Here is a 57,671-nt window from a genome sequence, read left to right as displayed (position 1 = left end):
TACATCAAACCGTCGGAGCTGACCTGGCTGCTGTGTTCGCACCAGGACCCGGACATCATCGGCTCGGTCGACAAGTGGCTGCTGTACTCGCGCACCACCGTGGTCTGTTCCAAGCTCTGGGGCCGCTTCGTTCCCCACCTGGTGCCCGGCTACATGCCCAACAAGGGCAGCGAACGCTACATGCTGCTGCCCGACGAGGGCGGCCGCATCGCGATGGGCGACACCTGGGTGCAGGCGCTGCCGGCGCATTTCCTGCATTCGGTCGGCAACTTCAGTTTCTACGATCCGACCAGCCGCATCCTGTTCTCCGGCGACATCGGTTCGTCGATGATCGCCAGCGAGACGCCCTACGCCTTCGTCGCCGACTTCCAGGCGCACAAGGCACGGATGGAAGGCTTCCACCGCCGCTACATGGCCTCCAATCGGGCCGCCCGCCTGTGGGTGCAGATGGTGCGCTCGGTGGCGCCGGCGATGATCGTTCCCCAGCACGGCCTGCCGATGCGCGGCGAGGCGATGGAGCGGTTCCTGGACTGGCTGGCGCAGCTGGAGTGCGGCGTCGACCTGCTGACGCCGGTCGGCTACGCCGCCTGAAGCCGACCCCGGGCCCGTCGCCGCGGTTGGATATCGTGACGACAGCGTGTCCGGCAACGTGTTCGACAACGTGTTTGACCAGGGGAGGACGGCGGGGGCCGGGCGCGGGGAGGCGCCCGGCCCCTCGCCGACCGGCAGGCGGACGGCTGCCGTTATCATCGGCCGCGCCCACCGGCTGCATGCGCAGCCCTTCCCAGGACAGGAGAACGCGATGCCCGCCACCCCCACCCTCACCGCCGTGCCCGCCCCCCTCGCCCGCACGCGTCGCCGAACGCTCGTCTGCGCATCGTTCGCCCTGATCGCGATCAACGCCCTGCTGGCGCCGATGCGCGCCCATGCGCAGCCGCCGTCCGCCGCCGACGGAGCGACCGCGCCAGCGGTGGTGATCGACGACGTGGAACGCTTCTACCGCCTCTACGATGCCGCCGGCGGCACGCTCGACGCCGAACGGCTGCAGCGCGACTACCTCGACCCCGGCTCCGAAGGCCTGCATCACTTCGCCCGCCTGCGCCGCGTCACCGGCGAGGCGATCGCCGCGACCCTGAGCAAGCGGCCCGAGTTGTACGAGCAGGCGCGCACCTGCATGCGGGTGCTGCCGCAGGCCAAGCAGCGGCTGGATCGCGCCCTGGACACGCTGGCCACGCTCTATCCCGAGGCCAATCTGCCACCGGTCACGATCGTGGTCGGACGCGGCAAGCCGGTCGGCATCGGTTACCCCGACACGGGCCTGCAGATCGGCCTGGAAGCATTGTGCGCGGTGGAATGGATGAACCCCGACCCCGAGGACCGCTTCGTCCACGTGATCGCGCATGAATACGCCCATGTGCAGCTGAGCCCGTCGATGGCGAACCTGGAGCGGCCCACCGTGCTCGAGCGTTCGCTGATGGAGGGGGGCGCCGAGTTCGTTGCCGAGCTGACCTCCGGCCACACCGCCTACGCGCACTTCGACGCGCTGACCCGCGGCCGCGAACACGAGATCGAGACCGCGTTCCTGGCCGACATCGACAGTACCGACCTCAGCGCCTGGCTCGACAACAGCAGCACCGACAGTCCGGGCGACCTCGGTTACTGGGTCGGCTACCGCATCGTGAAGGCCTACTACCGACAGGCCGACGACAAGCGCCGGGCCCTGCGCGAGATCCTGCGCATGGAGGACCCGAAGGCGATCTTCGCGGCCAGCGGCTGGCGACCCGGCATCGGATTCGACACGCCGCCAGCGGCCGATGAGTCCCCCGCCCCGGCCGGCATCGGCGGCGGCACCGAAGCGACGCAATGAGCGTCTGGCATGCCCTGGTCCTGCTGGTCCTGCTCGGCGGCGCCGCGCTCGTCGTCGCCCTGATCGTCACCGCCATCGTCGTCGCCCGCCGCAAGCGCCAATAGGCCGCCCTCAGCCCATCGGCGCGCGCAGGGATGCGCGCGGCTCGCCGAACCAGCGCCGCAGCTGCGTCCGCAGACCCTGCGTGTCCTCGCCGACCCAGGCGACGTGACCGTCGGGCCGCAACAGCAGTGCCGGCGCATCCAGTGGGGCGTCGCGATCGACGAGCCGGTCGACCCGGTCCGACCAGCCCGCCACCGACAACCGGCCGGTCCGGTCCAACAGCAGTCCGCGCCCGCGGTGCATGCGCGCATACAGCCGCCCTTGCGACAGCGCGATATCGTGCAGCCGCCGGCCCAGCAGCGGGTGCCCGTCGCCGAAGTCGTAGCGGATCGCGGTGGCGATGATCTTCTCGATCAGCAGGCGGTTGGCCGGCTCGATGTCCATCAGCTCCGCCAGCAGTCTGCGCACCGATTGCGGTCCGGGCTCGTCCGAGATCAACAGCATCTGCGCGCGGGTGTTGTCCAGCACTTCGGCGGCGACCGGGTGCCGCTCCTGGTGATAGCTGTCCAGCAAGCCTGCCGGCGCCCAGCCGGCGATCGCGGCAGCCAGTTTCCAGCCGAGGTTGAAGGCGTCCTGGACGCCGAGGTTCAAGCCCTGCCCGCCCACCGGCGGATGCACGTGCGCGGCATCGCCGGCCAACAATACGCGCCCGACCCGGTAGCGCTCGGCCTGCCGCGTCGCATCGCCGAAGCGCGACAGCCAACGCGGCGAATGCGCGCCGAAATCGTGGCCGGCCACCGCCCGCAGCTGTTGCCGGAAGGTCTCCAGGTCCGGCGGCGTGGCGCGGTCGCTGGCGACCTGCGCGGCCGGCACGATGACCCGGTACAGATCGCCGGCCAGCGGCATGATCCCGAACCGCTTGTGCGACTTGCGGACCTCCGACATGGCCGCAAGCAGGGCATCGCGCGAGCCCTCCAGCCGTATCTCGCCCAATAGCGTATCGACCCGGCTCGGCTCGCCGGGAAAGCCCACCCCCGACAGTTTGCGCACCGTGCTGCGACCGCCATCGCAACCGGCGAGATAGCGCGCGCGCAGCCGGCCGCCATCGGCCAGTTCGACGCTCACCCCGTCCTCGTCCTGCTCCAGGCCCACCAGCTCGCAGCCGCGGCGAATCGACGCGCCCAGTTCGACCGCGCGCTCGGCCAACAGGCGCTCGATGATCGGCTGGTGGATCCCCAGGACATAGGGGTGCGAGGTGTCCAGCGAGGGCGGCGCGGGTTTGGCGATGCCGGCGAAGAACCCCGCCAGCGGATGCCGGGTGCCGTGGGCGAGGAACCGCTCCAGCAGGCCGCGCTGGTCCATCACCTCGATGCTGCGCGCATGTATGCCCAGTGCGCGGACGACAGAACTGGGTACCGGTTCGCGCTCCAGCACCAGCACCTGCACCCCATGCAGGCGCAACTCACAGGCCAACATCAAACCGGTCGGTCCGGCGCCGACCACGATCGCGTCGATCATCTGCATCCGCCCACCCTCATCAACGGCCATCGGCCAGGGGCGGCGACTGTGCATCACCGATCGGGCCTTGCCGCAAGCCCCGGGTGCCTTAATATGTTGTCAGGGGCGAGGATCCGAACCCGGCCACGGCGAAGATGGCGCCCGCTCCCGCACCCGCCGATCGGGCGCTGCTTCTGCCGCCCACACGCCCTTCCTGCCGTTACCGGTCGCGCACCCGAGTGCTTGACCCGGTGGCGGCGCGCGCCCGCGGCTCGTCCTGATCGCCAAGAGCACCGCCACTGCCGCCCTCAGCGGAAGCGCGCGGCAACGTCCGGACCATACGCAAGCGGATTGCCGCCGATTGAGAGCGCAAGCACTTCCGCGTTTCAGAACCGTGAAAAAAGTCGCGCTTTCCAGGTAGGGGGAAGCGCCCCGGCGGCGTTCCAGCCAATGCGGTTCACCTGGCACCCCACCGTTCCCCAAGCGGAACGGCCATGACTCGACCCGCTGTCACCGATGTCCATGTCTCTTCCTATTTCCAGGAGTGTTCGAATGCGCAAGTTCAGTATGTCGGTTCTGGCAGTCACCGTTGCCATGGCCGTGTCGGGAGCGGCCGTTGCCGCCGACGACCTTTCCCCCGCGTTGAAGGCGGCCATGCAGCGCGACCTGGGGCTGTCCGGCCCGCAGCTGGCGCAGTACATCCGGGCCGAGCGCCTGGCCTCGCAGCAGGAGAAGGTCGTTGCCAGGCAGTTGGGCCGCAACTTTGCCGGCACCTGGCTGGAGCGCAAGGCCGACGGCTCGTTCGGCGTCGTGGTCGGCACCACCTCGATGGCGAACGCCAGGAGCGTGGCCGGCGTCGAGACCCGCCAGGCCCGCCACAGCCTGGCCTCGCTGAACACCGCCAAGGCCCAGCTCGACGGCCAGCACGGCCGCGCCGGCGCGCCGCGCGGCGTGTACAGCTGGGCGGTCGACCTGCCGAGCAACAGCGTGGTCGTCGGCATCGCACCGGGCGCCGAGGACGCGGCGATCGACTTCATCGCCCGCAGCGGCCTCGACGCCAACACCGTGCGCTTCGAGACGATGCGCGAGGCGCCGCAGCGCCGCATCGACATCGAGGGCGGTCGCGGCATCCTGCGCAACCCCGGCGACGGCTACCTGTACGCCTGCTCGATCGGCTTCCCGGTGACCAAGGGTTCGACCAAGGGCTTCGCCACCGCCGGCCACTGCGGCGACACCGGCGAGATCGTCTACCAGGAGCTGTCGCAGTGGAGCCTCGGCGTCAGCCTGGGGTCGTTCGCGGCCTCGACGATGCCCGACGGCAACCAGACCGGTCCGGACCGCGGCTGGGTCCAGGTCGACAACACCCATACCCTGCAGCCCAACGTGTACGGCTACGGCAAGGGCGATGTCACCGTCCACGGCAGCACCGAAGCGCCCGTCGGCGCGGCGCTGTGCCGCTCCGGCCGCACCACCGGCTGGCGTTGTGGCGCCATCCTCAGCAAGAACCAAACCGTGTCCTATGTCGACAATGCGGGCAATCCGGACGGCACCGTCACCGGCCTGACCCGGACCTCGGCCTGCGCCGAGGGCGGCGATTCCGGCGGTTCGTACATCACCGGCGCCGGCCAGGCCCAGGGTGTGCTGTCCGGCGGCAGCGGCAGCTGCAAGGGCCGCCAGGGCCGCAACGGCGGCGGCAACAGCTACTTCACGCCGATCAACTCGATCCTCAGCAGCTACGGCCTGACCCTGCGCACCAGCCCATAACCGCGCGACAGGTTCACAAGCCACCTGCAGATCAGCGAGCGCCCCGGTATCCCCGGGGCGCTTTCTTGTGCATTGGCGCGTCCGGTTCCGCTCCGCCTCTACTGCCCGCCATCGGACCGCACCGCGCGGCGCATGAGGGCCGGATCGATCGCCAGCGCTTGAGAAGCGCAGCGGGCAGCGACCCGCAAGCCGGCTCCGGACCAAAGCGATGAACATCATCGCCGATCGCAACGATGTCGGCGTTTCCAGTACTGGCAATGATCACTTTCTTCTCCGTAACAGGGCATGGCGTCCCATCAACCTCTATAGCGTATTACGCACATGCGCTGCGTGCGTATGCAGTAGCGGTTGGATTCCGTCCACATCACATTGGAAGAGAATCACGCATTTTTTACTGCATTTTATTACCAACCCATTCAATCAAGCGCCCTGAATGATTTCACTCGGGAATTTTCATTCAAACAATATTTGGCACCTACGGTATCTATGACACCTTTCCAATAAACAAAGATGAATTCAAAAATGTGGATAAAGTCTCGCTCGGAGACTGGCTATCCAATCCGAAATCCTTACGCTGGCCCTGCGGTTCGCCGCGCATCCCCCGACAGCCAGCATGAGACTGGAGACCCGGCACGGCCCACCGCCATTGCTTCAACTTCCATTCTTTGACACAAGGAGTTTCGGAATGCGCAAGTTCATTGTTTCTGCCATTTCCGCCAGTCTGGCGATGGCCTTGTCCGTGTCGGCATTCGCCGCCGACGACTATTCCCCCGCCATGAAGATGGCCATACAGCGCGACCTCGGGTTGTCCGGCGCGCAACTGGCGCAGTACGTGAAGGCCGAGCGGCTTGCGGCGCATCAGCAACGCACTGCGTCCCGGCAGCTGGGTCGCGACTTCGCCGGTGTCTGGCTGGAGCGCAAGGCCGACGGCTCGTTCGGCGTGGTGACAGCATCCACCTCGATGGGCAAGGCCGGAACCGCGGCCGGCGTCGAAACCCGTCAAGCCCGCTACAGCCTGGCCTCGCTGAACGCGGTCAAGGACCAGCTCGACGCCCAACTCGCCCGCAGTGGCGCGCCGCGAGGCGTGTACAGCTGGGCGGTCGACCTGCCGAGCAACAGCGTCGTGGTCGGCATCGCTCCGGACGCGCAGGACGCGGCCATCGACTTCATCGCCCGCAGCGGCCTGGAGGCCGACAGCGTGCGCTTCGAAACGATCAAGGACCCGCCGCAGCGCCACGCCACCATCCAGGGCGGTCGCGGCTATCGGGCCGGCCCGTACGCATGCACGGTCGGCTTCGCGGTGACCCGGGGCGGCACCCCCGGTTTTGCCACCGCCGGGCATTGCGGCAATGTGGGTGTTGTCGTCTATGACGAGGCTTCGGGAGTCAGGCTGGGATCGTTCGCCGGCTCCGCCATGCCCGGCCCCTACCAGACCGGCCCCGACCGCGCCTGGGTCCGGGTCGACGCCGGCCACGCCCTGTCGCCCTCGGTCTACGGCTACAGCAACCAGGACCTTCCCGTCCACGGCAGCAACGAAGCCGCCGTCGGCGCGATGGTCTGCCGATCCGGCCGCACCACCGGCGGCCTGCATTGCGGCTACATCATCAGCAAGAACATCACCGTTTCCTACACCGACCCCAATACCGGCACACATGACGGCACCGTGACCGGCCTGACCCGGACCTCCGCCTGCTCCGATCGAGGCGACTCCGGCGGGCCGTTCATGGCCGCCGCGGGCCAGGCCCAGGGCGTGCTGTCGGGCGGCTCCGGAACCTGTCAGAACGGAGGCAACACCAGCTACTTCACGCCGATCAACTCGATCCTCAGCGTCTACGGTCTGACCCTGCGCACCAGCCCGTAAACGGCGCGAAAGGGTTACAGGCAACACCGTGGAGTCGGGCGCCCCGGAAGACCGGGGCGCCCTTTTTCGCGCCATCGGCGGGTCGCGGGCCGGCCTTGCGGGGCGAACGCATCCGCTCATGCGATCATGCGCCAACGCGAGACAGTCATTCGACACCCATCGGCCGACGCATGCACCCAGTACAGGACGATCTGGACACCCTCCACGATGCCGCCTACGACGCGATGGCGCGCGGCGAGCTGGCCGAGGCCTCGCGCCTATTCGCCCGACTGCTGCTGCACAAGCCCGAGAACCAGTACTACCACTACATGCTGGGCCTGGCGCACAAGTACCTGCGCGACTGGCCGGCGTCGCTCCAGCACAACCTGCGCGCGATCGCATTGGCCAGCAAGCCCGGCGACGCGGAACTGTGGAACGCGGCCATCGCCGCCACCGCGCTCGCCGACTGGCCACGGGCACGACGGCTGTGGCAGGACTGCGGCATCCAGGTCCCCGAGGGCGAAGGTCCCATCGACGCCGACTATGGTGTCGCGGTCGTCAGGCTGAATCCCTGGAGCGGCGGCGAGACGGTGTTCATGCGTCGAATCGACCCGGTGCGCGCGCGTCTGCTCAACGTACCGCTTCCTGAAAGCGGTCATCGCTTCGGAGACGTCGTCCTGCACGACGGCGCCGTGACCGGGCACCGGCACGACGGCCAGCGCGAAGTGCCGGTCTTCAACGAACTGCAACGCATCGAACGATCGGAATTCCAGACCTTCGTCGGCTTCGTCGACTGCGGCAGTCGCGACGACCTGCTCGCCCTGCAACAGGCCAGCGCGCCGGGCGTCGCCTACCTCGAAGACTGGACGCACAGCGTCCGCCACTACTGCATCCGCTGCAGCTATGGCACGCCGCACCGCCACGAGAACGACGGCCACGCCGGCGACTGGCGAACACAGCGCAACCTGGGCATCGCCGCGCACGACCGCGAATCGGTCGAGAAGCTGCTGCAAGCGTGGGTCGATGGCGGGCGCGGGCGCCGCATCGACGCCATCGAAACGCGCGAATGCGACATCCCGGCGGCCGAAGACGGCCAGGCCTGGTGGAACGCCGAGCCGCCGGAACGCTAGCGGCACCGCCTGACGGGCACCTGCTTCTCCATAAACGATCGCGACGGCCTCCACGCAACCGCATGAGGGCGCGCGCCCGACCGCGCCAGGTTCCGGCACGTCCCGAGCGCGACGCCGGGCTTCACAACCGCGTCGCCGTCGCGTTTGTACCGGCATGCATGACTCCCGCGCGCACCTGCGACACCCACGCGACCGCACCGCTTCGTCCGACCGGCTGTGGACGGGCGCCCGCGAACGTCCGCGCATCTGGCCACACGGCGTGTCCGCCGCGGGACCGCCATGAGCGCGCCCAGCCTGCTCGAGCTGCTGCTGGGAGCAGCGCGATCGCCCGCCCCGGACCCGGCACGGACCACACCAAGGGAAAACCTCATGATCTGGAAGAACGCGCAATGCGAGCTGTTGCTGACCGATGCCCTTGGCCTGAGGGTCAGCCCCCAGGGCCTCGCAATGAACCTGTTGCAGCCACGCCTGCCGCCGGAAGCCACCGAAGCCCGCACCCTGTTCGGCGCCGCCGAGCGGGTACTGGTGCTCTACGCCGACTACAAGCACTACAAGGCCCATATCGCCTCGATCTGCGACTACATGCTCACCGGCGGAGTCACCTGCCGCTTCGAGAGCCTGGTACCGACAGAGGACATCGACCCCGGCGCACCGACGCTCCTGCACGCGCTGCTCCAGCTGAACAATGCCGATGACGACAGCCGCAACATGTACCTGTCCGGCTACCCGTTGAAGCGGAGCTTTCCCATCGCCCTGATGCTGGACAGCGACGAGATCGACCTGACCCGCACCTTCAAGGTGCTCGCGTTCTGCGTAGGCACGCCGGTCACCAGCATCCGCGGCCCCGCGCCCGGCGACCCCGGAAGCGCGCTGGAAATCGCCTGAGCGAACCCGGGGCTACCGATACCCCGGCGCCACGACCAAACCTTCGAGGAGATACACGATGATCGTAGCCAGACCAGGGGTTTCCCGCCTGTCGATACGCGGTGGCGGATTCTGGCCGGCGCAAGGCCGCTGGAACCTGACCCGGACCCAGAAGCGATGGATCACGGTGTCGGTGATGCCCAACACCAGGGTTTCGCGGTACTTCCGCTTCAAGGAACAATTGCTCGAATCCTACGACGAGAGCGATCTGCGCTTCGCGTGGCCGGACCTGCCCGGATCGACGATCAGCGGCACCGACAGCATGATCGAAGCGGCAATGAACGGCGAACAGCTCTTCAGCAAGAAGATGGAGCTGAGCGTCATCGTCAGCGCGGCCAACCCCGAAGGCCTGCTGATGTCCGACAAAGAGTACCGGTACTTTCTCAAACAGAAGATCGACCTGTGGCGCGCGACCGGAGCCGGCTCGCTCTCCAGCCTGGTGGTGAAGGGCAGCCAGCCCGACGCCTATGCCGAACTGGACCTGCAGAAGAAGGTCGACGAACGCTACATGCAGGCCTGCCAGATCCTCAGGGACGAGGGCATCGAGTTGTGGCTGGTCGCCGACCTGTATGGCGAATCGAAGTACGTGCTGAACAGCCTGGACTTCAAGCTCGCGCAGCAGCCATCGTGCATCGTCGTGCAGCCGATCAAGCACTGGGCCGGGGTCACCCGCGAAACCCGCGACGGCCTGGCCCGTCGATTCCAGAAGCTCGGCGGCATCCTGCAACTGGTGCAGCTGGAAGAGCTGCAGGTGCTGATCGACAACCACAGGCGCAAGCAGGAATCGAAGCAGGTCGGGGATGCCGGCCGCGATCTCTATGTCTACGACCCCGACGTGCCCGGACTGGTCGAGAATCTGGGCAAGGAGCGCGTCGAGGAGCTCAACGTCGGCATCGCCCGCCAGGTCCTGGGGCCGTTCCTGAGGTCCGGAAAGCCGAACGACTACTGGTGGACGCGCGTCGGCATGGGCATGGACATCGCCTTCGCCAAGCGATTGGCGATCATGGACCGGATGCAGCCGGTGTTCGAGGTCGACGCCTCCGACCCGGAGGTCTACGAACGGGCGCTGGCCTACTTCAACCGGTCCAACCGCGGCTTCAGCGATGCCGAACTGCGCGAATGGCTGATACAGGAACAGCTGCGGACCAATTACGACTTCAAGGCGCTGTCGCTGGATTGAACCGAGATCGCCCCCACCGGGACCAAGGTGGCCGCAGTCCGGACCGGCGACTACATCTCCGGGGTGTCGGCGCCGATGACCTCCATGGCCTCGTCGGCCCGGCGCCGGGATTCGCGATCCTGCACATCCGTCGGCGGCGAAGCCTGACGTAGGCCGGCCGGGCCGTGCGCGACAGGCGCGGCTTCCGCCGCACGTGCCGGTTGGACGAGCACCGCGGCGTCCTGCGGGACCGCACCGGGCGCCGTCTCGCCGGCCGCGATGCCGGAAGCGGCGCCGCCAGTTCCTGCCCGTTGGTACAGCCATCCACCAGCAAGCAGCACGGAAACCATGCCGCCCACCACCGCGATCCAAAGCCAGGCACGGTTCCCGTTCCGACCGCCCACGGCCGAGTCGCGACGGCCTCTGGCGGCCGACCTCCCGGACCTCGGCACCATCGGCGACCTGCCGACCTCCGGGTCGTCCTCGATCGGTCCGAGCATTTCGCGCAGGGCGTCGCCATCGACAAGCTGCACGTGTCCCTGCCGGGACGCCGCCTCGATGGCCCGTGGCGTGAACTCGCCGCTGGTGACCAGGATGGCGCCGGTGGCGCTCTCGGTGACCATCACGCCCAACAGCTCATGCACCGGATTGTGTGTGACCTGAAAGGCGTTCCAGTGCTTGGCCTGGACCAGGATATAGGCGTCGTCGCGACGCAACTTCAGGTCGATGCCGCCGTCGAAGCGCCGCCCACTGCCGCCGGTGCCGACATGCTCGACGTCGTAGCCCTGGCGCCGATAGTGCTCGGCCAGCAGGGTTTCCAGCCGCTCCCAGCCCACCCGACTCAATGCATCATGACGACGGCAGCGAACCGCCTTCAGTCCCCGGGCCATACCCCCTCCTTGACCTTGCCCGGTCCGAAGCTAGCACGGGCCGCGGGCGATCGGGTCCCAGGCCGGACGGGGACCGTCGCTGCGCCCGGCTACCCCTACTCCAGCACCTCGACCCGGTTCCTGCCGCCGCTCTTGGCGGCGTACAGCACCTGGTCGACCGCGGCCACGAACGCGCGCGCGGCGGCGTCGGGGCCGGGACGGGCGGTGCCCACCCCAAGGCTGGCGGTCACGAACCCGCCGATGCCGGCGCCGGCATGCGGAATGCGCAGATCGGCGATCGCGTCGACGCAGGCCGCGGCCATCCGGCCCGCCGCGTCCTCGTCGGCATCCGGCAGCAGCAGGATGAACTCCTCGCCGCCGAACCGCGCCACCACGTCGCGCGGACGCCGCGCGAGCCCGCGCAGCACGCCGGCAATGCGCTTGAGGCACTCGTCGCCGGCGACATGGCCATGGGCATCGTTGTACTGTTTGAAACGGTCGATATCGAGGATCACCAGCGACAGCGGATTGCCGCTGCGGCGGGCCTCGCCCCACTCGTTCTCCAGGCGCAGGTCGAACATGCGGCGATTCGCGATACCGGTCAGGCCATCGGTCATCGACAGCTGCTCCAGTTCCCGGTGCAGCCGCAGCAGCTCCTCCTCGGCCTTCTTGCGCTCGCTGATGTCGAACATGAAGCCGACCAGGCTGTCGACCTCGCCGTCGGGCCGGCGCACCACGTGGACCACGTCGCGGATCCATACGTAGTGCCCGTCGCGGGTCATCGCACGGTAGTCGGCCTCGTGGTCGACCCCCGCCTGCGACTGCGACACGCAGTAGCCGACCACGCGGTCGCGGTCCTCGGGATGCATGCGCGCGGCCCAGTCCTCCACCGTCTGCCAACTGCCCTGCGGCCAGCCCAGCAGCGCCTCGATCTGCGGGCCGATGTAGGCGAAGCGCTTGCTGGCCCAGTCGATCTTCCACGGAATCGCCTTGGTCGACTCCAGCAGGGCCTTGTAGACGCCCGCATCCCCGAGGGCGTCGCGGACGTGCTCGACGCCCGGATCCGGCAGCGTTAGATCGTTCATGGTGGGGATAGTACGAAATGCGGGCGCGGCATGCGCCTCCACACCGCCATCCGGGTCCGGCCGCTATCGCCCCCGACCGCCGGGCCGCGCGCGCTCGTCCGACTTCAACCACGGTGCCGCCGGGCTCCAGAAGATGATGTCGACCCCCAGGTAGTCGCGGGCGAAGCCGACGAAATCCTCCCTGGAGAACCGCTCCCCGTCCTCCGGGTCGACATAGGTCAGGGTCGGCTCCTGCACCGCCATCGCCACCAGCGCCAGCCGCTCCCGGTAGCGGTTGAAGAACGGATAGGCGTTGCGCATCTGCGCGCGTCGGTACGGCACGATGTCCGGCCCGCCGAGGCCTATACCGAGCGCATGCGCTCGCTCGAACAGCCGCCCCATGTAGTCGTGGTCGTTGTCCCACTCGCAGGGCCAGAAGTTGACGTACTGGACGACGTGCGAGTCCTCGAAGGCCTGCCGGGCCACGCTCATGTTCTCCATCTGCGCCTCGAAATAGCCATCGCAGGTAAAGCCGGTGGCCTTGGCGCCATCGCCCACGTCGATCGCGGTCTCGGGCAGGTTGATGCCATGGATGCGGCCATCGAACCGCTCTCCCAGCGCACGCAGCAGCGCCTGGAAGCGCTCGCGCACGTGCGGATTCCACTGCAGGGTGGCCCAACCCTGGACCTGCGGCGCGCCCTCGCACGGCGTGTCCGTCTGCGCCACCAGGCCGCCCCCGTACAACGGCTCGCGCAGCAGATAGTCCGGCAGCAGGCGCGCCTCAGGCCGGAAGAAACGATCCTGGACCTGCACGAACAGCTGTTTGTCCAGCGATCCGGCCACCGCCAGATCGCGCTCGATCGCGGAAAAGTCGTAGCGCCCCTGCTCCGGCTCCAGCGTCTTCCAGGGATAGACCACCTGCACGCCGGCGACATCGTCGCGTTGCAGCAGATCGCGCACCTCGGCGGCACCGTCGCCGCCGGCGAACACGTAGTTCGCCGGTTCGGCGGCCTCCGCGACGCCCAGGGCCAGCATGGTCGCCACCGCCCAGGCCAGACAGCCCCGACATGCACCTATGCACGCTTCCGCAACGGTCAATGCAAGCACCTCGGTCGTCCTCTTCATCTGCCGTGCTCCGCCTGCGAACCGTCCCAATGCTGCCAGCATGATGCATCCACATGGCGGTCCTGCGAAGCGTGAACCTGCCCCGCGGTCGCCAGTCCCGTACACTGGGCGTTCGTCCACCTACAGAGAGCTCATGGCCAAGAAACCCAACTATTCGTTCGAGAAGCGTCAGCGCGAGCTGGCCAAGCAGAAGAAGAAAGACGAGAAGGACGCCAAGAAGCGCGCCCAACGCGAGGCGGCGAAGGGCGAAACGCCCGCGTCCAGCGACGAATCGGAGTGAACGACGCCGGATCCGCACGGATCTGGGTCGATGCCGATGCATGCCCCGGACCGATCCGGGAGATCCTGTTCCGCGCCGCCGAACGCGCCGGAGTACAGGTCACCCTGATCGCCAACCAGTGGCTGCGCACACCGCCCTCCCGCCATATCCGCGCCCTGCAGGTCCAGGGCGGCTATGACGTGGCCGACGATGCGATCGCCGAGCGCGCGCGGGCGGGCGACCTGGTGGTCACCCAGGACATTCCGCTGGCGGCACGGGTGATCGCCAACGGCGCCCACGCGGTCAATCCGCGCGGCGAGCGCTACACCGCCGACAACATCGCCGAACGCTTGTCGATGCGGAACTTCATGGACGAACTGCGCGGCGCCGGCGTGCAGACCGGTGGCCCGGCCCCGTTCAACGCGCGCGACCGCCAGGCCTTCGCCAACCAGCTGGACCGCTGGCTGGCGGCGCGGGGCTGACGGGCGCGGAGCGCACCGCGTTTCCAGGCACGGAAACCGGTGCGCTTGCTCCTGGCCATGCCCGACTCGCGCCACCGCCCGGATGCAGCGCGTCGATGCGCGGATGCGTCGTGCCCCGGCAGGTGACCGGGACTCGGCTCACATATCCTGCTCGGACTCTGGAGCCGGAGGCGGGTCGTCCGCGGGGTGGTCGACGATGTACAGCCAGCGTCCGCCGATCATCTTCGAGACTTCGACGTAGCGCCCACGCTGGACCGACTCGGCCTGGGTCGCCTTGTCGATCCGGATCACCGTATAGGTACCCCACGACGCCCGTGTGTCGCCCATCACCTCATCGCCCATGATGCTGATCTGGACGTCCTTGATCGTGACGTCCGCAAAAAAGTCGGCGAAAGCGTCGCGGATCTCGGCATGGCCCTTGACCATCGGTCCGCCCGGAATCCACAGCACCGCGTCCTCGGCATAGCAGGCGGTCACCGCGTCGGCATCCCCGGACTTGAACGCCGGGAGGAAGCAATCGGCGGCCGACGGCGCCATCTCCTGGGCCACCGCCGCTCCGCTCGCCCAGCCGACCAGGCCCGACAGCAGCAAGGCGGCACAGATCCGGTTCGATACGTTCATGACGCGACCTCCAGAGGGCTGCGCGCGGAACTTCGCGCCACCACTGAACGCGACGCCGTCCGGATATCGGTCATCCAAGGCGGCCGGGAAGGCATGAGCGAGGCGACAGAAGGCCGCTGCGCCGCCTGCCAGCGGCACCGACAAGCGCATGAACCGGGGCTCACAGCGCCCTCGCCGGAACCAATGGAAGCGGCACTACCGTTCGTCGCCTGCCGGGTGACCGATGCGCCGGTCCGCCCGCGTTGTCAGATGCGCGTCCTCAGACGCTCCCGATGAGGAGATCGACATGCATGCACGTCCCGTATTGCCGCCTCTGGCAGTGCTTGCCGTCCTCGTGGCCGTGGCCGCCGCGCCAGCGATGGCGGGCGAGGTTTCCGGCCCACCCGGCAGCGACAACCCGCGCACCACCGGTACGCCGGCCAACGCCAACTCCAACTGCGCCTACAGCGGACTCAACGACTTCGACCCGGACGAGGGACAGAACGAGTCGATCGTCCAGACCGCGGCCGATGCCTGGAAGTACTACGGTCTGCCGCACGGCTTCCCCGGCCTGAGCGGCGCCTGCCGTGGCGGCAGCAACGAGGCCCGCGAGAAGGGCACCGGCGGCCCGTAGCCACCCTGCCGTCGCAGGTCGCCGCGCCCCCGCCCCACAAGGGGCGGCCGGGCGGCCGCGCCCACCCTCCCGGTCATGACCGAGGCCGTACCGGCGTCGGTGGATATTCCCCGCACACCCGCCGCCAGTCCGTATCATGGCGCATGACCGATCGCCTGCCCGAGTTCTCCGACCTCCCGCTCAATCCGGCCCTGCTGCAGGGCCTGGACGCGTTCGGCCACGTACGGATGACGCCGATCCAGGCCCAGGGCCTGCCGGCCCTGCTCGAAGGCCGCGACCTGATCGCGCAGGCGCCGACCGGCAGTGGCAAGACCGCCGCGTTCGGACTGGCCCTGCTGCACCACCTCGACCCGTCGCAGATCCGCCTGCAGGCGCTGGTGCTGTGCCCGACCCGCGAACTGGCCGACCAGGTGAGCAAGCACATCCGCCGGCTCGCCACCGGCATCGCCAACCTCAAACTGCTGACCCTGACCGGCGGGGTTCCGCTGGCGCCGCAGCTGGCCTCGCTCACGCACATCCCGCATGTCGTGGTCGGCACCCCGGGGCGCGTGCTCGAGCTGCTGGACAAGCGTGCCCTGGCGCTGGGGGACATCCGCGTGCTGGTGCTCGACGAGGCCGACCGCATGCTCGACATGGGCTTCGAGGAACCGATCCGAAAGATCGTCGCCAAGACCCCGAAGCAACGACAGACCCTGCTGTTCTCCGCGACCTGGCCCGACGGCATCCGCGAGGTCGCCGACCGGGTGATGCGCGACCCGCTGACGGTCGCGGTCGAGGCCGGCGAGCCGCATGCCGACATCGAGCAGCGCTTCTTCGAGGTCGAGCCGGCACGCAAGCCGGCGGCGCTGGCCGGCCTGCTGATGGAATACAACCCCGAATCGGCGGTGGTGTTCTGCAACATGCGCCGCGACACCGAGGAAGTGGTGTCCTCGCTGAGCCACCTGGGGTTCTCCGCCGCCGCCCTGCACGGCGACATGGAACAGCGCGACCGCGAAGAGGTGCTGGTGCGCTTCGCCAATCGCAGCTGCCAGGTCCTGGTCGCCAGCGACGTCGCCGCGCGCGGGCTGGACGTGGACAGCATCGGCGCGGTGATCAACTACGAGCTGCCGACCGACCCGGCCGTCTACGTGCACCGCATCGGCCGTACCGGACGGGCCGGCCGCAAGGGCCACGCGCTGAGCCTGTGCACCCCGCGCGAGCTCGCCCGCGCGCAGGCGCTGGAGGCCCTGCAGGGCGCACCGCTCGCCTGGCGGAAACCGCCGATGGCCGCACTGCGCGCCGGCAGCGCCCCGCACGCGGCCATGACCACCCTGCGCATCGACGCCGGCCGCAGCGACAAACTGCGCCCCGGCGACATCGTCGGCGCGCTCACTGGCGATGCCGGCCTGCCCGCCGACGCCCTCGGCAAGATCGACATCTTCCCGACCCGCAGCTACGTCGCCATCGCCCGCGGCAAGGCCGGCCAGGCGCTGTCGCGGCTGCAGGCGGGCAAGATCAAGGGGCGCAAGTTCCGGGTGCGGAAGGTCTGAGGCGCGGCGGCGCCCCCCCCCATCGCCCAGGATAGGCGCCGGCTCCGTCCAGGGCTCCAGGCAGGCCGTCGGAGCGGCAAGCGCGATGTCGGGCCTGCGCGCGAAGAGTTGGCGCGCCTCCTTCGCAGCGGGTCGCCCCGGCCCGGGCCGGGCGCGATGCAGCCGGCTTGCCCCCTGGCCCTTTCCGCGTCGCACTCGTACTAGACTGCGGAACCGGTTTCTGCGCAAGGAGTGCTCGATGTATCGGCCCGGACGACCTCACACGCAGGCGGATGCGACACGGGACACGATCGCAGTTGCCGAAGGCCCTCCCTCCCTCTCCGGAGACGCGGCGCACCGCGTGCTCATCGAGTGGAACCGCACCGCGCAGGCATACGACCGCACCGAAACGGTCTGGGGACTGGTCGAGAAACAGGCGCAGGCGCATCCGCAACGCACGGCGATCATCGATGGGCATGTCGAGGTCGACTACGCCCGCCTGACCGCACGGGCCAACGCCATCGCGGCCACGCTGGCGGCGCGGGGCGTGCGACCGGGGGCCCTGGTCGGCGTCTGCATGGGCCGCCGCTGGGAGCTGGCGGCGACCCTGCTGGGGGTCCTGCGGGCCGGCTGCGCCTACGTGCCGCTGGACCCCGAGTACCCGCGCGAGCGTGTGCGCTACATGCTGGAACACGCCCGCGCGGCGGCCGTCGTCGTGGATGGCGACACGCCCGCCGAACTCTGTGCCGGCACCGCCGGCCTGCTGCGGCTCGATGCGATGGACGAACCGGTACCGGACGCCATGCCCACGCCCTCGGCGCGGGACCTCGCCTATGTCATCTACACCTCGGGATCGACCGGGCATCCCAAGGGCGTCGCCGTCGAGCACCGCAGCGTCGTCGCGATGACCCGCTCGATGCGCAAGCTGCTGGACGACGAGGAACTCGCCGGTGTGCTGGCGGCGGCCTCGATCTGTTTCGATACCTCGGTCATGGAGATCCTGGGGACGTTGTCGCTTGGCGGCACGGTGGTGCTGGCCGAGCACGCATTGGCGCTGCCGGAGCTGCCGGCGGCGGCGCGCGTGCGGACGACGATCATGGTGCCGTCGGCGATGCAGGGACTGCTGACGACCGGCGGGCTGCCGCAAGGGGTGCGCTGCGCCGTGCTCGGCGGCGACGTGCTCAAACGCCCGCTGGTGGAACAACTGCATGCGCTGGCGCAACCGCCGCGCGTGCTCAACGTGTACGGGCCGACCGAGCATACGGTGTATTGCACCGCCACCGAGATTGCCGCGGGCACGAAGACGATCACCATCGGCAAGCCGACACCGAACACCCGCGCCTACATCCTGGACGACGCCATGCAGCCGGTTCCGATAGGCGTGCCGGGAGAACTGCACCTCGCCGGCGACCAGCTCGCACGCGGCTATCTCCACGACGAGGTGCGCACGCGGGAGCGCTTCATCGAAATGGATCCGGATGGACCGATTCCCGACAGGCGGCTGTACCGGACCGGCGATCGCTGCCGCTGGACCGACGACGGTGAGATCGAATTCCTGGGCCGGGTCGACCAGCAGATCAAGCTCCGCGGCTTCCGGATCGAGCTGGAAGAGATCGAATCGGCGCTGGAATCGATGCCGGGCGTGGACGTGGCGGCGGCGGCAGTCGTCGACACCGATGGCGGCAAGGGCATGCTCGTCGGCTACGTTGCCAGCCGGGACGAGACAGTCACAGGCGAGGCCGCCCGCGCCCACCTCGCGCAACGGCTGCCCAGGTACATGGTGCCCCGGACCGTGATGCGCCTCGCCGACCTGCCCCGCCTGCCCAACGGCAAGCTCGACCGCAAGCGACTGCCGCGGCCCGCGCTGGAACTGGACCACGGCGCATCCGACGTGCGGCTCGCGCACGCCGACATCACGGTCTCCGACGTGGCAGGGAGCCCGCCGGAAGGCCTGGCCCAGCTGTCGAGGCAAGAACGGCACGAGGCCCTGCTGGCGACCGTCCGGACCGAGGTCGCCCGCTTCCTCCACCTGCGCGATCCCGGGCAGGTACCGCCGCAACAGGCGTTCGAAACCCTGGGCCTGGATTCGTTGGACGCGGTCGAACTGGGCCACCGGCTGTCCACGACACTAGGCCGGAAGCTGCCCGCGTCGACGCTGATCGCCCACCCCACCCCCAACGCCGTTGCCGACCATCTGCTCGATGCGCTGGAGCACGGCGGCACGGACAGCCACGTTGGCCGGTCGAGCGGCGCCAACTCCGACACGCTGGGCCACTTCCAGAGCCAGCTGCAGTCCGGGCACCCGCCGTTCCTGGCGTCGAGGGCGCCGGCCTGGTCGGCGACCGACAAGGGCACGCTGATCCGCGCACTCAAGCACCTGCTCACGCGCTCGGGACGGGAGCCCTACAGCAAGCTGGTCCGCACCGGCAGCGGCCACAAGGGCACGGTCGCCGACGTCCATACCGGCGAGGAGCACGAGGCCATCATCTGGAGCACCAATCTGTACCTCGGTCTGAACCGCGACCCGGGCGTGATCCAGGAGGCCCGATCGGCGCTGGAACGCTTCGGCACCGGCATGGGCACCTCCCCGACCGCATCCGGCATGACCGACCTGCACCTGCACTTCGAAAGAGAGTTCGCGGCGCTGGTGGGCAAGCCCGCCGGATGCCTGTTCTCGACCGGATTCACCGCGAACCTGGGCGTGATCGCGGGCATCGTGGGCGACAGGGACGTGGTGGTGATGGACCAGCTCTGCCATGCCTCCATCGTCGACGGCGCCCGCCTCAGCGGCGCCAGGATCCGGACGTTCCGGCACAACGACGCGTCCGACCTGCAGTCGGTGCTGGAATCCGAAGCCTCGCCCTATCACACGACCCTGGTGGTGCTCGAAGGCGTCTACAGCATGGGCGAAGGGACCGCACCGGTCGACGAGATCGTGCGTACGGCGAAGCGGCACGGCGCGCTCGTCCTGGTCGACGAGGCCCACTCGTTCGGCTTCTACGGCCCACGCGGCGCCGGCATCTGCGCGGCCCAGGGCGTCACCGACCAGGTCGATTTCATCATGACCACGCTCAGCAAGGCGCTCGGCAGCCTCGGCGGCGTGATCGCCGCGCGCGAGGAGCACGTCGCCCTGCTCAAGACCTCGGCCAGGGCCTATGTCTTCCAGGCCACCACGACGCCTGCCGACATCGCCGCCGCGCTCGCCGCCCTGCGCCGACTGCGCTCGGACGACGCGCTGCGCGAGCGGCTCTGGGACACCACCCGCTACATGCGGAAACGTTTCTCCGAGGCCGGCTACGACCTGGGCACCGGCGACGGCCCCATCGTCACCCCGCACTTCTCCGACAGCGATCTGCTCTACGCGATCGCACGCGGCCTGCACGCACGCGGCATCCACGCCACCGCCGTCACCTACCCGATCGTGGAACGTGGACGCGGCCGCCTGCGCTTGATCTGCTCGGCCTCGCACACCCGCGATGACGTGGACCGGACGCTGCAGACCCTGATCGAGGTCGAACGCGAAGCCAGGACCGCGCAACGCGCCCCGGACGGCCCGGCGAACGGGGGCGACGGATCGTGGGCGGAGCCGGCAGCCCCCAATGACACCCTGAAGGCGGCGAACCAGCGTGGCCGTGAAGCACCGCGCGGCGCGCCCCCGCGACGAGTGGCCGTGGAAGCCTGGGCGGCAGACTTCGGCCACCATCTCCAACAGGCACTGGCGACGCAGCCGGGCCCGACTCCGGACCTGGCGGTGACGATCGGACTTCCGGACGATGAAGCACCGGTGACGATGCGGGTCGACGGGCGTGAGGTGACCTGGACACCGCCAGCCGCCACGCATGTGCCGACCTGTTCGCTGCGTCTGTCCGACGCGCGCGCGGTGTCCGCCCTGTGCGCCTCCGACGCTGCGGGTTTGCTGGACAGCGTCATCCAGGGCCATTGCGTGCTCGGCGGCCAGGTCGAACCCTTCGTCTGGCTCATCGGACGGATCGCCGAACGGCAGGGGCCGGAGGGTTTCTTGCGGTAGGCGCGGTCTATCCCGGATGCGGCACGCCCGGGTGACCAAGCCGGGGGCCGCTGCGTCGCGATCGCCAGTGCCGAGGTAGGACAGGCGCTGTCATAGCCGCATGCGCGCTGGATCAAAGGAGGAAGCCCGGAGCACGCATGACGCCAGATCTATAGGAAGGCTGACTCCACATCATGCTTGGTCCACCTACCTCGGATCACCACACCTCATACGGCTGGACTCGGCCAACCTTGTCGATCGCCCGCTTCACAGCAGGACGCGCCAGCAGCGCCTTCCAGTCGCGACGATAGTCCACGCTACCTGGCAATGGCTCGGGTTCCGGGCTTACCTGGGCAAAGAGCAACGCGTCCCGTCGCAGTCGCGGATCCTGCAAGCGTCGGACCAACACCTCTTCCGCCTCATCCATGCGTCCCGAGCGCAGCAAGGCCCGCGTCAGAAGCCTCGAATCATCATCGCCTGCCTTCTCACGGATGCGCATCAACAACTCGTCCGCTTGATCGCGCTCTCCCTTGATCAACGCCGCAATCAGCAGCTGCTCGTCGCGCAGCAACAGGTCGGGCGCCTCTGCCATTGCGCTCAAACGGTCAATTGCAGCAATGGCCTCGTCAGGCCTCAACATGCCGTTGTACCAGGCCGCCAGAGCAAGCTTCTGGCGGATGTTGGGTTCGCCGAACTCGGTGAGCTCGCTTGCACGCACGAGAGCGCCTTCCGCCTCCTCGATGCGCCCCGCGCGGTCCAGTGCACGGTAGCGGATCTCCATGGTGAAGTTCTCGTCGTCGCTGTCGTGGAATGCCGGCTGCTGTGGCGTTTCCGCGGCGATCCTGGCAAGAATGTCTCCGCTGATGGCGATGACCTCCTCGTGCCGCCCCGCATGCATAAGCGCCTCCATCCAGGCGTTCTGGGTATACAGGTTGCGAGGGTTGTCACCGGCCAGCGCCTCCAGCCGCTCGATCAGCCGATTCAATGACACGACAACGTAGCCAGGCTCCGTGGGCAGCAGACCGTCGAAACGCCTGTCGGCCTGCATGCTCATCAACGGATACGGCCAAGAGACATGTCGGATGACCTCCTTCGCCTGTTCCCGATCGCCATGCTCGATCAGCGCCAGGGCCATGTCGTACCAGAGGCTGCTGGCAGCCTCCTCCTCACGCTTCCAGTTGGCATCGAAGAGTGTCCGCATCAGCCGCATGCGCTTTGCGGGGTCCGTCTGCGTTGTGCCAGACATTGCCAGCACCTGGCCAGCCGACAGCGCATCGACAAGGTGTGGCCATTCCTGCACGAGGTACAGCAATGCATCCAGAGCCGCATCCTGATTGCCCACGACGTTCTCCGCCATCGACAGGCGATGCCAGTCGTCCGGATCGCCAGGGTCCAGTTGCACGGCACGCCGGTAGTAGCGCACGGCGGGCTGGTACTGACCGGAGCGGACTTCCACCCAGGCCGCCGCCGACAACACGTCCCGCTGTTCGCTGACCGAGACCTGCTGGAAGAGCGGCTCAGCCATCACTGCGGCCAGCCGCTCCCGAGCGGTGATGAAGTCGTCCGAGGTACGCGCCAGGGCAATCGCGGCTTCACGACGCTGGGCGTAGGCCCAAGCCTCATTGCCTCCCTGCTCTTCGGCGTCACCCATGGCAACCGTTTCCGGAGGGGTTCCCGATGCTGTCTCGTGCGTCGCCAGGCAACCGGACACGCATAGAAGCGATGCCACCATCACCATTCGAAGTACTGTTTGCATAAGCCCCTCCCAGGCTGCCCTAAGGCAGCCTAGCAAACCCCGATCGGAAGCGGCTCCTGCACGCTGGCGATGGATCGAGGCTCCAGAAAGGCCATGCGCGTCTGTCCCCAAGCATGTAATCAGCCCGGCGGCTCGCCCGCATCCGGCAGCAGCGGACGCATTAGCGCAGCACGCAATCGGACTCGTCGCGGATAACGCCGCCAGCCTGGCAGGATCGATCATCCGGCCAGAGTCGGCCTGCTCCGTCGCCGGACTAGGCCCGCTTCGCGTCCGCCGCCGCGAAATGAGCCATCTGCGCCGCGTGCGCCTTGTGGAAGGCGGGACGGTCGGTGATGCGGGCGACATAGGCCTCGGTCGCGGGGCGTTCGCCGTGGGCGCGGACCCTGGGCACGCGCAGCACGTCGGCCATCAGCAGGTCGGCGACAGTGAAGCGATCAGCGGCGAGCCAATCGCGCTCGCTCAACACCGTTTCCAGTTGCTGCAGTCGCGCGTCCAACCAACCGGTCAGGGCGTTGTCCTCATCGCCGGACACGGCCAGGAACCACCAGGGCACACTGACCATCTCGATCGAGTTGAGCGCGGCCACCACCCACTGCCGGGTCTGCGCCGCGGCGACGGCATCGCGCGGCATCAGCACCTCGCTCTTGTCCGCCAGGTGCAGCAGGCAGGCCCCGCTCTCGAAGATCGAGATGTCGCCGTCGCTCAGGAACGGCACCTGCCCGAACGGTTGGTGTTCGAGATGGTTGGTCTCGCGCCCCTCGAACGGCACCGTCCGCACCTCATGCGCGAGTCCGGCCTCCTCGGCCGCCCAGCGCAGGCGCAGGTCGCGCACGAAACCGCGCGGTCCCGGCGGCACCCAGTCGTAGGTCCATAGGGTCAACGTTCCTGTCATGGTCCGGCGTCCTTCGATGGTGGGGTCGGGCCCTGCATCCTAGGGCGATGGCGGCAGCGGGGACAGGGCCAGCTTGTACGTGTCGGGATGGAGATTGACGCCCACCGCAGCCGCGAAGCGCGAGTCGAACGGACTACTCGCCGATCAGGACATCAAGATCGGAGATGTCTTCGAGGTAGGGTTCGCAGCACCCGTCACCGGCAACGACTGGCAGGGTGAAGGAGACCGTCTGCCCGACATGGATCGTCCTGCCCGCGGCGAGAGGCACTCCCTGATACTGCAGGTGAACACGCTGGCCGCTCGCCTCCATTGGGGAGAACAGCTCGACGACGATCGTGTCGTAGGAGACGAAGGTGGAGTCTACGAACTCTATCCATGCACCTTGCGGCCTGAGCTCGATCACACGGCCCTGGACGAAGGTCGGCGTGACGGACTCGAACAGCGGAATCCGAGCCGGCACACTGCTGCAGCATGCCAGGAGCGTGATCAGTGCAAAGCTATGAAGGATGCGCCACATGAGTGCAGCCGACCCCTGCCGCGTTCTAGCAGCGAGACAAGGAGCTAGGCATCTCCGGCGTTCCCCTCGCCAAGCGAGTTCCGCTCCGACACGACAAGCTCGGCATCCTTCTGCATCGCCGCTGTGCCGACATCCGCAGGATCCGCACGATCCTCCTTGATCTTCGGGGCCCGGGGCTGCCAGGCCTTCAGATGCTGCCCGACCTGCTCATAGAAGTCCGGAATCGCCTGCTCCAGATCGGCCACAAAGTTGCGGCGCTGAGCGAAACGACCGGCGAGATCCCGTGCGTAGACAACCTCGAAGGAAGACACCACCTTCCCGCTCTCCTCCGCGATCTCCGGACGCTCACGCAGCACCGACAACGGATGTTGCGTGCAAGGCCCCCGGCCCGGCCAGTAGAACCGGACATGGACGTTGTCGGGTCTGGATTTCGCCATCTGACGCAGCAACCAGGTCAATCGCGCCTTGGTCGACTTGCGATCGCCGGGCGCGGCAACGCGCATGGAGGCATAGACGGATCGTCGGTTGAAATCGGCAGCGACCTCGATGGCCGCTGCGGTATTCGGGACGGAGAAGATGCTGCGCAATCGGCATTCCTGCGCCAGGCGTTCCGCATCCTCCTTGACCCTGAGCCCGGGATCGAGCACGTGCGCCCTGGGTACCTTCACCGAAACCTCCTCACCCAGTTGCCGACTCAGGATCAGACTCAGGTCTCGAGTTTCCTGATACCAGGCGCCAACCACTTCCTGGACCTCGTTGGCCCTGGGCGAAAGCGTCCCCCCTGCCTGCACCGCATTGGCGACGGTACTCCAGGAGGCAGGCATCTGGTCGAAACCCTTCACTCCCGCACTGGGATGGCTGAGGAAACGAACCATCTCGTTGAGAATCACACGCTGCTCGCGATCCCGGACCTCGCCGCTTTCCAGGTGCAGCGCCGCCTGCGTCAGCACGTACATCCACGACCAATGCCAGAGGCTCGCCTTCTTCAAAGAACCCGCCGCGATCTCCACGGGATGATGGCTCGGCAACGGCGCGAACTGGTTTGAAATGGTCAGCAGCGCGTCAATGCCGTTGAGTCGGGCCAGTTCCAAATAGGACTCAAGCTGCTCCGGCGTCAGATCGGTGTTGCCGACCTTCGCCTCAACGAGGGCAGTCCAGCTCGTGGTTCCGGAGCGCAACACGAGCAGCCCGTCCGGTCTCGCCTTACCAGTCCCGCCATTGCGAAGCACGACTTCGGTATAGGCCTCCAGCCGCATTCGCGCTCCCGCCTTGATACCGAGGTCGGATAGCAGCGCCTTGCCGAAATCCTCCACGGTCTCCATGCATGCGAGGACGATCGAGAGAGTCCGCCCCTCCTTGGAAGTTTCCGCGAGTACCGGAAACAATCGAGCGCGTTCACCCTGGACGAGAAATTCAGGCCGACCATCCATGCCCTACCCCCTTGTCAAGCGACGGATCAAGCTTGGATCATGCCACGATCACCAAGCTGGTACACGATCGGGGGGGGCAGTGGATTGCTTAGTGTTGCCTCCGGCCGCTCCAGCGGCGGTGTCCCATGAACGTGCAACCGAAAGTGTCTCTCACTTGTTCGCGGCGCATCCGGATCACCCGAGAGGCTTCAATCAATGCACGTGTTTTCCATCGTCGCCCACCCGCGCTCCAACAGCTTCTGTCACGCCATCTCGGCGACGGCGCGCGCGTCCCTGCTGGCGGCGGGCCATACGATCGAGCATCACGACCTGTATGCCGAGCGCTTCGACCCCTGCCTGAGCGAGGACGAGGCCTATACCGTCGGCGACACGCTCGAGCAGACGCTGGCGCGGGCGGTCGACCCGGTGCTGCGAGCGCATCGAGAAGGCGTCGCGAAGGCCGGCGGACTCCTGGTCGTGCATCCGAACTGGTGGGGCAAGCCGCCGGCCATCCTCGCCGGCTGGATGGACCGCGTCCTGATCCCGGGCGTCGCCTACCGCCTGGAGACCGCCGATGGCATGCCCGAGGGCCTGCTGGCGATGCGAACGGCGCTGGTCATCAACACCTCCGATACCGAGCCCGAGCGGGAACGCCGCGACCTCGGCGATCCGCTGGAACTGATCTGGGGGCGCTGCGTCCTGCCCTATTGCGGCGTCGAGAGCTTCAAGCGGGTCATCTTCAGACCGGTGGTCGGAAGCTCGCGGGACACGCGGGAATCCTGGCTGCGGGACGTCGACGGCCATTGCGCTTCCTGTTTCGGCAGCGCCGGCGACTGAGCCGCCCGGCGCGGTCGGCCCGTCGACCGGCCGCACGTCACGACGCCGGAGCCGGCGCGGGATTACTCTAGGCGCACCATCCCGTCGCGAGACATCCCCGATGAAATGCCTGGCCGCGCTCCTGCTTGCCCTGCCCCTGTCCGCCTGCGTGATGCTGCCGGGAGACTACGTCGGCGGCCCCGCCGACAAGCGGCTGGTCTGCCACAAGGGCAAGAAGACGCTGGAACTGCCGCCGGAAGCGATCAGCGCCCATCTCGGCCATGGCGACTACAGAGGGCCGTGCCGTTGAGGCGAAAGCCAGTGCGGCGACCGACCTCCGGGACCTGAGCCGCCGCCCCGCCTGGCCCGGACGGTCGCACTGGCCGGGGGGCCGGGCGCCCCCTGGAAACACCCGCCCTGCCCCTGCCGGGCCGTGTTGTGTAAGCTGGCAGCCGTACCACCGTTGCATTCGCGCGTCCCCTCCGACTGCCGTCGCCGGTTTCGCTCCCTCCATGCGTGACCACCCGTTTCGGGTGTCGCTTCCCGGGAGCGCCCATGCCAGGCCATTCCTTCCCCGCTCCGATCCCGCCCGTCCGCGGACGTCCGCGCGCATGAGCGCCGTCGCCGCCGACACCCCTTTGTGCAGCCGCTGCGATGCGGTGTGCTGCCGCCTGACCGTGGTCCTGCAGCCCGAAGACCGGGTCGCCGGGCACCTCACCACCCATACCGCCGCCGGCCTGCAGGTGATGGCGAAGGACAGCGACGGCTGGTGCGTCGCGCTGGACGGTGCGCGCATGTGCTGCTCGATCTACGAGAGCCGCCCCTCGGTGTGCCGTCGCTTCGCCATGGGCGGTCCGTACTGCCAGGCCATCCGCGAGGACTACCGCGATCACCACACGCGCGACATCCCCCTCGTCCTCTACTGACTCCACGGGCGCGAGCATCCGGTGAAGTCCCATAGGGTCGACGACAAGCACGGTCGGCGCGGGCGATGGCAATCCTCGCCCTTACCGCGACCAGGACCCTCCGCCCGCACCTGTGGCGCCCATGTCTTTGCGCTCTCGCCCCTTCCGCCCCGACCAGGCCATGCCAGCGGCTCGCCAAGCTCGGCGGACCGTGCAATCGCCTCACCGCACCGCGATGGCCGGCTGAATCCGATCTCCTGGTCCATCCACCCCCCGCATGACGCGCGCCGGGCCCCGATCAGGGCATAGGCAATACGTCACTGGCGAACAGCGACTCCACCCACTAGGTTGTCGCCTCCCGCCATGCCGCTCGCCGCTTGCGGGGCACCGCCTCCCTGCTGCGCAAGGATCCTGAGATGAACCGTCGCGACCTGCTTCGACTGGCCGCTCTTTCGCCGCTGCTGGCAGCCGCAAACCCGGGCACTGCTGCCGTGCCCCCGGGCCCGGTCGACCTCATGCCGGCGTTCTGGTCGGCCTATGACGGCACCCGCGGCGCCAACGACCGCGTGCAGGCACTGACGGCTGCGTTCTTCGCACCGCATGCCGATATCTATGCCGGAGCCGGGCTGAAGCCGACGCCCGAACGGCTGGCGCGATGGCTGCCGGACTTCGATTCGATCGCGGACCAGGTGCGCGGCCTCAGCGACGACTTCGGTCGCCACTACGAACGCCACACCCGGCACTTCCAGAGCGAGTTCCCCGACTTCCGTCGCGAGCAGGCGCCGATCTACCTGATGCCCTCGCTGTTCGGCTTCGACGGCCACCTGCAGCCGTGGAAAGGACAGTTGCCGCTGTTCATCGGCATCGATGGCATCGTGCGTTACCACGGTGCCGGCGCGAATCTGTCGGTGTTCCTGGATCACGAATCGTTCCACCTGTACCAGGCGCAGGTCCTGCCCGACCTGATCATGGACGACAACCCGCCCGTGTACGGCTCGCTCTGGACCGAGGGCATCGCCACCTATGTAAGCGAGCGCCTCAATCCGGAGGCGTCGCTGGTGCAGGTGCTGCTCGACGACGTCAAGCTCGCCCAAGTCGACGAGGCGACCGTGCGCGAGCTCGCCGCAAACCTGATTCCCGTGCTGGACTCCACCGCACCGGAAGATTCCAAGCGGTTCTTCAGCGCCGGCCACACCGGCCCGGAACCGGCGCGTGGCGGCTACCTCATCGGACTGATCATCGCACGCAGGATCGGAAGCACCCTGCCCCCGGCGCAACTGCCGCGCATACCGACCACCACGGTGCGCCGGTTGCTGGAACAACACCTGACCGCGCTGGCAAGCGGCTGACCGCCGGGCAGCGCCTCGCCGCGCGCATCGCCGGCCCGGTCGTCGGCATGTCGTGGCGGTCGAACGGGCATCTGGCCGTAGCGGGATAAAGCGGCGACTCAGCGCCACCCTGCCGCGCAGACCGTCAGGTTCGGGATGCAGACGCGGCCATCGGCGGCGACGTACGGCCCAAGCCTGTCGGCGAGCCGGCGCCGGTACTCCGCGTGTTGCGCGGACGGCCTATCGAGGAACAGCGCCATCAGGTCCGGGGACACGTCCAGCACGTACTGCGCGCACGCATCGGCGCAGGCCCACTCCAGGGTCAGACCGAGGCGTTCGGTGCGGACATCCGCGAAACCGGCGTGAATCATCGCCTTCGCCAGCGCGTCCTCCACCGATCCGGCCCGCGAGGGTGCCTGCGCTTGTGGCGCCGGCAAGTCGAACATGTCCCGTGCGACCGCCTGCGCGAGGTCGGCCAGCGGACGGCTGTCGCCCTCGGCCCACACCGCGGTGGCGAACCCGCCGCCGGGAACCAGGGTGCGGTGTATCGCCGCCAGCGCATTGGGCGGATCCGGCAGGTAGGTCACGCCCCACCGACACAGCACCGCATCGAAACCGCCTTCCGGAAAATCCATCTGTGCCGCATCGGCCAGTCCGAAATCCACGTTCGACGTCCCTGCCAGAGCGGCCCGCTCGCGGGCGATATCGAGCATCCGCGACGAAACATCCGTCGCGACGACACATCCCGTGGGGCCGACGCGGCGCGCCGCGAGCAAGGCGGGCTCGCCGATTCCGGTGGCGATATCGAGCACCCGCTGCCCGGGCGCCACATCCGCCAGGTCCAGCATCCGTTCGCTGACGCATTGCGCCGCACGCTCGATCGTGGGCCACCACGTCTTCCAGCCCGCGGCGACGCGGTCCCACTGCGGGCCCGGGCCTTCCTCATCGGGTGTCGGGGCACTGGACGGGGGATTCATGGGGTCGCGTCGTCGAAAGCCGGTCCGGGTGAAGTCTCCCCCAGGCGGGGAGGCGCAACGGTCGTCTCCGTCCCTTTTTAGTCGGGTTGAAATCACATGGGAAGGCCCCAGCTTCTGGAATCACGCCCCATCGCACCGGAGGCACCGTCTTGAGCGACTGGTTCAAGGCTCTCACGAGCATCGTCAACCGCCACGAACCCTCGTCCGACCCGCATGCGCTGCCCAGGGCCGCCGCCGCGCTGCTGCTGGAGATGGCGGTCACCGCCGAAGGGGGCGACCAGGTCGAGCTGGACGTGGTCCACGAGGCGATGGCCACGGTCTTCGGCATGGCGCCGGCCGAGCTTGCATCGCTGATGGAGCAGGCGCACGAGGCCAGGCGTCAATCGATATCACTGCATGAATTCACCCGGGGGCTGCGACCCGGACTCGCCCCCGAGCAGCGCGCCGAACTCGTCGAATGGCTGTGGCGGGTCGCGTTCGCCGACGCGCGCCTGGACAAGCACGAGGAACTGATGGTCCGTCGCGTGGCCGACCTGCTCGCCGTTCCGCATTCCGAGTTCATCCGTCGCAAGCTTCTGGCGAAGGAGCGGTGACCCAAGCCGGGGCCGGCCCGGCACCCCGGCGAACGACATCGAAGAGATGCGTCACCTCTGGTCGAAGCATCGATCAGTAGCTCCGCAAACATCAGCGCGCCCGACGCCACCTGCGCGTCGGCCCGGCCATCGGGCAGCCGTGCAACACCGCACTCATTGCCACGGTCGCGACGACGGGTGCTGTCCCGTTGTCCGCCTTGAAGCGTCCACCCGGATGGACCGCGAAGACATCGTCGCCATCCGTGACCTGCCCGGCTCCCGTCTCCCGCATCAGCGCGTTCAGAGGGCACCTGTGCTCCCTGGGCCGGTCCAGTCCCGTGCTCGCAGCGGCGCACGGGCCGTCATTCAACAAGTCGGTTGATTTTTTCGAAGCGGCCACATACATTTAACCGTAAAGTTGAATTATGGAGGTCACGCTCGATCTCGGCGCCGGCATGGCGCATGCATCCCGCTGCTCCGATCGCCGGCGTCGCCCACACGGCAGCGGAGCCGTTGCGGGACAGCGGGCAGCTGCCTCACCCGCGAATACGACCGACCACGCCTGCCGACCCGAGCTTTCATCCGCCCGCTCTCATCCGCCTGCAGCCGCCACCGCCCTCATCGGTGCGCGGCGCCCGCAAGCACCGCCAAGGAATCGAAACATGAAACGCCTCCGCGCCTTTACCCTCAACGCCTTCGCCCTCCCCGCGCTCACCGCGTTCGGCCTGGCCTCGGCATCGGTCACGGTGACTGCCGCACCCGCGCAGGACGCCGCCATCGCCCACACCCCCGGCACCGTCATCGAAGCGATGCCCGCCGATCTGGAGACCCGCTACGCCCTGAGCGCGCTGCCCGGAAGGCTGCGCGACGAGGCCAGCGTCTACCTGCTCGACCCGGACAGCGGCTATCGACTGGCACGCGAAGGAAGCAGCGGCGTGGCCTGCCTGGTCGAACGCACCGCCTGGGAACTGTCCGACTTCCGCGACGACATCTACATCCCGCTGTGCTACGACGCCGCCGGCATCGGCGCGCATTTCAAGGTCATCCTCGACACCGCCGCGATGCGTGCCCAAGGCATGTCGCCCGAGGCGCTGAAAGCCGAGGTCGAGCGCCGCTACCGGGACAAGGTCTATCGGGCGCCGGCGAAGGCGGGCCTGTCCTACATGATCGCACCGGTCATGCGCACGATCGGGCCACCGGACCTGCAGGTGCGCACCATGTCCATGCCGCACTTCATGTTCTACGCCCCGGGCCTGACCAATGCCGACCTCGGCGCCCGGCCCGACCTCGCCGAGCCGGCCAGCCTGATGAGTCCCTTCATCGACCGCCAGGGCAACGACGAACAGAGCTACATGATCCAGATGGTGGGCGCCGCCGAGAAAGCCGCGATCCTGGCCGAGGAAAAACCGCTGCTGGACGATCTGTGCGCCTACCGGGACGTGCTATGCGCCTCCCAGGTTGCGCATTGAGCGAGGCGGCCGGGGCCATCTCGACTGGGCGTGTGCACCCAGGTCACTAGACAGATGAACCTGATCCTTTCGGCGGGAGCGCCTTGGAGAACCTTCATCATCCCATCTGCATCGCTGCCGCCTGCTGCTCGCGTTGCTGCGCTTCCAGGGTCTGTTGCTGGGCCAGCTGCTGACTCGGACCGTTGTTCCTGTCGAGGCTCTCCTGCATCGACAGCGCGGGGCCGGCCAGGTCGACGGTCGCCCGGAACCCCGCTGCCGAGTTGCTGACCACCGACAGCTGATCGCCGCGGATCTCGACCGCGCCCAATCGCTCGGGACGGTCGACCCCGGCCGTGTCGCGGGCTTCGGTCATCGCCTGCAGCACACGGTCATCGCCGATATGCGCCGGCACCCGGTCGCGGATGCGGTCGAACAGGGCCCGGTCGTTGCCGGACAGCTGCTCCAGGACCTGCATGTGTTCCGCGGTGCGTTCGGCCGCCGGCTCCTGGCTGACGTAGTGCGGCGATCGGGCCGCCGACCAGTCGTGGCTGTGCGCTTCCACCGAGCGGCCCAGCGCCTGCCGGGTATCCAGTGCGACATGCCTCTCGGGGGCGTCGTAGGCGCCGCGCTCGATGATATCCAACTGGTCGCCGCCGCCCTGCCGCAACTGGATGCAGCCCAGGCGCAGACCTTCGGTCTCGGCCCGGGTCGCCACCGCGGCGGCCAGCTGCTCGCTATGCGGGCCGGCAGGAATCTTGTTGGCGAATTCCATCCGATGGACGGCGTCGCGCGCCTGCAGGAAGCTGCCATGCCCCGGGTGGGCGGGGTCCTTGAGGCTGTCCGGGAGTTGCAGGCCCGGTGCCGGCATGGATGCGCGGCTGGTCGTCGGTGGCGCGATCACGCGCACCGGCTCCAGCGTCGGGATACGCTCGTCCGCCTGTTGCCGCCGGTAGGTGGTCTCCAGCTCATCGCGGAGATTGCCCTTGGCCTCGCTGTCCCACAGCAGGCCGTTGTGCGTCCATTGCCCCTGGGCACTGCGTTCGTATATGTCGCCGTCCGAACCGACGATTCGACCGGGGTGCCGCAGCGCGTCGGCGACCACTTCCGGCGGCGGGCCGTACTGCGCCCAGCCCCTGCTTTCGTAGGCGTCCATGAACCTGGCGGCCATCACCGCCGGGGTCTGGCCGGCGTTGCGGGCGATGCGCTCCTGCGATTGCTGCTCCAGCTCCGCCGCACGTTGCGGGCTCGCCTGCACGGTCTGCTTTTCGTAGACCTCGCTGTTGTGGCGATAGTCGACGACGCGGCTCACTTCACGGCTCCATTGCCAGGTGTCCGGATCGCGGGTCCACGGCGCCTCGCGGGCGCTGCGCGCGTCCTGCTCGCCGGCCGGGAGCGAGTACGGGTCGTGCGACCGCGGCGGCGCGCCCAGCGCCAGCTCGATCGAGGTGCTCGAGGCCTGGAAGTTCAGACGCTCGGACAACGCGGGGTCGGCGGTCAGGGTTTCGGTCTTGTAGCGGATCGCGTCGCTGGTCTGGAAGCGCATCGCCTCGGTATCGATCGTCCGCGCCTGATGCGTCCACCCCCGCTCCGGCTGCTCCGGATCGAAGGTCCAGGTCCGCCCCTGCGAATCCTCCTGGCGATTGACCTTGCGTTCGGCGAGCCAGTCGCCCACCTTGTCGCCAGCCACCGCACCGATGACGCCGCCGATGGCACCGGTGACCAGCAGGCCAGGCCCGGTTTCGACACCGGCCAGCGCACCGCCCGCCACGCCCGCCGCCGCACCGCCCCAGCCTCCGACGTTCTGGACCGCGAAACGCTCGATCCGCGCCGCGGCGGCGGTGTCATTGCCCTGTGCGCGCAGACGCGACACATCGTGCGCGGTGTCGGCGATGTCGTAGGCGGTGGCGGCAGCGCCGACAATGCCCAGTGCGCTGCCCGCGTGAACACGTGCCGGTCTCACACGTACGGTGTGGTCGATATGCCGGGCCAGCTCGGAATCGCGTGCCACACCTTCGACAATGTGGTCGTCGGCACGCTCGGCCAGCAGCCGCTGTGCGGTATCCGGCGCCACCTTTTCGTTGCGTGCAAGTGCCTCGGGCAAGTCGTCATGCCAGCGCACTTGCCCCTGCCAGCCGCGGCTGAGTTCGCGGGTGAGCTTCGGATCGTGCAGGCGCGCCTCACGGGCCTCTTCCAGCACCGACCCCGGCAGTCGCGTATCGGCGCGGCTGTCGTAGAGCTCCACGCCCTCGCGATTGAAGAGACGGATCGGTACGTCCGTGCGCTCGTGGATCATGTCCAGGCTGCCGGGCAGCTTGTCATAGATCGCTTCACGGGCGCCGGCGGGGACGTAGCGGCCGTAGCCTCTATTGTCGAGGCTTCTTGAGAATCGTTGATCCACACCAAGCTCACTTTCGAGCTTAGGCGAAGCCACCACGCACACCTCCACGTCATAGCCTTGCGCCAGCAATTTCGGAATCAGGTCTTCCGTGGCCCACTGACCGTTACTCAGGGTGGTGTCGAAGATCAGGTTCTTTTTGCCGGCCACCGAAGCGTCCAGCAACTCATCGGCCCATGCGCTGGCATCGGGGTGAGTTAGGCCGGACCAGTTGTAGGGCCTGGCGTTTCGGAACTCTTCGAGACTGGGGTGGTACTTGCGGAGTCCATCGGGGTCAATCGTGACCACATCGCCCTGCAGCTCTGCGGTTGCTGCACTGGTAAGGCCACCTTTACCTGCACCGGGCTGCCCTCCAAGAATGACGGCCCTCGGTCTATTGTGCGATAGCGCGACGTTGAACTCGCTTTTCGGAAGGATTGAATCTCTGAAAATACGGGCATGGGTTTCCGCATTCAAACGGTCCTCGGAAGGGCTCATTTGAAGACCTTCCTATCGGCCTCGAAGTACTCAAGAAGTGCCTCGTCGCCTATCCAGCGCCCCTTAAAATTAACCTGCCCCATCAGCAGGTCCTTCGCTTTCGCCTGCTCAATCGCCGCCGCATCCCCACTGGCCTCGGCGGCATCAAGCTCCTTGCGGGCCTCGGACATGAAGCTTTCCAGAATATCTTCAAGCGCCCAGACAGCTTGCTCAAACATGGGCGTCCCTTTGAGTGGCTTCGCGACCACATCATTCAAGCCGTCTTGAAGGGCTTGAACATGCCCCGGGTAGTCCTTGAGCATCTCGCGCAGGCGCTGTGGGACGGGAGGGGGAGGCAAAGGGGACATGAAATACTCCATTTCAAACTAATTCTTAGAAAATCAACTACATGCCCAGCTCAGGCATGTCCGGATGGACTCCAGGTTCGGACATCGCATCCAGTTGACAGCAGGTGGGTGGGTTCTCATGCACCAGCGTACTCGCCTGCTTGGAACCCATTGGATGCTCACAGCACACACTCCTCACCGATATCCAGAGTCACGCTGTAGGCGCCATAGGCCGCTGAATAGATACCGGCACCCTTGTACGCGGTCAAAGCATCTTCGAGATCCCGGAGAACTTGCTCTTTCTGCGACCTTAGATGCTCGGGAAGACCGTTGCTACCGTTGAGCCGGACCAGCTTCCAGTGCGACCAGCCCGGTTCGCCGCGCCCGCCCTTGCCGTCCAGTAGATCCAGACGCAGGGTCAGCAGATCGCCATGCCAATAGAAGGTCCACTTCGTCTGATTACGGATCTCCGGTTCGGCTCCAGCTCCGAGTGCGACATTCCTCAGGTAGATGTCGCGCTCACGGTCGATCGTCCAGTCGCGCGCGTTCGTACCGCCAATGATGAAATTCTGATCGATCTCCTTCAGACCGTACTTCTCGACATCCGCTTCCGGGATGAACTCGTTGACAAAAGCCACGGTGGTCTTCCTTGCCTACTACCGGTACCCAACGACCTGGGGCCATTCTAGACAACCGCGGTGTGAACGAGGCTCCACATCTTCCCCTCCCCCCTTGCCGCAAATCGCCCACCCCGTGCCCACGCGGCAGTGTCGCCAACCAGGCGGCTCAACCATGCTCCGCCCCGATGGGAGAGTCATGGATCCAGGCCCTCGTCTTCCGGTGCCGCCTCTGTCCACTCGTCATCTGCTGAAGTGGATTCCGCAGGGCCCAGAAACGCATCCAGGTGCGCGCTCAGCCTGGCAGCGCGCTGCTGCTGGCTGTACTGGTTGTATTCGCGTAGCCCCACCAGTAGAGACGCCAGCACGATGACGGCCAGGATCCAATCAAGCGTCGGGCTCCGGCTTCCCTCGTATCTCGCCTGGGGCCTGCCGAAGTAGGACTGGAGCTCGCTCAGATCGAATAGCCCGCCATTTTTGGAGTGGGCGCGAAGCATGAGCGATTCCTTCGCCCTCGCCAGCTCAACCGCCTTTTCATCGCCACTGGCCACGGCAGCCTTGAGTTCTTCGCGAGCCTCGAAGATGAAGGTTTCAAGCCTGCCTTCAAGCAACCAGATGGCGCGCTCAAAAGGGTCGACGCCAGGCGCAGGCTCCTCAAGCATGTAGCTGAGCACTTCCTGCAGACGCTCGACATGCCCCGGATAGCCCTGGAGCATCTCGCGCAAGCGCCACGGGACCGGAGGGGGTGGAGGGGACATGAAGTACTCCATTTCGGATCATCCACAGGGGCGCCACAAGCCCGCTCAATCGCAGAACCCGGATGCTTGCCCATCACTCTACGAGCGTCGCCCGATCAGCGCGTACGCTCGAAACCTGCCGCCAGAGCAGGCCCAAGTCAGAGTGAACTTTATCGCTTCGACCCGACAACAAGTGATCGCACGAACAGAGCCACGCCCGCGCCGAGCCAGCCGCCTATGCTCCGAAGCGCGAACCGGGTCCATGCAGACTCCGCGGCTGTTCTGTTCCCCATATCGAGAAGCTTGCTTGTGTGATGCCAGGTTTCCGCGAAGCCATAGAGCGTCAAGACAACGCCTGCAATGATCAGGACCCATAGCATCTTGTTGTTCTTGCGGGCGGGCTCGCTCCGCGACTCAGACTCGGCTTGATTCATCAGGCCACACCCTTCCGATTGTCGCGGTCAGAGTAAATCAGCAAGAGGGCTTTCCGACCTCGATCCATTCGGACAAGCCAATATCCGCCCACCATCAATAGCCAGGTGACCTGGAGTCCTGGGTGGGAATCGGGGTCAGGGTGCAAAGATAGCGACCGCTGCCGTCAACAGATCGAAGTCCTGGCCCAACGTTCCGCAGCCCTCAAGCTCCGTGGCCGCCCCAGGTCACGGGACAAATGAACCTACCCCCTCTTCCTCCCCCACCCGATGGGGACACGCCCCACGAATGACAAAGTCCGATCGGGGGAGCCGCAAAGAGTCTGTTCTGACCACTGCTTTGTGCGTGACACCTGCGGACCCGGCGCGCCATGACCATCGGGCCGTGCGCGACACCACGCGATCGACGAGATTGAGGGCTGCGCAAGCCGGAGACGCTCCATGGACACGACTTCGCCACCGATCCCGCGTGGGCGCTGGATCGCAGCGCTCGTTGCGGGAACGCTCGCCTGGGTCCTCGCGATCGCAGCGGCCTTCATCCTGCCGCAGGCGGTCCTCGGGCTGCGCTTGCAGGGCAGCGGCCATGCGGTCGTCGGCGTTCTGCAGTTGCTGTTCACCGTCGCCGCGCTGGCTCTGGTGCTCCGGTTGGTGCGCGTGCGCTGGCGCGACATCGGACTGGTCCGGCAGCGGCTCATGCGCGACACCGGCATCGGCCTCGCGGTGGCCGTCGCGTTCGCAGTGCTGCAGTTCGCCGTGATCATCCCGGCCACCGGCGGCGCGGCGCGCAGCGACGTGATCGCCAACCTCGAGCAGATGCGCGGACCCGGCGGCGTCGCCGGCATGGCCGTGCTCGGCGCGCTCGGCGCCTTCGCCGAGGAACTGTATTTCCGCGGGGTGTTGCTGCATGGCCTGCGCGGCGCACTCGGTCCCGGCCCGCTGCGCACGGGCGCCGCGGTGGCGCTGGTCGCGCTGCTGTTCGGCGCCGTGCACGGCTACCAGGGTTGGGCCGGCATGGTCGACACGACACTGTATGGCGGCCTCACCCTGTCGCTGCTGTGCCTGCTGTGCGGCGGACGATTGGCGGCCCCGATCGCGGCCCACGTCGGCTGGAACCTGCTCGCGTTGGCTGCATTGGCCTGGTGGTACTGAGCGCAACGCGAAGCGGGCCCGGAGCGTAGCCAAGACAGGGCCGCCATTTCCTGGCTTCAGATCGGCACGGGTCGACAGCGACGGCTACCTGCTCGCCTGCTGACGCTACGCCGGGCTCAACCCCGTCCGTGCATGCAGGGTGACGGCACCTGCGGGCTACCGCTGGTCCGGCCTTGCCCGCGATGCCTTCGGTGCGCACGAGCCACGCATTCCCCCTCATCCGCTCTACCTTGGACTCGGTGCGAACGATACCGAGCGCCAACAGGCCTATCGGGCACTGTTCAAGGCCGGACCGCGCTTGAACGACCTAGACGACCTTCGTGCCCACATCTGGCAACAGAAGGTCTGGGGCAGCGATCGCTTCCGTCAACAGATCGACGCCCTGGCCCAAGGTTCCGCAGCCCTCAGGCCCCGTGGCCGCCCCAGGTCGCGGGATGAATGAATCTGCCCCTTTTTTCGCGCGTGTGCGGCTGGCGACTACAGCGCGTCGGGCACCCGTTCGGCCTGTTCGGTCTGCTGGCGTTGGCCGCCTCTACCACCGCACGCGCCTGGCCTGCGGGCGCCCGCGAACGGGACGCCCCGGAGGTGTCGAATATCGCCCCGCCCGTTCGTTGTACTGTCGAACCCGGCAGGAGGACCGACATGATCCGCAAGAACAGCATCTGCCCGTGGTTCGATAACACCAAGGAGGCGGCGCGGCGCGGTTGAGAACCGCGGTTGGCGTGCGCGCTCCATCGAAAAACAAACCTGACCCCACTTTTAGGAGATGCCATGAAGATCGTCACCAGCCTGAGCTTCCAGGGACAGTGCCGCGAAGCGTTCGAGTTCTACGCCGACGTGCTCGGCGGCAAGATTACCGCCGCCTTCCCCTACAGCGAGGCGCCGCCGGACATGCCGATCACCGACGACAAGTACAAGGACTGGCTGATGCATTGCTGGCTGGAGGTCGGCGACCAGGCGCTGATGGGCGCAGACATGGACGTGGAGTGGGCGCCCAACGTAGACAAGCCCAAGAACAGGTTCGATGTGACCCTGCATACCGATGACATCGCGCAGGCGGAGCGCTGGTTCACCCGGCTGGCCGAAGGCGGCCGGACCGTCACGCCCTTCGCCGAGACCTTCTGGTCGCCCGGCTACGGCGCCCTGGTCGACAGGTTCGGCGTCCCGTGGATGGTGAATACGGTGCCTTCGGGGGATTGGAAGCCGTCGCACGGGTAAGTGCCTGACGGGCAACGCTGGAGACGCCGGCGCAGGAACCGCTCCTGCGCCGGCACGGTTACAGCCTCATGTCGTGGAATCCGGGCCGCGGCCTGCGCTCGGGCCAGCGGGGGCACAGGGCTTCGATCACCTCCATCAGCGCCAGCCAGCGCTCGAACGGGTCGGTTGCAGGGCCTTCGCTATATGACTCGACGAGCTCCCGCCTCAGCTCGGGCCCGGCTGGCGGGTCGGGCGCTGGACGGGGTGGCTTTGGTGGGAAACCGGGGTCAGAGTGGACTTTTCCTACCCGTTGCCGGGATGGACGCCAGAAAGACCACCCTAACCCCTGCTTTTGGGGACAATGGACGCCTCGCACGCCCCACCGGCCAGAACCCCCATGCGAACCTTCGTCGTCAGAGCGCGCGCCGCCCCCACCGACAGCCAAGCCCTGCTGGCCTCCGTGGGCAAGGAGGCACATCCCGAGATCCTGGCGCACACGCTGATGAATGCGGTGTTCGTGGCCCAATCGCATCGCCCGGACGTCAAGGTCCATCTGGTACTGGAAAGCACCCGGGACTTTTCCCGCACGATCAGCTTCGACGCCAGCGCAATGCAGGAGATCGGCGGCTTCGACGAACGGGCGCTGCTGGGCAAGATCGCGAAAGCGCTGGATGCGTCCAGGGGCATGAGCAAGGACGAGATGCGACCGGTGGAATCGGGCATCACCGTGCGCACCACGAGTTTCGAGCGGCTGGTGCAGGAGCTTGCCGAAGATCACCAGCTGTTCGTCATGGACCGGAAAGGCACCCCGATCCGCGAGCAGGCGTTCGATGGCAATCCCTGCTTCCTGCTGACCGACCACATTCCGATGCCGAAGAAGACCTTCCACGGCCTGGAGCGCCTGGGCGCGAAGAAGATCGCGCTGGGATCCCGAATGCTGTTCGCATCGCAATGCGTGGTGTTGATCCACTACGAACTGGACCAGCGATAGCAAAATCGGGGTCAGAGTGGACTTTTCCTAGCCGTTGCCGGGAAGCACGCCTATGAGCCGGCGTCATGCCACAAGTTAGTGTGAACACGTTTCCCGCAAGGACGCGACCATGCCCCGACGCCCTCGTATCGACCTGCCCGGCATCGCCCAGCATGTCGTGCAACGCGGTAATGACCGCCAACCCTGCTTCTTCGATGGGATCGACTACGTTCGCTACTTGCAGGACCTGCGCGAAATCGTCCGACGAGAACAATGCGCCGTCCACGCCTATGTGTTGATGACGAACCATGTGCATCTGCTGATGACTCCGTCCGCCTCCGGGCAGATCGGCAGGGTCATGCAAGCCCTTGGCCGTCGCTACGTGCGCTACATCAATGAGCACTACCGTCGCACCGGCACACTCTGGGAAGGACGCTACAAATCGTGTCCGGTGGCCGACGACCGCTACCTGCTGCAATGCCAGCGCTATATAGAACTCAACCCGTTGCGGGCGCGCATGGTCGCCGATCCCGCCGACTACCGCTGGTCAAGCCATCGCCACAATGCCATTGGCGAACCCGACCCCCTGATCCACCCGCATCCCGCGTGGCGGGCACTGGGCTCCGACCTGGACAGCCGTCGACAGGCTTGGCGAGCGCTGGTGATGGAGACCATCGCCCCCGCCGAGACCGAGGCCATCCGCCTGCACCTGCAACGCCAGCACCTTTACGCCCCCGATCGCTTCCGCCGCGCAATCGAAGCCCAACTCGGCCGCGCCACAGGCCCCGCCAAGCTCGGGCGACCGCGCAAGCGCGTCAGTCCAATCAACCCCTGAGAAAGTCGACTCTGACCCCGGTTTTTTGATGACGCTGACCATGCGAATCCTACGAACCCTAGGTGTAACAGCGATAGCATTCGGACTGCTTGGAGCACTTGCGTACACTCAGCTGCGCAGAAGCGACGAACTACAGTCCAAACCCGAGTGGTCCATGCTGCAAGATCTTGAGTTCCGCTACCGCGAAGCTCAAGACCTTCGCCCGTTGATCATTGAAAAACAAAGTGGCCTTTGCGCCGCCGGGATTCTTTCCAAGGGGCAAGACGCCAGAGTCTGGATTCTCCTGAACGCCAGATTCGAACCACGGATAAAAGTCATGCCGGCCGCAAGCTATGAGATAAGCACGAAGGACCTCGCGGAAATTTCGAGCAAATGCGAGATTGGCGAGTACGTACGCGCCGACCTGGAAGCTCATCTCAGCGATGAGCCATGAAACAAGACGACAATCGCTGATCCTGCCCGGCCCACAATACCCAATGCGGGGGCTCCTATCAGGGCACCCGACGACAGGCTTGGTGAGCGAGGGCGATGGCGGCCATCGCTTCCACCGAAACCCGAGCCATCGGGTCGCGCCTGCAACGCCGGTACCTTTACGCCCCTGTCGCTTCCGCGCGATCGAAGCCTGACTCGGCCGCACCGCAGGCCCTGCCAAGCTCGGACGGCCTCGCAAGCGCGTCGATCCAATCGATTCCTGGGAAAGTCGGCTCTGATCGCTGCTGTCGTCCATTCTTCTGCCCTACAGCTTCATGTTGCCGTAGTGGGGCCGCGGCTCGCGCGTGGGCCAGCGCGGACACAGGACTTCGACCACCTCCATCAGCGCCAGCCAGCGCTCGAACGGGTCGGTTGCAGGGCCTTCGCCATATGACTCGACGAGCTCCCGCCTCAGCTCCGGCCCGGCTGGCGGGTCGGGTGCTGGACGGGGTGGCTTTGGTGGGGGGCTCATCGGGCCGAATCCGGGCAATCGACGGCAGGTCAGGAACTCGACTCTGCCAAAGTTTCCAAACAGAAACAACAGACTCTACTTCACGAAAGCCAGCTTCTGCTGGAAGGCGATGCCGCATGCCGACCAGCTCAGTGCAGCGTGGCGGCGTTCTGTCGCCGGGCTGGAAACGCGGGCGATGGAAGCGGCGTATCGGTGGGCCCGTGGGTGGGCCGCGCCCTGACCGGGGCGGCGCCGTAGACGGGCCGCGCCTCGCCTACCCGGTTGCCGAGGCGCTGCGTGCTCACCTGGCCGAGAATCCCGCGCAGGGCCTCCGCCTCTTCAAAGATGGCGTGGCCGATGGTGGGCAGGGTCTGGTCCGCGAACGCGGCGTCGCCACTGCCTGTCACCACGTCGCCATGCGCCGACAGTTGGGTGGCCAAGGTTTGCAGCGCGTCGATCTGCGCCACCGTGAGACCGAAGCAGAAGTCGCCCTGCGCTTTGGCCGTGTGCAGCGCGGGCGTGTCCCCGGCAGGCGCCTCATAGATGTGCCGCGGCGTGTGCGCGGCCTCCCGCCCAGCGGGCGGCGACAGCGCATCGAGTACCTGCCCCGCCTGTTCGGCCAGCAGCTCCAGGCAGAGCGCCAGTTCGCCCGCGCTGGGCCCGGGCGGCCCCTCCGGCGCCCCGTCGCGCGCCCGCGACTGCGCCAGCTGCGACAGGCGCCGCATGTGCTCGTACAGGCTTTCAAGCCGGGCGTGGCCGTCCTGGGGCGGGACGTCGCCCGTGGCCTGGGTCTGTTGGGGTGTGCGCTTGGACACCGTCGCCTCCTCCTTCCGTGAAGTGCCCGCCCACCGGGACGGCGGACGGGAAGTCGGGAGGTTCGAAACCGCACGTAGACGGCGGGCGTATTTCCCCGAAGGGTGTTGTATTAGCCGCCCTCCCGACGCAGGCGTCGCGTCGGTTGTGCCCTAAAGTTTAGGGGCACAAAAAACCCACCGGTTTGACGGAGGTGGGAACCGCTACGTGAGGAGTTTCGACGCTCCTTGAGGGTGAGTCTGCGGTAGGTTTTTTGGGGGGTCAAGAGGTGGGTGGGGGCGCAAGGCTGCCGGGGCACGTGCCGTCTGAAAAAGCCGACGCTGACCTCTGTTTCTGGGCGCGGTGGCCGGTATTGCCGAGGACCGGCGTTTGGCAGGTTGCCGCCCATCTGATCTGGGGTATCCGGCATCCATCTCCATCCCGGGTTTCCATCCCGGGTATCGGCATCGGGCTCGGGGCAGTCAGTCACCGCGAATAGGCAGCAGGGAAGCCGCTTGATGGCTTCGGGCTTGTCACTTCCGTTGGCTCACCACGAGGAGTCTCACATGTCCGTCTTCGATCGACGTTCCGTCCGCACGACACTGCTTGCCGCTGCCTGGGCGCTGCTGGTTTGCGCCGGCCAAGCGTCGGCCGCCGAAGATCCGGCGGTTGCCGCCGAGGTCATGGCCGCGGCCAAGGCCCAGTGGGCCGCGCAGGACCAGAACAAGCCCGCCGCACAGTCTTTCTCCACCGTGGCCGACGACTACACCGAGTTCAACCCCGACGTGCCGACCCTGATCGAGGGCAAGGGACTGGCGGGCCGCATGTTCGATGCCTCGTTGCAAGGCGGCAGCCAGGGCCTGCTGTCGGACATGATCAATCCGCACGTGCAGGTCTACGGCGATACCGCGATTCTGGCCTACAACTACGTGGGCATGGTCAAGGACAAGGACGGCAAGATCGACAACGTCCTGGCCAAATCGACGCGCGTCTATGTCAGGCAAAACGGCACGTGGATGCTGGTACACGCCAACTTCGCGCCCGTGACCAGCGGCGATTGAAGTCGACCTAGGCGGAAACCGGAAATCTGGGTCGGAAACCCGGGGCAGAGTGAACTTTTCCTGCCCAACACAGCCGTTCGACCCAAAGATCGGCATTGGGCGGCAATGCCGCATGAGGGCTACGTTTGCGCCGCCAGCCCTCGTGTCCCACCTGAAGAACAGGGGTCAAAGTAGCGTTTCTCGAAGCTCATTGAGAAAGCCGACTCTGACCCCTGTTTTTGTGTTTTTGCGGATCGAAATGCATCACGTCATTGCGGATTGACCTGACCCGCTCAAGCTGCTGGCAGAACACAACTCGATCCACCGGCAGCTTTAGTTTCTCCCATCGAATTGGATTCTCAATCAAACGCAGGTACTCACCGAACGTGAGATCGGATATCCGCTCAATGAACCGCCCCGAGTCGCCATCGTCCTTGACCAGCCTCAACTCTTCGGTGGCAAACTTCTGGTCAAGGATTCGACGAACATGGTTCTCAATCTCACCCAAAAGCAAAAAAGGCTCGGTCAGCTGCTGAAACTGGAGACTGAGATCGCTGGCAGTTACGATCCCGACGACCGTCCGATCCGTACCTCGGACCAATACGTACTGATGCTGAACGATTATCGGAATCGCCTGAAAAAGCGACGCTTCGGCGGGAATCTCCTGATGAGAATCCATGGCATCTCGGACCAGGTCAACACGCTTTCCAAGCGCCAAGCGCGAACCGATCGAATTCCAACTCACCATGCCTTTCACATCTCGTTCGCTCGTCATAACGGGAAGCTGTGAATAGTCATTCGCTACCATAACCGTGACCGCCTCCCGCAAGGTCGCAGCCGGAGGAACTGAGTGAGGCCTCCTATTGGCGGCGGCCAACTTACTCAGTCGGTACGTCGGATCAGCGTACGGCGGCGCGTCGCGAATCACCACTTCATCGGCCACGGATGTCTCAACAGCTGAAGCATCCCCAACGCGCAAAGCGCGGCTATCGGCGTCGCCATCCTCCAATACAAAAGAAAAGGTGGCGTCAATGTACAGCGACTCGAAATCAGGCTGCGTTCGAAGGCCAGCTGCCGCGAGCATTTCTCGAATGCGCCCAACAATCCAACTACCTCGACGCAACGCGCTGAACCACGACAGAAACTCACGGACGGTAATAGGAGGAATCTCACCCCCAGATGCAAGCTCTTCCGCTATGTCACTCAATCTCTTTTCAACACTCATTACTCAGGCCCTGATCGGAACTTATAGAGCTAAAATATGGCGCCTAGTCGTGAACTGAAGCGCCGCGCGCCTCAAAACTTGGTTGGTATAGAGTGCAACGCTACCTAGCCTGCAGGCCTAAACCGAAACCCGAATCAGAGTGAACTTTTCCTGCCGCACCACAGCCATTCGACCAAAAGATCTGCATTGGGCGGCAACGCCGCATGAGAGCTGCGTTTGCGCCGCCAGCCCTCATGCCGCACCCGAAGAACAGGGGCAAAGTAGCGTTTCTCGAAGCTCATCGAGAAAGTCGACTCTGACTCCTGTTTTTTCAACACCCATGGTGCGCATAACCACGCATCACGCCCCATCTCAGCATCTGCTCTACCTTGGACTTGGAGCGAGCGGTGCCCGGCGCCAACACGCTGATCGGGCGCTGTTTGAGACGGAGCCGCCCGCAAGGCGAACTGGAGGACCTGTGAGCTCACTCCCAGCAACAGAAAGCCTGGTACAACGGCCGCTTCCGTCAACAGATCGAAGCCCTGACCTGGCCCAACGTTCCGCAGTCCTCCAGCCCCGTGGCCGCCCCAAAGTCACGGGACAAATGAGCTTGACCCACTTTCCCTTTCATGGAAATGGGAAGCCTGACCATAGCTTTGCCCACAAGCTATCATTGCATGTATGCGAGAAGAACAGATCAAAATTTCCGTCGTTCGATGGCTACTCTCACAGCTTGAGAGCAGCGAAGTCATTGCAACCGAGCTTCACTTCAACAACTGGCAGAACAGAGCAGACATCGTCGTTAGTTCGCCAAATCGCTTAGCTGCCTACGAAATAAAAAGCTCCTACGACGACTTCCGGCGATATTCCCAACAAAAGGAGGCCTATCAAGCCGCCTTCCTTGAGTCCTACTTGGTCATACCGCATGCGATGCTGGAAATAGCTCGCGAACATCTTGACCGCACCACGGGCGTCCTTACAGTTGACGAATTTGGCATCATAACAAGAAGGCGAAAATCACTAGTCCGGACTAGGCTTGGGAAAGATGACGCACTGGGCTGGCTTCGGGTTCCCGATGCCAGAAAAATTCAACGAAGCCTCGGACCCGCTTTGAACATCAAGGAACTAAAGGCGCCGCTCGCGACGAAGGTAGCCCTTGAAATCGTGCACGAAAGGCTACGCGTCCGATACGACATATTCAATCGAGAAAGAGGCAGAGTCCTAACAACGGACGATTTGGCGATACTCTCGTCGCCGACTAGCGTTCGCTAAGCGCCCAACCTTGCCAATTGTCGCTCTACATGAAAGTTCAGCCTCACGGAAATCCAGAAAGCCGGCGCCTTCCCGTCCGGCGAACCTGCAGCAGCAGCGCGGATATTACTATCTGCCCAACAATTGAGTGCGACGTATCTCGAGTCAGCTAAAGCCGCCTCCGCAGCCCTTACATACCCACCTGTGTGCCGTCTATGCCGATGATAAAAGAGCGACCCATCAAGCGGCACATCCACTCTTGGCACCCAGTTGATTGCCATCCCCTCCATGTCAAGCGGGTGGATGCAAGCGTAGTCGCCATGAATACAATTCAAATCCGGGAAGTCATCCTTCAATGCATCTGAAATTCCAACTTCGTTGAGCACAAACGATCCCGTTTCATCTCCGTAAGGCGTCACTGTACTTGGGAAGCTGGTTGCTAGGGGCGCCAATAGACCTGGACTTAAGTCCGAAAAAATGGAAGCCACTTCGCGAACCCTTGCGATTGCACCGCCACGACCTCTCTCCGTTACCAATCCGACATCCACATAAACAGCAAGATTATCACCGCTGCCAATAACCTCCCGGACAACGTCCGCTAACGCCTCGCAATCTTCAAACTCGGATGGAATTCGAAGCGCGACCCTCCCTTGGCGCGGCATGAAAACATCAATCTGCGCTGAAACCGAGTCTCTGTCGAACGGATCAGTCAAGTGGATTACGGGTATCGCATTCTCCGGAAGCTTAGAAGTGACAAAACTCGTCCAGTTCGAGAAGCAGTTATCCGGATCCAACAAACGCTCCACATCCGAATTCGTTAGTGAGCGTAGCGAAGTAACATCGGCGACGTATGGTGCCCCACCCACAAGCTCAGAGACATCCTCAACGCTTTTTTCAACCGAACCCTCGGGATTGGACTTGGTTCGACGACTCCGCGTCAACTCGAACACCGGAAGAACTCCATACTCGAATGGTCGATCTACCTTCGACAGGCCCAGCAACTCTGCACGTCGGGTGCGGATTGCCGGTGAGTAGATACACGATGAAAAATCGGTCATCGCACTTTATACCCAAGGGATTGCGCCCGGTACTTGGCAGCCATTACTGAGACACCAAATCGACCCGCAATACGATCAAGCGATGTTTCACCGCCGGAAATCAGATCTCTAACCTCGGACTCTGGCATCAACAAATTGGCGGCAAAACTATCTGCCTCAGCTTCCATCTTGTTTCTACCTCCAGATCTTCTCGCAAAGGTCACATCCAGATGCCGCTCTTTGGGCTTATGGAGCAAGAAATGCGCAATCTCGTGAGCAACCGTGAACCGCTGACGATTCGGATGGTGGTATGAATTCACACCAATAACCCACCCAGACTTACGAGGCTCGATATACCCGGACAGCTCGTCATCCATTACTTCTTCTTGAACTTCCAAGCCTAGGAACTCAGCCACTGAGTAGACATCAACTGGCGTCCTAAGCAGGTCACTATGCGCCAACCTACTCATGGCTAGCTCCAGCTCATGGCTGGGCGCCTGATGCACTCCTACTCGCCTAACCAGCGCCATCCCCCCCTCCTACGACAATAGCGCCGCCATCAGCATCCTCAGACCTATCGCGCTGCTGACTGATTCGCTGCAGCATGCCTTCGGCAATCTCAAGCCTTCGCGCCAGATCAGCCATGGCTAACTTCGTTGCCTCGTCCACTTTTCGCTGCAGCCGATCTTGAAGCCATGCGGAACTAAGGTCTTTCTCAAATTGCTCCTCAATCTGCCGCTTTGATGAAGCGCGAATAGATAGATAAACAAGCGACACGACGGCTGCGAGCAATGCGATCAAAACAATGATCACAACTTCATAGAAGGATCCGACAGCCTGAAGAAGGCCTGCCGTTTCCATGCACTTACCAACTGGCTCAACAGGACAATTAGTCACGATTGTCCTAGTGACGAGCTCTTTTGATGGCAATGACACCGCCTGCGCATAGATCGGGGGTGCCACTACCATTGCGGCAACGAGCATCCAAAATGCCATCTCCCACCAATTTCGGTTTTTCAACGACTTGGAATATCCCATCTATTCGTCTCACATGTTGCGACGATACTCCCCACCCACGTCATACAGCGCGTGGCTGATCTGCCCCAGGCTGTGGGTCTTGACCGCTTCTATCAGCGATTCAAACACATTTCGGCGCTCGCGGGCGGCGGATTGGAGGTAGGCGAGGCCGGCGGCGGCCGAACCCTCACCCTGCCCTCTCCCGCTCGCGGGAGAGGGTGCCAAACCGTTGCGCAGCCGCTGGAAGTTGCCGACGTTGTCGATCTGCTGGCCCTTCTCGCCTTCGGTGGAACGGATCAGTTCGATCTCGGTGACGATGTCGCCGGCGTGGTCCTTGGGCAGGAAGGTGTTGACGCCGATCAGCGGCAGGCTGCCGTCGTGCTTCTTGTGCTCGTAGTAGAGGCTCTCTTCCTGGATCTTGCCGCGCTGGTACATGGTGTCCATGGCGCCGAGCACGCCGCCGCGCTCGCTGATGGCCTCGAACTCCTTGTAGACGGCTTCCTCGACGATGTCGGTGAGCTTGTCGACGATGAAGCTGCCCTGCCAGGGGTTCTCGCAGAAGTTCAGCCCCAGCTCCTTGTTGATGATCATCTGGATGGCGACGGCGCGGCGCACGCTCTCCTCGGTGGGCGTGGTGATGGCCTCGTCGTAGGCGTTGGTGTGCAGGCTGTTGCAGTTGTCGAACAGCGCGTACAGGGCCTGTAGCGTGGTGCGGATATCGTTGAACTGGATCTCCTGCGCGTGCAGGGAGCGGCCGCTGGTCTGGATGTGGTACTTCATCATCTGGCTGCGGGCGCTGGCGCCGTAGCGCTCGCGCATGGCGCGGGCCCAGATGCGGCGGGCGACGCGACCGATGACGGTGTACTCCGGGTCCATGCCGTTGGAGAAGAAGAACGACAGGTTGGGCGCGAAGTCGTCGATCTTCATCCCGCGCGCGAGGTAATACTCGACAATCGTGAAACCATTCGACAGGGTGAAGGCGAGCTGGCTGATCGGGTTCGCGCCGGCCTCGGCGATGTGGTAGCCGGAGATCGACACCGAGTAGAAGTTGCGCACGCCCTTGTCGACGAAGTACTGCTGGATGTCGCCCATCATCCGCAGCGCGAACTCGGTGCTGAAGATGCAGGTGTTCTGGGCCTGGTCCTCCTTGAGGATGTCGGCCTGGACGGTGCCGCGCACGGTCTTGAGGGTCTGGGCCTTGATCCGGGCGTAGGTCTCGGCGTCGACGACCTGGTCGCCGGTGACGCCGAGCAGGCCCAGGCCCAACCCGTCATTGGTCTCCGGCAGCGGGCCGCCGTATTCGGGGCGCTTCTTTCCTTCGAACAGCTTCTCGATGGTGTCGTGGGCGGCGTCCCAGCGCGCCTGGTCCTCGCGCAGGTACTTCTCGACCTGCTGGTCGATGGCGGTGTTCATGAACATCGCCAGGATGATCGGCGCCGGGCCGTTGATGGTCATCGACACGCTGGTGGTCGGCGCGCACAGGTCGAAGCCGGAGTACAGCTTCTTCATGTCGTCGAGAGTGGCGATGTTGACGCCCGAGTTGCCGATCTTGCCGTAGATGTCCGGGCGCGGCGCCGGGTCCTCGCCGTACAGGGTGACCGAGTCGAAGGCGGTCGACAGGCGCGCGGCCGGCTGGCCGACCGACAGGTAATGGAAGCGGCGGTTGGTGCGCTCGGGGGTGCCCTCACCGGCGAACATGCGGATCGGGTCCTCTCCGGTGCGGCGGTACGGGTAGACGCCGCCGGTGTACGGGTAGGCGCCGGGCAGGTTTTCCTTCTGCAGGAAGGTCAGCAGTTCGCCCCAGGACTTGTAGGTCGGCGCGGCGATCTTCGGCACCATCTGGTGGCTGAGCGACTCGCGGTAGTTGTCGACCCGGATGACCTTGTCGCGGACCTGGTATTCGTTGACCTCGTCGGTGATCGACTTCAGCCGCGCCGGCCATTCGCGCAGCAGCTTCAGCGCCTCCGACGACAGCGACTGGATGGCGTCGTTGTAGCGCTGACGCAGGGTCAGCAGGGTGTTGTCGCCGCCGTCGGTGAGGTCGCCGGCGTCGTACAGGTCCAGCGCCTTCGGCAGCCTGTCGTCCTCCAGCGCTTCCAGCGCCTGCCAGCAGGCCTGGGCGCGGTCGGCAATCTCGGCCGCGGTCTCGATCTGGCGGTTGATCGAACGGCCCTGCTCGGCGATCTCGGCGAGGTAGCGCACGCGGTTGCCGGGGATCAGCACGGTCGCGCGCGGCTCCTTCAGCGAGGTGTCGATGTCGGGGGTGAAGTCGCAGCGCGGGGAGAAAATGGGGTCAGAGTCATTTTTCGCCCCTCTGCCCGCGTCTGTTTTGCCTTCCACCGTCGAAAAATGACTCTGACCCCATTTTTCCTTCAACAGCCGGCACAGGTTGGCGAACATCCAGCTGATGCCGGGGTCGTTGAACTGGCTGGCGATGGTCGGGTAGACCGGCACGTCCTCGTCCTTCAGGTCGAAGGCGACGCGGTTGCGCTTCCACTGCTTGCGCACGTCGCGCAGCGCGTCCTCGGCGCCGCGCTTGTCGAACTTGTTGAGCACGACCAGTTCGGCGAAGTCGAGCATGTCGATCTTCTCCAGCTGGCTGGGCGCGCCGAAGTCGCTGGTCATCACGTACATCGGGAAGTCGACCAGGTCGACGATCTCCGAGTCGCTCTGGCCGATGCCGGCGGTCTCGACGATGACCAGGTCGTAGCCCAGGCCCTTGAGAAAGGCGATCGAGTCCTTCAGCACCGCGTTGGTCGCGGCGTGCTGGCGGCGGGTCGCCATCGAGCGCATGTACACGCGCTTGGAGCGCAGCGAGTTCATGCGGATGCGGTCGCCCAGCAGCGCGCCGCCGGTGCGGCGGCGGGTCGGGTCGACCGAGATCACCGCGATGCGCATCTGCGGGAAGCTGGCGAGGAAGCGGTTGAGCAGCTCGTCGGTGACCGAGGACTTGCCGGCGCCGCCGGTGCCGGTGATGCCGACCACCGGGGTGCGGCCGCCGGCCAGCTGCCACTGCTTGCGCTGGTGGGCCAGCTCGGCCTCGTCGATCGCGCCCTCCTCGATCGCCGACAGCATGCGGCCGATGGTGATCTCGTCGTCGATGTCGACGGTCTTGTCCGGGTGCTCGGCCGAGCGGCGGCCGTCGGCGGCGCGGCGGACCACGTCCTCGATCATCGCCACCAGGCCCATGTGCATGCCGTCGTTGGGGTGGTAGATGCGTTCGACGCCGTAGGCCTGCAGCTCGCGGATCTCCTCCGGGGTGATGGTGCCGCCACCGCCGCCGAACACCTTGATATGGCTGGCGCCGCGCTCGGCGAGCATGTCGACCATGTACTTGAAGTACTCGACGTGGCCGCCCTGGTAGGACGACAGTGCGATGCCGTCGGCATCCTCCTGCAGCGCGGCGCGGACCACGTCCTCGACCGAGCGGTTGTGGCCGAGATGGATGACCTCGGCGCCCTGCCCCTGGATCAGCCGGCGCATGATGTTGATCGCGGCGTCGTGGCCGTCGAACAGGCTGGCGGCGGTCACGAAACGCAGCGGGGTGCTCTCGGCATCGGCCTGCGGCCCTTGGCTGAGGGGAGCGTGGCTGGCGGGGGTACTCATGGGCGACTCAATACGGTTGAGGCAAGAACCGGATTGTAACGCGCCGGCCGGCCGCGATCCCCGGGTTCCGGGGGCAGGCCCCATCGCGGCTTACGCCGCTCCTACAGAAGCGGGGGCGTCGTCATCGTCGCGCGCAGGTTAGGCTTGGGGGATGAGTGAACACGTCGGTCCGTCCTCCGTCCCGCCGCATGCGGTGAGCGCCGAACAGCGCGCCCACGCCGAGTCCCGCTTCCGCCAGGCCCAGGCCGATGTCGCCGCGCAGCGGCTGGAGCTGGCCGCGGCCGGTTACCGCGAGGCGGCGCAGATCGGCCACCCGGGCGCCCAGCTGGAGCTGGCGCGGATGCGGCTGTACGGTATCGATGCGCCGGCCGACCCGGCCGAGGCGGTGCACTGGCTGCAACGCGCCGAGGCCAGCGGCCATCCGGGCGCGTCCTATCTGCTGGCGATGATCGCGCTGGGCGGAACCGCGCTGCCGCGCGATGCGCGCATCAACGAGCGCCTGCTGCTGGCGGTGCGCCACGATATCGCTCCGGCCCTGCGCGCGGTCGCGATCCATTTCGGCCGCAAGCCCGGCGACGACGACCAGACCCGCTGCATCCAGATGCTGGAGCGCGCCGCCGGCCGTGGCGACGTCGTCGCCGCGCAACTGCTGGCCGAGCGGCTGGCGCGCGGCGAAGGCTGTCCGCCGCAACCGCGGGCGGCCGAGGAGCTGTGGGCGCAACTGGATCGCGCCGGAGTGCCGCGGCTGCCGGCGATCGAGGCGCCGCTTCCGGCACAACAGGAGGGCCGTCCCGGCACGCTGACCCTGGAGGACGTGCTGTGGCCGCCGCCGTGGACGCCGTTGTCGGAATCGCCGGCGCTGCGCCGGGTCGACCGGCTGCTGTCGGCCGACGAGTGCCGGCTGCTGGTCGCCTGCGCGCAACCGCAGCTGCGCGACTCGATGACCGTCGACCCGGTCAGCGGCGAGGCCCGCGCCAACCCGTTGCGGACCAGCCGCGACGCCAGCTTCGATCCGCTGGCCGAGGACTTTGCGCTGCGCTGCGTGCAGTTGCGTATCGCCCAGGCCGCGCAGATGGAGCTGGTCCACGCCGAACAGCTGATTGTGCTGCGCTACGCGCCGGGCCAGCAGTACCGCCCGCACCGCGACTACCTGCCGCCGGCGACCCTGGCCAGCGACCGTCCCGAAGCCGGCAACCGCGCCCGCACGATCTGCGTCTACCTGAACGCGGTCGCCGACGGCGGCGCCACCGCCTTTCCCGACGCCGGCCTGAGCGTGGCGCCGCAGCCCGGCTGCGCGGTGGTGTTCGACAACCTCGATGCCGACGGCGGCCCCGAGCCGCGCTCGCTGCATGCCGGCGAGCCGGTGGTCGAGGGCGAGAAGTGGCTGGCCACGCTGTGGCTGCGCGAGCGCGATTACCGCGCGTTCTAGCGCTCCGACCGGGGATTGCGGCGCGGGCGCCGCCCCATGGCGACCGAAGCCGCGGGCCGATCGGACAAGGGCGGCACTGCGGCCCGGAAAATCAGGCACTTATTGCGGCAGTGCAGCATGAAACCGTACCTAGCCGTATCCAACTAATGGATTAGACTAGCGCCCGCCGCGGCGGCCGACAGCCGCGTTCGCGGCAGAACGAATCCCCTGGATTCAATTACTTACAAAAATCTGTCGACGTAGCGCGCCCTGCGCAGTTACGCGCCGACACGGAGCACCCGATGATTTTCGAAACCCTCGAAAGCTACGGCCACGAGCAGGTCGTGTTTTGCCACAACCAGGATGCGGGCCTGAAGGCCATCATCGCGATCCACAACACCGTGTTGGGTCCGGCCCTGGGTGGCACCCGCATGTGGCCGTACAAGACCGAGCAGGAAGCCCTCAACGACGTGCTCCGGCTGTCGCGCGGCATGACCTACAAGAACGCGGTCGCCGGCCTCGACATCGGCGGCGGCAAGGCGGTCATCATCGGCGATCCGAGCAAGGACAAGTCCGAGGCGCTGTTCCGCGCGTTCGGCAAGTTCGTCGATTCGCTGGGCGGTCGCTACATCACCGCCGAGGACGTCGGCATCGACGTCAACGACATGGAATACGTGTACCGCGAGACCGAGTACGTGACCGGCGTGCACCAGGTCCACGGCGGCTCCGGCGACCCCTCCCCGTTCACCGCCTACGGCACCCTGCAGGGCCTGATGGCCTCGCTGCAGAAGCGCTTCGGCGACGAGGAAGTCGGCAAGTACAGCTTCGCGGTGCAGGGTCTGGGCCACGTCGGCATGGAGTTCGTGAAGCTGCTCAAGGAGCGCGGCGCGAAGATCTTCGTCACCGACATCAACCAGGGCCTGGTCGACAAGGCGGTGTCCGAGTACGGCGCCGAGGCGGTCGGCCTGGACGACATCTACGACGTCAACGCCGATGTCTACTCGCCGTGCGCGCTGGGCGGCACCGTCAACGAGCAGACCCTGCCGCGGCTGAAGGCCAAGGTGATCTGCGGCGCGGCCAACAACCAGCTGGCCAACAACGCGATCGGCGACGAAGTGGCCAAGCGCGGCATCCTGTACGCGCCGGACTACGCGGTCAACGCCGGCGGCGTGATGAACGTCGCGCTGGAGATCACCGGCTACAACCGCGAGCGCGCGATGCGCATGATGCGCACGATCTATCACAACCTCGGCCGCATCTTCGAGATCGCCGAGCGCGACAGCATCCCGACCTACAAGGCGGCCGACCGCATGGCGGAGGAGCGCATCGAGGTCATGGGCAAGCTGAAGCTGCCGATGGGTCGCACCACCCCGCGCTTCCAGGGCCGTATCCGCGGCGGCCACTGACCTGTCCTGATCGCCCCGGGGATCGCGATATCGATTCCTGGGGCATCGCCGGAATGCATCCGCCGTTCCGGCCCTGGCGGTCGTCCCTTCAAGGAGGGACGCACCGCCGCGCGAGGCGCAACATTTGTCGGTATTTCGTCGGCCCGGGAAGGTGGCCGGCTTCCATGCACGCTAGGGGTCGCCAGCGGCCCGGGAGAGTAGAAGATGCGTCCGTTCCCACTAGGCGAAGAGATCGACGCGCTGCGCGACGCGGTCCGCCGTTTTGCCGAAGCCGAGATCGCCCCGCGCGCCGAGGCCATCGACCACGACAACTGGTTCCCGCAGGAGCTGTGGCCGAAGCTGGGCGAAATGGGCCTGCTGGGCATGACCGTCCCCGGTGAGCTCGGCGGCAGCGAGATGGGCTTCCTCGCCCACCTGGTGGCGATGGAGGAAATCTCCCGCGCCTCCGGCTCGGTCGGCCTGAGCTACGGCGCCCACTCCAACCTGTGCGTGAGCAATCTCTACGCCAACGGCAACGAGGCCCAGCGCGCCAGGTACCTGCCCAAGCTGTGCAGCGGCGAGTGGAAGGGCGCGCTGGCGATGAGCGAGCCCGGCGCCGGCTCCGACGTGGTCGGCTCGATGAGCTGCCGCGCCGAACTGCGCGACGGCGTGTGGGTCGCCAACGGCAACAAGATGTGGATCACCAATGGCCCCGAGGCCGACGTGCTGATCGTCTACATGCGCACCGCCGGCAAGGACGCGGGCAGCAAGTGCATGACCGCCTTCATCGTCGAGAAGGGCATGAAGGGCTTCTCGACCGCGCAGAAGCTCGACAAGCTCGGCATGCGCGGCTCCAACACCTGCGAGCTGGTGTTCGAGGACTGCGAGATCCCGGCCGAGAACGTGCTCGGCGAGGTCAATCACGGCGTCAAGGTGCTGATGAGCGGCCTCAACACCGAGCGCCTGGTGCTCAGCGGCGGTCCGCTGGGGCTGATGCAGGCCGCGCTCGACATCGCCCTGCCCTACGTGCGCGAGCGCAAGCAGTTCGACTGCGCGATCGGCACCTTCGGCCTGATGCAGGGCAAGATCGCCGACATGTACACCGCGCTGCAGTCCAGCCGTGCGTTCGCCTACCAGGTCGCGCGCGACTACGACGCCGGCCACAAGAGCCGGGTCGACGCCGCCAGTTGCCTGCTGCACGCCTCCGATTCGGCGGTGGACGTCGCCCTGGAGGCGATCCAGGCGCTGGGCGGCAACGGCTACATCAACGAGTTCGCGACCGGCCGCATCCTGCGCGACGCCAAGCTGTACGCGATCGGCGCCGGCACCAACGAGATCCGCCGCATGCTGATCGGCCGCGAGCTGTTCAACGGCAACAGCTGAGCCGGTACGTCCGGCGGTTGGCGATGCCCCCTGTAGGAGCGGCGTGAGCCGCGACCCGGAGGTTCCGGAGGCAGGCCCATCGCGGCTTACGCCGCTCCTACGAAGAGCAGAAGAGCATTCGTCCGCCCCCTGAGTGAGGGGGAACGATATCCGGCTGCGCGCGGATATCTCCCAAGGTTTGCTTCGCAAACCTCGGGCCCCACCGTTGCGCTGCCACACCCCCATTCGCATCTGCGATGCGAATCGCCCCCTGACTCAGGGGGAACGATATCCGGCTACGCCCGGATATCTCCCAAAGTTTGCTCCGCAAACCTTGGGCCCCGCCGTTGCGCTGCCACACCCCCATTCGTGCCTGTGGCACGAATCGCCCCCTGACTCAGGGGGCTGGCCAGGGCCGGCGTGTAAGTGATGGGGCGAGCGGACCCGTAGGAGCGGCGTGAGCCGCGATGGAGCTTTAACGGGAAACGCCCGGTCGCAGCTTACGCAGCTCCTACGAAACCCGTTCTGGTGCGCACGCGCCGCGTCGGGCCCGGCCGTCATCGCCCCGCCATCGGCCACAGCTACGTTTGCCGCACTGCGGCATGGCAGCTCATAATCGGGGATTCCCGACCCCCACGGTCGTACCGTCTGTGCAGGAGTTTTCCATGAGCGACGTCGTCATCGTCGGTGCCAAGCGCACCGCCATCGGTTCCTTCCTCGGCCAGTACACCGGCACCCCCACGCCGGCCCTGGGCACCGCCGCCATCAATGGCGCGCTGGAGCAGGCCGGTGTCGCCGCCGACCAGGTCGACGAGGTCATCATGGGCTGCGTGCTGCCGGCCGGCCTCGGCCAGGCCCCGGCCCGCCAGGCCGCGCTCGGCGCCGGCCTGCCCGCTTCCGCCGGCTGCACCACCATCAACAAGGTCTGCGGCTCGGGCATGAAGGCGGTGATGTTCGGCCACGACCTGATCAAGGCCGGCTCGGCGAACGTGATCGTCGCCGGCGGCATGGAGTCGATGACCAATGCCCCGCACCTGCTCAACGGCTCGCGCACCGGCATCCGCTACGGCAGCGCCGACTTCCTCGACCACATGGCCTGGGACGGTCTGACCAACCCCTACGACGGCAAGGCGATGGGCGTGTTCGGCGACGCCACCTGCGCCGAGTACGGCCTCGATCGCGAGGCGGTCGACGCCTACTCCGCCGAGAGCGCGCGCCGCGCCCAGCAGGCCCAGGCCGACGGCGTGTTCAAGGACGAGATCGTCCCGGTCACGGTCAAGACCCGCAAGGGCGAGGTCGTGGTCGACAGCGACGAGGAGCCGGGCAAGATCGATCCGGCCCGGATCCCGACCCTGCGCGCGGCCTTCGGCAAGGACGGCGTGCTGACCGCCGCCTCGTCCTCGAAGATCTCCGACGGCGCCGCCGCCACCGTGCTGATGAGCGCCGAGGAAGCCGGCAAGCGCGGCCTGAAGCCGATCGCCCGCATCGTCGCCCACGCCACCCATTCGCAGGCGCCGGAATGGTTCACCACCGCGCCGGTCAAGGCGATCGCCAACGTGCTCGACAAGGCCGGCTGGAAGGTCGAGGACGTCGACGTGTTCGAGATCAACGAGGCCTTCGCCTGCGTGGCGATGGCCCCGATCAAGGACCTGGGCATCGCCCACGACAAGCTGAACGTGCACGGCGGCGCGCTCGCACTGGGCCACCCGATCGGCGCCAGCGGCGCTCGCCTGATCGTCACCCTGCTGAATGCCCTGAAAGTGCGCGGCGGCAAGCGCGGCGTCGCATCGCTGTGCATCGGCGGCGGCGAGGCCACCGCGATCGCCGTCGAACTGGCCTGATCGACCGACAATGACGGGGATCGGGCCTGCCGCCCGGCCCCGCTTTTGCAGTCCGGATAACCACCGCTTAACATCGCCGGACGAAAAAAATGAATCGGCCGCTTGACACGCGTCATCGGCTTGTCATCATGTTATCGGCGCGCAGTTGCGCGTTGCCAAACCAAATCGACGAGGATTCCGAATCATGACCATGAACAAGGCACTGCTTGCCCTGGCCCTGGGCTTTGCCCTGGCTGCGTGCACCAACCAGCAGCAGGCTCAGGACGCTGCTGCCGAGGCTTC

At 66.4% G+C, this 57,671-nt stretch carries 50 protein-coding genes (1 of these 50 running past the window's edge); 30 read left to right on the top strand and 20 right to left on the bottom strand.

What is annotated here, in order from left to right; all coding sequences use genetic code 11:
- On the top strand, positions 1-591 hold the 3' portion of the coding sequence (locus FKV24_RS06300; RefSeq protein WP_141481773.1) for an oxygen-binding di-iron domain-containing protein. 177 nt of this gene lie to the left of the window's left edge; only the last 591 of its 768 coding nucleotides appear in the window; its start codon lies beyond the left edge, outside the window; it ends in the stop codon at positions 589-591.
- 211 nt (positions 592-802) lie between these two features.
- Entirely contained in the window at positions 803-1,867 is a 1,065-nt protein-coding gene (locus FKV24_RS06295) for a gliding motility protein GldB-related protein (RefSeq protein ID WP_141481772.1), read from the top strand.
- Positions 1,868-1,978: 111 nt separating this feature from the next.
- Here FKV24_RS06295 and rox read toward each other — a convergent pair whose 3' ends face one another.
- Complete coding sequence (gene rox, locus FKV24_RS06290; RefSeq protein WP_211371803.1) at positions 1,979-3,433, bottom strand: rifampin monooxygenase; 1,455 nt, start codon at positions 3,431-3,433, stop codon at positions 1,979-1,981.
- Between the two features lie 525 nt (positions 3,434-3,958).
- Here rox and FKV24_RS06285 point away from each other — a divergent pair.
- The 5 genes from FKV24_RS06285 to FKV24_RS06265 all read left to right on the top strand — a co-directional run bounded on the left by FKV24_RS06285 (position 3,959) and on the right by FKV24_RS06265 (position 10,244).
- Positions 3,959-5,170: an alpha-lytic protease prodomain-containing protein gene (locus FKV24_RS06285; protein ID WP_170288231.1), complete on the top strand. Its 1,212-nt coding sequence runs from the start codon at positions 3,959-3,961 to the stop codon at positions 5,168-5,170.
- A gap of 685 nt (positions 5,171-5,855) precedes the next feature.
- Complete coding sequence (locus tag FKV24_RS06280; RefSeq protein ID WP_170288230.1) at positions 5,856-7,031, top strand: alpha-lytic protease prodomain-containing protein; 1,176 nt, start codon at positions 5,856-5,858, stop codon at positions 7,029-7,031.
- Between the two features lie 170 nt (positions 7,032-7,201).
- On the top strand, positions 7,202-8,140 hold the full coding sequence (locus FKV24_RS06275) for a hypothetical protein (RefSeq protein WP_141481769.1): 939 nt from the start codon (positions 7,202-7,204) through the stop codon (positions 8,138-8,140).
- A gap of 369 nt (positions 8,141-8,509) precedes the next feature.
- Entirely contained in the window at positions 8,510-9,025 is a 516-nt protein-coding gene (locus FKV24_RS06270; RefSeq protein WP_141481768.1) for a hypothetical protein, read from the top strand.
- A gap of 58 nt (positions 9,026-9,083) precedes the next feature.
- Positions 9,084-10,244, top strand: coding sequence for a hypothetical protein (locus tag FKV24_RS06265; protein ID WP_141481767.1), 1,161 nt, complete (start codon positions 9,084-9,086; stop codon positions 10,242-10,244).
- A gap of 50 nt (positions 10,245-10,294) precedes the next feature.
- Here FKV24_RS06265 and FKV24_RS06260 read toward each other — a convergent pair whose 3' ends face one another.
- From FKV24_RS06260 to FKV24_RS06250, 3 genes are all read right to left on the bottom strand, one after another.
- A complete protein-coding gene (locus FKV24_RS06260; protein ID WP_141481766.1) occupies positions 10,295-11,113 on the bottom strand; it encodes a restriction endonuclease in 819 nt (272 codons plus the stop codon).
- Between the two features lie 95 nt (positions 11,114-11,208).
- Complete coding sequence (locus tag FKV24_RS06255; RefSeq protein ID WP_141481765.1) at positions 11,209-12,177, bottom strand: GGDEF domain-containing protein; 969 nt, start codon at positions 12,175-12,177, stop codon at positions 11,209-11,211.
- 63 nt (positions 12,178-12,240) lie between these two features.
- Positions 12,241-13,281, bottom strand: coding sequence for a hypothetical protein (locus FKV24_RS06250; RefSeq protein ID WP_211371802.1), 1,041 nt, complete (start codon positions 13,279-13,281; stop codon positions 12,241-12,243).
- 133 nt (positions 13,282-13,414) lie between these two features.
- Here FKV24_RS06250 and FKV24_RS19205 point away from each other — a divergent pair, with 133 nt between their 5' ends.
- On the top strand, positions 13,415-13,561 hold the full coding sequence (locus FKV24_RS19205; protein ID WP_170288229.1) for a hypothetical protein: 147 nt from the start codon (positions 13,415-13,417) through the stop codon (positions 13,559-13,561).
- Complete coding sequence (locus FKV24_RS06245; RefSeq protein WP_141481764.1) at positions 13,558-14,022, top strand: YaiI/YqxD family protein; 465 nt, start codon at positions 13,558-13,560, stop codon at positions 14,020-14,022. The genes FKV24_RS19205 and FKV24_RS06245 overlap by 4 nt, the downstream gene beginning before the upstream one ends.
- 138 nt (positions 14,023-14,160) lie before the next feature.
- Here the strand turns inward: FKV24_RS06245 and FKV24_RS06240 are convergent, their stop codons facing one another.
- Positions 14,161-14,781 carry a YybH family protein gene (locus FKV24_RS06240; protein ID WP_249040940.1) on the bottom strand — a complete coding sequence of 207 codons (621 nt, stop codon included), beginning with the start codon at positions 14,779-14,781 and terminating at the stop codon, positions 14,161-14,163.
- 148 nt (positions 14,782-14,929) lie between these two features.
- Between FKV24_RS06240 and FKV24_RS06235 the strand changes: the two genes are divergently transcribed.
- The 3 genes from FKV24_RS06235 to FKV24_RS06225 all read left to right on the top strand — a co-directional run bounded on the left by FKV24_RS06235 (position 14,930) and on the right by FKV24_RS06225 (position 20,791).
- Complete coding sequence (locus tag FKV24_RS06235) at positions 14,930-15,256, top strand: hypothetical protein (RefSeq protein WP_141481762.1); 327 nt, start codon at positions 14,930-14,932, stop codon at positions 15,254-15,256.
- Between the two features lie 155 nt (positions 15,257-15,411).
- The gene (gene dbpA, locus FKV24_RS06230; RefSeq protein ID WP_141481777.1) at positions 15,412-16,785 is read left to right on the top strand and encodes an ATP-dependent RNA helicase DbpA; all 1,374 of its coding nucleotides are present in this window, start codon (positions 15,412-15,414) and stop codon (positions 16,783-16,785) included.
- Positions 16,786-16,870: 85 nt separating this feature from the next.
- Complete coding sequence (locus tag FKV24_RS06225; RefSeq protein ID WP_211371801.1) at positions 16,871-20,791, top strand: amino acid adenylation domain-containing protein; 3,921 nt, start codon at positions 16,871-16,873, stop codon at positions 20,789-20,791.
- Between the two features lie 196 nt (positions 20,792-20,987).
- On the opposite strand, the gene FKV24_RS06220 is transcribed toward FKV24_RS06225, so the two are convergent.
- The 4 genes from FKV24_RS06220 to FKV24_RS06205 all read right to left on the bottom strand — a co-directional run bounded on the left by FKV24_RS06220 (position 20,988) and on the right by FKV24_RS06205 (position 25,257).
- Positions 20,988-22,421 (bottom strand): tetratricopeptide repeat protein, encoded by a 1,434-nt coding sequence (locus FKV24_RS06220; RefSeq protein WP_170288227.1) that lies wholly within the window; start codon positions 22,419-22,421, stop codon positions 20,988-20,990.
- Positions 22,422-22,779: 358 nt separating this feature from the next.
- A complete protein-coding gene (locus FKV24_RS06215; protein ID WP_141481760.1) occupies positions 22,780-23,418 on the bottom strand; it encodes a glutathione S-transferase family protein in 639 nt (212 codons plus the stop codon).
- Between the two features lie 133 nt (positions 23,419-23,551).
- Complete coding sequence (locus FKV24_RS06210) at positions 23,552-23,935, bottom strand: hypothetical protein (RefSeq protein WP_141481759.1); 384 nt, start codon at positions 23,933-23,935, stop codon at positions 23,552-23,554.
- Positions 23,936-23,979: 44 nt separating this feature from the next.
- Positions 23,980-25,257 carry a hypothetical protein gene (locus tag FKV24_RS06205; protein ID WP_211371800.1) on the bottom strand — a complete coding sequence of 426 codons (1,278 nt, stop codon included), beginning with the start codon at positions 25,255-25,257 and terminating at the stop codon, positions 23,980-23,982.
- Positions 25,258-25,560: 303 nt separating this feature from the next.
- On the opposite strand from FKV24_RS06205, the gene FKV24_RS06200 reads away from it, so the two are divergent.
- The 4 genes from FKV24_RS06200 to FKV24_RS06185 all read left to right on the top strand — a co-directional run bounded on the left by FKV24_RS06200 (position 25,561) and on the right by FKV24_RS06185 (position 28,414).
- Positions 25,561-26,181 (top strand): NAD(P)H-dependent oxidoreductase, encoded by a 621-nt coding sequence (locus FKV24_RS06200; protein WP_141481757.1) that lies wholly within the window; start codon positions 25,561-25,563, stop codon positions 26,179-26,181.
- Positions 26,182-26,281: 100 nt separating this feature from the next.
- The gene (locus FKV24_RS06195; protein ID WP_141481756.1) at positions 26,282-26,470 is read left to right on the top strand and encodes a hypothetical protein; all 189 of its coding nucleotides are present in this window, start codon (positions 26,282-26,284) and stop codon (positions 26,468-26,470) included.
- A gap of 301 nt (positions 26,471-26,771) precedes the next feature.
- Positions 26,772-27,086 (top strand): YkgJ family cysteine cluster protein, encoded by a 315-nt coding sequence (locus FKV24_RS06190; RefSeq protein WP_141481755.1) that lies wholly within the window; start codon positions 26,772-26,774, stop codon positions 27,084-27,086.
- Positions 27,087-27,481: 395 nt separating this feature from the next.
- On the top strand, positions 27,482-28,414 hold the full coding sequence (locus FKV24_RS06185; RefSeq protein WP_141481754.1) for a hypothetical protein: 933 nt from the start codon (positions 27,482-27,484) through the stop codon (positions 28,412-28,414).
- A 98-nt stretch (positions 28,415-28,512) separates the two neighbouring features.
- Here the strand turns inward: FKV24_RS06185 and FKV24_RS06180 are convergent, their stop codons facing one another.
- Positions 28,513-29,370 (bottom strand): class I SAM-dependent methyltransferase, encoded by an 858-nt coding sequence (locus FKV24_RS06180; RefSeq protein WP_141481753.1) that lies wholly within the window; start codon positions 29,368-29,370, stop codon positions 28,513-28,515.
- A gap of 149 nt (positions 29,371-29,519) precedes the next feature.
- Here FKV24_RS06180 and FKV24_RS06175 point away from each other — a divergent pair, with 149 nt between their 5' ends.
- Complete coding sequence (locus FKV24_RS06175) at positions 29,520-29,963, top strand: tellurite resistance TerB family protein (RefSeq protein WP_111266651.1); 444 nt, start codon at positions 29,520-29,522, stop codon at positions 29,961-29,963.
- Positions 29,964-30,604: 641 nt separating this feature from the next.
- A complete protein-coding gene (locus FKV24_RS19200) occupies positions 30,605-31,411 on the top strand; it encodes a hypothetical protein (protein WP_170288226.1) in 807 nt (268 codons plus the stop codon).
- A 97-nt stretch (positions 31,412-31,508) separates the two neighbouring features.
- Here FKV24_RS19200 and FKV24_RS06160 read toward each other — a convergent pair whose 3' ends face one another.
- From FKV24_RS06160 to FKV24_RS19535, 4 genes are all read right to left on the bottom strand, one after another.
- Positions 31,509-34,262, bottom strand: a complete 2,754-nt coding sequence (locus tag FKV24_RS06160; RefSeq protein WP_141481750.1) for a zeta toxin family protein — start codon at positions 34,260-34,262, stop codon at positions 31,509-31,511.
- On the bottom strand, positions 34,259-34,621 hold the full coding sequence (locus FKV24_RS19540; RefSeq protein WP_211371798.1) for a hypothetical protein: 363 nt from the start codon (positions 34,619-34,621) through the stop codon (positions 34,259-34,261). Before FKV24_RS19540 ends, FKV24_RS06160 begins: the two co-directional genes overlap by 4 nt.
- A 146-nt stretch (positions 34,622-34,767) precedes the next feature.
- Positions 34,768-35,226 (bottom strand): hypothetical protein, encoded by a 459-nt coding sequence (locus FKV24_RS06150; RefSeq protein ID WP_141481749.1) that lies wholly within the window; start codon positions 35,224-35,226, stop codon positions 34,768-34,770.
- 176 nt (positions 35,227-35,402) lie between these two features.
- Positions 35,403-35,963 carry a hypothetical protein gene (locus FKV24_RS19535; RefSeq protein WP_211371797.1) on the bottom strand — a complete coding sequence of 187 codons (561 nt, stop codon included), beginning with the start codon at positions 35,961-35,963 and terminating at the stop codon, positions 35,403-35,405.
- An 851-nt stretch (positions 35,964-36,814) separates the two neighbouring features.
- Here FKV24_RS19535 and FKV24_RS06140 point away from each other — a divergent pair.
- The 6 genes from FKV24_RS06140 (at position 36,815) to FKV24_RS06115 (ending at position 40,957) form a co-directional block, all read left to right on the top strand.
- Positions 36,815-37,522 (top strand): CPBP family intramembrane glutamic endopeptidase, encoded by a 708-nt coding sequence (locus tag FKV24_RS06140; RefSeq protein ID WP_141481748.1) that lies wholly within the window; start codon positions 36,815-36,817, stop codon positions 37,520-37,522.
- 438 nt (positions 37,523-37,960) lie between these two features.
- On the top strand, positions 37,961-38,230 hold the full coding sequence (locus FKV24_RS06135; RefSeq protein ID WP_141481747.1) for a hypothetical protein: 270 nt from the start codon (positions 37,961-37,963) through the stop codon (positions 38,228-38,230).
- Positions 38,231-38,293: 63 nt separating this feature from the next.
- Positions 38,294-38,740 carry a VOC family protein gene (locus FKV24_RS06130; RefSeq protein WP_141481746.1) on the top strand — a complete coding sequence of 149 codons (447 nt, stop codon included), beginning with the start codon at positions 38,294-38,296 and terminating at the stop codon, positions 38,738-38,740.
- 340 nt (positions 38,741-39,080) lie between these two features.
- Complete coding sequence (trmY, locus tag FKV24_RS06125; RefSeq protein WP_249040939.1) at positions 39,081-39,710, top strand: tRNA (pseudouridine(54)-N(1))-methyltransferase TrmY; 630 nt, start codon at positions 39,081-39,083, stop codon at positions 39,708-39,710.
- A gap of 109 nt (positions 39,711-39,819) precedes the next feature.
- Positions 39,820-40,524: a transposase gene (locus FKV24_RS06120; protein WP_141481745.1), complete on the top strand. Its 705-nt coding sequence runs from the start codon at positions 39,820-39,822 to the stop codon at positions 40,522-40,524.
- Positions 40,525-40,678: 154 nt separating this feature from the next.
- Positions 40,679-40,957 carry a hypothetical protein gene (locus FKV24_RS06115; protein ID WP_141481744.1) on the top strand — a complete coding sequence of 93 codons (279 nt, stop codon included), beginning with the start codon at positions 40,679-40,681 and terminating at the stop codon, positions 40,955-40,957.
- A 638-nt stretch (positions 40,958-41,595) separates the two neighbouring features.
- On the opposite strand, the gene FKV24_RS06110 is transcribed toward FKV24_RS06115, so the two are convergent.
- A complete protein-coding gene (locus FKV24_RS06110; protein WP_141481743.1) occupies positions 41,596-42,261 on the bottom strand; it encodes an XAC0095 family protein in 666 nt (221 codons plus the stop codon).
- Positions 42,262-42,804: 543 nt separating this feature from the next.
- On the opposite strand from FKV24_RS06110, the gene FKV24_RS06105 reads away from it, so the two are divergent.
- Entirely contained in the window at positions 42,805-43,299 is a 495-nt protein-coding gene (locus FKV24_RS06105) for a DUF4440 domain-containing protein (protein WP_170288225.1), read from the top strand.
- Positions 43,300-43,486: 187 nt separating this feature from the next.
- Here FKV24_RS06105 and FKV24_RS06100 read toward each other — a convergent pair whose 3' ends face one another.
- Positions 43,487-44,503 (bottom strand): CBS domain-containing anti-phage protein, encoded by a 1,017-nt coding sequence (locus FKV24_RS06100; RefSeq protein WP_141481741.1) that lies wholly within the window; start codon positions 44,501-44,503, stop codon positions 43,487-43,489.
- 660 nt (positions 44,504-45,163) lie between these two features.
- On the opposite strand from FKV24_RS06100, the gene FKV24_RS06095 reads away from it, so the two are divergent.
- Entirely contained in the window at positions 45,164-45,754 is a 591-nt protein-coding gene (locus FKV24_RS06095; RefSeq protein WP_141481740.1) for a sce7726 family protein, read from the top strand.
- Here FKV24_RS06095 and FKV24_RS06090 read toward each other — a convergent pair.
- Genes FKV24_RS06090 through FKV24_RS06075 form a run of 4 tightly spaced genes read right to left on the bottom strand, consistent with a single transcriptional unit; the run spans position 45,751 to position 51,393 of the window.
- Complete coding sequence (locus FKV24_RS06090; protein WP_141481739.1) at positions 45,751-46,791, bottom strand: beta family protein; 1,041 nt, start codon at positions 46,789-46,791, stop codon at positions 45,751-45,753. The genes FKV24_RS06095 and FKV24_RS06090 overlap by 4 nt on opposite strands.
- Positions 46,788-47,240 carry an ImmA/IrrE family metallo-endopeptidase gene (locus FKV24_RS06085; RefSeq protein WP_170288224.1) on the bottom strand — a complete coding sequence of 151 codons (453 nt, stop codon included), beginning with the start codon at positions 47,238-47,240 and terminating at the stop codon, positions 46,788-46,790. Before FKV24_RS06085 ends, FKV24_RS06090 begins: the two co-directional genes overlap by 4 nt.
- Positions 47,241-47,286: 46 nt before the next feature.
- The gene (locus FKV24_RS06080) at positions 47,287-47,808 is read right to left on the bottom strand and encodes a hypothetical protein (RefSeq protein WP_141481737.1); all 522 of its coding nucleotides are present in this window, start codon (positions 47,806-47,808) and stop codon (positions 47,287-47,289) included.
- 9 nt (positions 47,809-47,817) lie between these two features.
- On the bottom strand, positions 47,818-51,393 hold the full coding sequence (locus FKV24_RS06075) for a methylmalonyl-CoA mutase family protein (protein ID WP_141481736.1): 3,576 nt from the start codon (positions 51,391-51,393) through the stop codon (positions 47,818-47,820).
- 151 nt (positions 51,394-51,544) lie between these two features.
- Here FKV24_RS06075 and FKV24_RS06070 point away from each other — a divergent pair, with 151 nt between their 5' ends.
- From FKV24_RS06070 to FKV24_RS06055, 4 genes are all read left to right on the top strand, one after another.
- Positions 51,545-52,822: a 2OG-Fe(II) oxygenase gene (locus tag FKV24_RS06070; protein ID WP_141481735.1), complete on the top strand. Its 1,278-nt coding sequence runs from the start codon at positions 51,545-51,547 to the stop codon at positions 52,820-52,822.
- 281 nt (positions 52,823-53,103) lie between these two features.
- Positions 53,104-54,207: a Glu/Leu/Phe/Val dehydrogenase dimerization domain-containing protein gene (locus tag FKV24_RS06065; RefSeq protein ID WP_111266663.1), complete on the top strand. Its 1,104-nt coding sequence runs from the start codon at positions 53,104-53,106 to the stop codon at positions 54,205-54,207.
- Positions 54,208-54,411: 204 nt separating this feature from the next.
- Positions 54,412-55,569, top strand: a complete 1,158-nt coding sequence (locus FKV24_RS06060) for an isovaleryl-CoA dehydrogenase (RefSeq protein ID WP_141481734.1) — start codon at positions 54,412-54,414, stop codon at positions 55,567-55,569.
- A gap of 644 nt (positions 55,570-56,213) precedes the next feature.
- The gene (locus FKV24_RS06055; protein ID WP_141481733.1) at positions 56,214-57,389 is read left to right on the top strand and encodes a thiolase family protein; all 1,176 of its coding nucleotides are present in this window, start codon (positions 56,214-56,216) and stop codon (positions 57,387-57,389) included.
- Positions 57,390-57,671: the final 282 nt, after the last annotated feature.

Source organism: Marilutibacter maris, from assembly GCF_006546735.2.
Taxonomy (GTDB): Bacteria; Pseudomonadota; Gammaproteobacteria; order Xanthomonadales; family Xanthomonadaceae; genus Marilutibacter; species Marilutibacter maris.
Note: the sequence above shows the minus strand (reverse complement) of the source record. Positions and strands in the feature narration are given on the sequence as shown.

Coding starts and splice junctions, on each gene's coding strand:
- FKV24_RS06295 (WP_141481772.1), top strand. CDS start 803: ATGCCCGCCACCCCCACCCTCACCGCCGTGCCCGCCCCCCTCGCCCGC.
- rox (WP_211371803.1), bottom strand. CDS start 3,433: ATGCAGATGATCGACGCGATCGTGGTCGGCGCCGGACCGACCGGTTTG.
- FKV24_RS06285 (WP_170288231.1), top strand. CDS start 3,959: ATGCGCAAGTTCAGTATGTCGGTTCTGGCAGTCACCGTTGCCATGGCC.
- FKV24_RS06280 (WP_170288230.1), top strand. CDS start 5,856: ATGCGCAAGTTCATTGTTTCTGCCATTTCCGCCAGTCTGGCGATGGCC.
- FKV24_RS06275 (WP_141481769.1), top strand. CDS start 7,202: ATGCACCCAGTACAGGACGATCTGGACACCCTCCACGATGCCGCCTAC.
- FKV24_RS06270 (WP_141481768.1), top strand. CDS start 8,510: ATGATCTGGAAGAACGCGCAATGCGAGCTGTTGCTGACCGATGCCCTT.
- FKV24_RS06265 (WP_141481767.1), top strand. CDS start 9,084: ATGATCGTAGCCAGACCAGGGGTTTCCCGCCTGTCGATACGCGGTGGC.
- FKV24_RS06260 (WP_141481766.1), bottom strand. CDS start 11,113: ATGGCCCGGGGACTGAAGGCGGTTCGCTGCCGTCGTCATGATGCATTG.
- FKV24_RS06255 (WP_141481765.1), bottom strand. CDS start 12,177: ATGAACGATCTAACGCTGCCGGATCCGGGCGTCGAGCACGTCCGCGAC.
- FKV24_RS06250 (WP_211371802.1), bottom strand. CDS start 13,281: ATGAAGAGGACGACCGAGGTGCTTGCATTGACCGTTGCGGAAGCGTGC.
- FKV24_RS19205 (WP_170288229.1), top strand. CDS start 13,415: ATGGCCAAGAAACCCAACTATTCGTTCGAGAAGCGTCAGCGCGAGCTG.
- FKV24_RS06235 (WP_141481762.1), top strand. CDS start 14,930: ATGCATGCACGTCCCGTATTGCCGCCTCTGGCAGTGCTTGCCGTCCTC.
- FKV24_RS06225 (WP_211371801.1), top strand. CDS start 16,871: ATGTCGGGCCTGCGCGCGAAGAGTTGGCGCGCCTCCTTCGCAGCGGGT.
- FKV24_RS06220 (WP_170288227.1), bottom strand. CDS start 22,421: ATGGGTGACGCCGAAGAGCAGGGAGGCAATGAGGCTTGGGCCTACGCC.
- FKV24_RS06215 (WP_141481760.1), bottom strand. CDS start 23,418: ATGACAGGAACGTTGACCCTATGGACCTACGACTGGGTGCCGCCGGGA.
- FKV24_RS06210 (WP_141481759.1), bottom strand. CDS start 23,935: ATGTGGCGCATCCTTCATAGCTTTGCACTGATCACGCTCCTGGCATGC.
- FKV24_RS06205 (WP_211371800.1), bottom strand. CDS start 25,257: ATGGAGACCGTGGAGGATTTCGGCAAGGCGCTGCTATCCGACCTCGGT.
- FKV24_RS06200 (WP_141481757.1), top strand. CDS start 25,561: ATGCACGTGTTTTCCATCGTCGCCCACCCGCGCTCCAACAGCTTCTGT.
- FKV24_RS06195 (WP_141481756.1), top strand. CDS start 26,282: ATGAAATGCCTGGCCGCGCTCCTGCTTGCCCTGCCCCTGTCCGCCTGC.
- FKV24_RS06190 (WP_141481755.1), top strand. CDS start 26,772: ATGAGCGCCGTCGCCGCCGACACCCCTTTGTGCAGCCGCTGCGATGCG.
- FKV24_RS06185 (WP_141481754.1), top strand. CDS start 27,482: ATGAACCGTCGCGACCTGCTTCGACTGGCCGCTCTTTCGCCGCTGCTG.
- FKV24_RS06180 (WP_141481753.1), bottom strand. CDS start 29,370: ATGAATCCCCCGTCCAGTGCCCCGACACCCGATGAGGAAGGCCCGGGC.
- FKV24_RS19200 (WP_170288226.1), top strand. CDS start 30,605: ATGAAACGCCTCCGCGCCTTTACCCTCAACGCCTTCGCCCTCCCCGCG.
- FKV24_RS06160 (WP_141481750.1), bottom strand. CDS start 34,262: ATGAGCCCTTCCGAGGACCGTTTGAATGCGGAAACCCATGCCCGTATT.
- FKV24_RS19540 (WP_211371798.1), bottom strand. CDS start 34,621: ATGGAGTATTTCATGTCCCCTTTGCCTCCCCCTCCCGTCCCACAGCGC.
- FKV24_RS19535 (WP_211371797.1), bottom strand. CDS start 35,963: ATGTCCCCTCCACCCCCTCCGGTCCCGTGGCGCTTGCGCGAGATGCTC.
- FKV24_RS06140 (WP_141481748.1), top strand. CDS start 36,815: ATGGACACGACTTCGCCACCGATCCCGCGTGGGCGCTGGATCGCAGCG.
- FKV24_RS06135 (WP_141481747.1), top strand. CDS start 37,961: ATGAATCTGCCCCTTTTTTCGCGCGTGTGCGGCTGGCGACTACAGCGC.
- FKV24_RS06130 (WP_141481746.1), top strand. CDS start 38,294: ATGAAGATCGTCACCAGCCTGAGCTTCCAGGGACAGTGCCGCGAAGCG.
- trmY (WP_249040939.1), top strand. CDS start 39,081: ATGGACGCCTCGCACGCCCCACCGGCCAGAACCCCCATGCGAACCTTC.
- FKV24_RS06120 (WP_141481745.1), top strand. CDS start 39,820: ATGCCCCGACGCCCTCGTATCGACCTGCCCGGCATCGCCCAGCATGTC.
- FKV24_RS06115 (WP_141481744.1), top strand. CDS start 40,679: ATGCTGCAAGATCTTGAGTTCCGCTACCGCGAAGCTCAAGACCTTCGC.
- FKV24_RS06105 (WP_170288225.1), top strand. CDS start 42,805: ATGTCCGTCTTCGATCGACGTTCCGTCCGCACGACACTGCTTGCCGCT.
- FKV24_RS06100 (WP_141481741.1), bottom strand. CDS start 44,503: ATGAGTGTTGAAAAGAGATTGAGTGACATAGCGGAAGAGCTTGCATCT.
- FKV24_RS06095 (WP_141481740.1), top strand. CDS start 45,164: ATGCGAGAAGAACAGATCAAAATTTCCGTCGTTCGATGGCTACTCTCA.
- FKV24_RS06090 (WP_141481739.1), bottom strand. CDS start 46,791: ATGACCGATTTTTCATCGTGTATCTACTCACCGGCAATCCGCACCCGA.
- FKV24_RS06085 (WP_170288224.1), bottom strand. CDS start 47,240: ATGAGTAGGTTGGCGCATAGTGACCTGCTTAGGACGCCAGTTGATGTC.
- FKV24_RS06080 (WP_141481737.1), bottom strand. CDS start 47,808: ATGGGATATTCCAAGTCGTTGAAAAACCGAAATTGGTGGGAGATGGCA.
- FKV24_RS06075 (WP_141481736.1), bottom strand. CDS start 51,393: ATGAGTACCCCCGCCAGCCACGCTCCCCTCAGCCAAGGGCCGCAGGCC.
- FKV24_RS06070 (WP_141481735.1), top strand. CDS start 51,545: ATGAGTGAACACGTCGGTCCGTCCTCCGTCCCGCCGCATGCGGTGAGC.
- FKV24_RS06065 (WP_111266663.1), top strand. CDS start 53,104: ATGATTTTCGAAACCCTCGAAAGCTACGGCCACGAGCAGGTCGTGTTT.
- FKV24_RS06060 (WP_141481734.1), top strand. CDS start 54,412: ATGCGTCCGTTCCCACTAGGCGAAGAGATCGACGCGCTGCGCGACGCG.
- FKV24_RS06055 (WP_141481733.1), top strand. CDS start 56,214: ATGAGCGACGTCGTCATCGTCGGTGCCAAGCGCACCGCCATCGGTTCC.